Source organism: Tabrizicola sp., from assembly GCF_034366665.1.
Lineage (GTDB): Bacteria > Pseudomonadota > Alphaproteobacteria > Rhodobacterales > Rhodobacteraceae > Tabrizicola.
This window is the reverse complement of sequence record NZ_JAXMMF010000040.1, coordinates 1-55,996: the sequence shown is the minus strand read 5'-3', so window position 1 is coordinate 55,996 and position 55,996 is coordinate 1. Positions and strand designations below refer to the sequence as shown.

Below are 55,996 nucleotides of genomic sequence, written 5' to 3'. Positions count from 1 at the left end.
CCAGCCGCCAGTGGTCGATGTGGTCGTGCTGGACCATGCGGACGAACTCGGGCTGCGTCGCCAGATCGGCGCGGAAGACCGACATGCGGCCGGTCAGGGTCAGCACGCGACCGGACAGGCCCATCGAGCTCATCATCATCTGCCGCTGGGTGAAGCGCAGGGCAAACCAGTCGGCAAAGAGGCTTGGCTTGATCTCGACCGCCTCGTCAGTCGTCAGGGCGCCCACGGTCGGGTCGGTGAAGAAGGGGGCCGAGGCGGCGACGATGTCCTCGGGCACGCAGCTGTCGCCGTCGACCAGAAGCAGGATGTCCCGCCGCGACGGCGCCTGCCGCCCGATCAGCCGCAGGGACCGGGCCAGCGCGTCACGCTTGCCGGTGCCGGGGATCTGGTCGATCACCAGATTCACTCCGTCCATCGGGACATCCATCAACGCATGGATGCGCCGGATCAGCCGCAGGTCCGAGGTGTCGACGACCGACGCGACGATGGTAGCACCCCCCTGCGCCACGGCTGCGGCACGGAACAGCGCCTGATAGACGCGGCGGGTGGTATCGGTGTCGATCTTGTAGCTGGTGATCAGGAAATAGGCGTGGCCGTGGATGGGTTCCGCCGCATGGGCTGCCCGCGCCCGCGCCTTCAGCCGGGGATAGGCAAAGCGGGTATAGGCCAGCGCCCGCAGGTAGTTGACCAGCGCCCAGCCATAGCGCCAGGCCCCGACCACGCCGACGACGATCAGCCCGTCCGAGACATGGCCCAGCGCCCCCAGCGGGATGCTCAGCACAAGAAGCGCCAGCACCGCCAGGTAAAGCACGTGACCAAGGATCAGGGACAGGCGGGGCATCACCAGCAGATCCCCTCGTAGGTGCCTTCGGACCGCTGGCCCGGCTTGATCCGCGTGAGGTCGACCATCGGGCGGTTGCCCAATGCGGCCTGGAGGGGACGGATCGCCTCGTCATAGCGGTTGCCGACCAGCACGATGTCCGAGCCTGCGATCAGTTCGTCGATCGACCCGACCAGACGGCTGCCCAGCGCGATGTCCGTGTCCAACCCGCGACCCACGGCGGTGTTGTCGTTGGCAAAGGCCTCAAGCACAAAGGGGTCGTAGACCATCAGCTCCATCCCCCGCCCGATCAGCCGGCTTGCCAGCTCGGCCAGCGGGCTTTCCCGCAGGTCGTCGGTCCCCGGCTTGAAACTGATGCCGACCATCCCGACCCGGGTCTTGCCCGAGGCGTGGATCATCTCTTCCGCACGCTGGATCTGGGCCGCGTTGGCGACCAGCACGGCGTCCAGCAGGGGCGAGGAGACCTTGTGGTCCCCCGCAAATGCCCGCAGCGCGCGGACATCCTTCGGCAGGCAGGACCCGCCGAAAGCGAAGCCCGGACGCAGGAAATAGGGGCTCATCGAAACCTTGTGATCCGAACACAGGATCGACATGACCCGCTGGCCATCCAACCCGGCCGCCTTGGCAATGTTCCCGATCTCGTTGGCGAAGCTGACCTTCACCGCCCGCCAGGCGTTCGAGGTGTATTTCACCATCTCGGCCGTCGGCAGATCGACCAGGTGCATCTCGCAGGGCAGGTCGCGGTTCAGCGAGGTCAGCAGCGCCCCGGTGGCCGAATCCAGCGCCCCGAAGACGATCAGGCCGGGATCGCCATAGTCCTGGATCGCCGTGCTTTCACGCAGGAACTCGGGGTAATACCCCACGCCAAAATCCCGCCCTGCCTGCTTGCCCGATGCCTGCTCCAGGATCGGAATGCAGAAGCGCTCTGTGGTGCCCGGCACGATGGTCGACCGCAGGATGACCGAGTGGAACCCCGGATGCGTCGCCAGGGCGCGGCCGATGTCAGTGCAGACCGCGGTGACATGGGTCAGCCCGATGGAGTGATCCGCCGCACTGGGCGTGCCGACACAGACGAACGAGGCATCGGTCGCGTGGATCGCCGCCTCGGCATCGGTCGTGGCGGTCAGCCGACCCTGGGCCACCATCTGCGCGATAAGTTCGGGCAGGTCTTTCTCGACGATGGGCGAGCGCCCCTCGTTGATTGCCGCCACCCTGGCGGGATCGACGTCCACCGCGATGACCTGGTGGCCGTCCCGGGCCAGACAGGCTGCGGAGACTACCCCGACATAGCCGATTCCAAACACTGCAAGCCGTGCCATTGCCCACTCCTTTTCCCCGGTCGTCAGACCGCAATTCCCCACACCGCATGCAGCAGTGCAGCATCCCGCAAATAGGGTAGGCACGGTCTCGACTCTGCGGAAAGTCAGGGAAAAACCCCGATTTCCGGGGGGTCTTGTCAGGGATAAACCCTACAGCGGGGGGTGATCCTGTCAGGCTAAACCGGCGGTGTAAGGATTTTCCTGTCAGCCGTTTCTGCAGGTGCGAAGGCAAGGCGGCCACCTGAAACGGCGGGTTTCCGATCTTATTGAAAGCCGACGCTTTTCTCAGCCGGCGGTGAGAGAGGTCCCGTCAACCCATCCCTGGGCGATGGCGAACTCGACGATCTGGCGGCGGCCCGACAGGTTCAGTTTGCTGGTCCCGCGGGCCTTGTAGGTCTCGATCGTCTTCGAGGAGAGGTCCAGCTCGCGCCCGATCTCTTTCAGCGACTTGCCATGTGCCACCGATTTCAGCACGAACATCTCGCGTTCGGACAGACGGCGGTCCTGGACAGGCGGGGCTGGCGGGTCTTCGGCACCCGGTCGGGGTGCGATCGCCGCCGCGAAGGCCTTGTCGATGAAGATGCCACCCCGGGCGGTGGTGGCCAGGGCAATCTTCAGCACGTCGAAGGACACTGTCTTGGGCAGGACACCGTGAAACCCGGCGACAATGCAGTCATGCGCCAGGCTTTCAGAGAGCGAACTGCAATAGGCCACCATCGCCCCGCCCCGGCCCCGCAATTCACGCGACAACTGGGCGGGAGTGACGTCAACCTGGGCCGGATCAATGATGATGACATCGAATCCGCCCGGAGCGGCCTCGCCGGGTTTGGAACCAAGGAACACGGTGCGCGCGGCAAAACTGTCGTCCTGCGTCAACAGGGCGGCGATTCCGTCTGCAAGCAGCGGATTGGCGTCGATGATCGCAATGCTCAATCGGTCAGCCATCGCTGCCCCTCTGCGCATGCGCCTGTGCCAAGCGTCCCACGTCCCATATTCCCCAGGTCCCATTCCCGGCCGGTCAACGCGATGGTGACGGGATTGTTCCTCTGGAACTTGTGCGCCGAGAGGTCAGCGCGTTTCCGGGGCAGCTTTCCGCCGAGTTAGCGGCGGGATGGCCCGTTAATCGGGCGATGAAGCGCCGCCTGCACAATAAAGCGCGTCCGTGACGTTTCGGTCGTCGCCGGACAGGCCCGCACTTTGGGGCACAAGCGCACCGGCGGTGCCACCGTGTCCTGAGTTCCTGAGTTCCAGCGCACCGACGGTCGGGCTTCAGGACGCGGAACAGCAGGCTGACGCTGGTCGGCTCCGCAGCTGCGACCTTGCAGCCTAAGTCACTGATTTGCGTAAAAAGGGCGGCATTTCCAGCGCGTTTGGCCTAATCACCCTTTTATCTGCCATTCCCCCTGCGGCGCGCCGCCGCGCCCCCACTGGCATTCCGCATAAGCCGAGCCATATACCGCCAGACCGGCCCGATGTCGGCGAGTTACAGGAGCGTTGGTAGCGATGGACACTCTTCTGCTTTCCCGAATCCAGTTCGGGGCAAACATCTCGTTCCACATCCTGTTTCCGACGATCACCATCGCGCTGGGCTGGGTGCTTCTGTTCTTCAAGCTGCGGTTCAACGCGACCGGGGACCGCAAGTGGGCCGAGGCTTACATGTTCTGGGTCAAGGTCTTCGCCCTGACCTTTGCGCTGGGTGTCGTGTCGGGCATCACCATGTCCTTCCAGTTCGGCACCAACTGGCCCGGCTTCATGGAAACGGTCGGCAACGTCGCCGGCCCGCTGCTGGCCTATGAGGTGCTTACGGCCTTCTTCCTTGAGGCGGTCTTCCTTGGCATCATGCTGTTCGGCGCCAGTCGCGTTCCGGGCTGGCTGCACACGCTGGCCACCGCCCTTGTCGCCTTCGGCACCACGATGTCGGCGTTCTGGATTTTGGTCCTGAACAGCTGGATGCACACGCCCCAGGGGTATGAGCTGCGCGACGGCATCGTCCATGCGACCGACTGGTGGGCGATCATCTTCAACCCCTCGATGCCCTACCGACTGGGCCACATGCTGCTGGCCAGCGGGCTGACCGTGGCCTTCCTGATCGCGGGCATCAGCGCGCTGCGCCTGTTGATGAACGACCGCAGCGCCAGCGTGCGCTCGACCTTCCGGGTGGGCGTGATCCTGGGCGCGGTGCTGATCCCGCTGCAGATCCTGATGGGCGACATGCACGGGCTGAACACGCTGGAACACCAGCCCCAGAAGGTTGCCGCGATGGAGGGCAACTGGGAGACTGGCGGGAACGTCCCTCTCCTCCTCTTCGCCATTCCCGACGAAGACGCCCGCACCAACCACTTCGAGATCGGCATCCCTTCGCTGGCCTCAATCATCCTCAAGCATGACCCCGCAGGCGTCGTGCCCGGCCTGAACGACTTCGTCACCGCCGAGGGCGAGGTGCTGCACCCCCCCGTCGCCCCGGTGTTCTGGTCGTTCCGGATCATGGTCGGCGTCGGCATGCTGATGCTGCTGGCCAGCTGGACGGGTGCGTTCCTGCTGTGGCGGCGCGGAGTGGACGCGATGCCGCGGCTGTACCTTTACGGGATGTCAGGGTTGGCCTTCTCGGGCTGGATCGCCACGCTGGCGGGCTGGTACACCACCGAGATCGGCCGCCAGCCCTGGCTGGTGCAGGGTGTGCTGACCACCAAGGCCGCCGTGGCGGACGTGCCCGCGCCGATGGTGCTTACGACGCTGCTGGTCTACCTGGCCGTCTATGCCGCGCTGATCCTGGCCTACATGGGGGTCATCACCTACCTGGCCCGCAAGGCGGCCCGCGGCGAACCCCTGCCCAAGGACGAACGGGTGAAGGGTGGCGAAGCGATGGCCATCCCGGCGGAGTGACCCCGATGTTCGCAAGCCTGGACCTGCCCTTCATCTTTGCCGCCCTTCTGGGCCTGTCGATCCTGATCTACGTCGTCCTTGACGGGTTCGACCTGGGCGTCGGCATCCTGTTTCCCTTCGCCACGCCCGACGAACGCGACACGATGGTCGCCAGCATCGGCCCCTTCTGGGACGCGAACGAGACCTGGCTGGTGCTGGCAATCGGGCTTCTGCTTGTCGCCTTCCCCGTGGCGCATGGCGCGATCCTGACGCAGCTTTACCTGCCCGTGGCGGTGATGCTGGTCGGCCTGATCCTGCGCGGCGTCGCGTTCGAGTTCCGCGCCAAGGCCCCGCTCAAGCACAAGCGCGCCTGGGATGGCGCCTTCTTCACCGGCAGCCTGATGACCGGCCTGTCGCAGGGCTTCATGCTGGGGCTTTACATCATGGGGCTCAGCTACACCTGGTGGCACGTCGGCTTTGCCCTGGTTACGGCGGTCTTCCTGACCGTGGCCTACAGCTTCATCGGCGCGACCTGGCTGATCGCCAAGACGGAAGGCCAGTTGCAGAAAAAGGCGGTGGAGTGGTCGCAGGGCGGCATCTGGGGCGTCGTCCTCGGGATGGGGGCAATCTCGCTTGCCACGCCGCTGGTGTCCCAGCGCATCTTCGACAAATGGTTCGGCCTGCCGCAGATCCTGTATCTGTCGCCGCTTCCCGTCCTGTCCGGGCTGCTGATCGGCCTGATCTGGTGGAAACTGCGCCGCCTGCCGATGGACGGGGACCGCTTCGCCTGGGTCCCCTTCGCGGCCTCTATCGCGCTTTTCGTGCTGGGGTTCGCGGGGATGGCCTACAGCTTCTACCCGTTCATCGTGCCCGAGGCGATCACGATCTACGAGGCCGCCAGCGCACCCGAATCGCTGGCGATCATCTTGGTCGGAACGTTGATCGTGCTGCCGACGATCCTGGCCTATTCCATTCTCAGCTACTGGATCTTCCGCGGCAAGGCGACTCCGCTGCGCTATGACTGACCGGCGGTTGCCGCAAGCGACCGCGTCAGACTGACCGCTGCGACGCGTCGGCGTCGAACATCGGACCACCGCGCCAGCGGGGGTAGCCGTAGCCGTGCACCTCCACCAGGTCGATATCAGAGGGTTTGAGAGCGATGCCCTCGGCAAGGATCGCCTTCCCCTCGGCCGCCATCGCCGCCGTCAGCCGGGTAGCGATGTCTTCGGCTGTGAGACCCGGACCAGTGCCGATGCGGTCGGCAAGCAGCCCGGCCGCGGCCTCGGATGGTTTCGGCGTCCGGTCGCCCGGCGCGTAGTCGTACCAGCCGCCACCGGTCTTCTGACCCTTGCGGCCCGCGCGGACAAGAATGTCGCCCAGCGTTTCCGGCACATCCTGCCCCGCCGCCCGCGCGCCTTCGCGTTGGAGATAGGCGATATCCAGCCCGCCAAGATCCTGCGCCTCGAACGGGCCCATCGCAAAGCCGTGGCCGCGCATGGCAGCGTCGATGGTGGCGATGGGGGTGCCGTGCCGGACCAGCGCCTCGGCCTCGGAGCGGTAGCGTTTCAGGATGCGGTTGCCGATGAAACCGTCGCAGATCCCGGCCTGGACAGGGATTTTGCCCAGTTGCCGCGCGAGGGCGAAGCCGGTCGCCAGTGTCTCGGAAGATGTGTCGGGCATGGGCACGATCTCCAGCAGTTTCATCACGTTGGCCGGGCTGAAGAAATGCAGGCCGATGAAGCGGTCGGGGTGGGGCAGGCCCTCGGCGATGCGCCGTGGGTCGAGGTATGAGGTGTTCGTCGCCAGGATCGCATCGGCGCGGCAGGTCTGGCCCAGCTGGGCAAAGACGGCGCGCTTGACGGCCAGGTCCTCGAACACCGCCTCGATCACCAGATCGGTGTCGGAAAGAAGGGCATAATCGCTGCCTGACGTCACGCCGTCCATCCGGGCCTGCGCCTGCACCTCGGTCAGCTTGCCACGCTTGACAGCGCCGTCGAAGATGCTGCGAAGGTTGGCAAGGCCGCGCCGGACCGCTTCTTCGTCGCGTTCGATCAGGGTCACAGGCAGGCCCGCATCGCGCAGCGCAGCGGCGATGCCCGCGCCCATCGTGCCGCCGCCGATCACCGCGGCAGAGCGGATGTCCTTCGGTTTCGCGTCGCCCAGATGCGCGGGCCGTGCCGCACCGCGTTCGGCAAAGAAGATGTGGCGCAGGGCGGCGGCTTGCTCGGACACACGCAGTTCAAGGAAGGTCGCGCGCTCAAAGGCCATCGCCTCGGCGAAGGGCTTTTCGGCGGCGATGCGCAGGCAGTCCAGCGCGCGAAGGGGGGCAACCTCTCCCTTGGCGCGCTTGGCGATGGCTGTGCGCTGCTCATCCCACCAGGCCGCGTCGGGTGCGGTGACGGGACGGGCCGAGATCGGCTGCGGCAGGGCTTGGGTCAGGGCGATGCGGGCAAAGGCCACAGCCTCGGCGCGCAGGTCCTTGCTGACAACGGCATCGACCAGGCCCATCGTCAGGGCGCGGGCGGCCTTGACCGAGCGGCCGGTGGTGACAAGGTCGACCGCCGCTTCCACCCCGGCCAAGCGGGGGGTGCGGACAGTGCCGGAAGCCCCGGGAACGATGCCAAGGCTCACTTCGGGCAGCCCGACCGCGGCGGTGTCCAAAGCCACGCGGAAGCGGCAGCCCATGGCGACCTCGAAACCCCCGCCAAGCGCTGAGCCGTGGATTGCGGCGACCCAGGGTTTTGATGCCTGCTCCAGCCGGTCCACCAGGTCGGGCAGATGCGGGGGGACGGGGGGCTTGCCGAACTCGGTCACATCCGCCCCGGCGATGAAGGTGCGCCCGGCGCAGATGAGTACGACCGCACGGATGGCAGGGTCGGCGTCCAGCGTGCCCACGGCGTCCCACAGCGCCTGGCGCAGGGGCTGACCCAGGGCGTTGACCGGCGGATTATCCACGGTGACGACGGCCACCTCGCCGTCGCGGTCGATGCTGATCATCTCAAATCCCCAGATAGGCTTCGCGGATGCGCGGGTCGGCGATCAGGTCCTGCGCCGGTCCGTCCATCGTGATCCGCCCCGTCTCCATCACATAGCCCCGGTCCGCGATCTTCAGCGCGCCATAGGCATTCTGTTCCACCAGAAGGACCGTGACGTCCAGCGCCTTCAGCCCCTTCACCACGTCGAAGATCTGCGCGACGATGATCGGGGCCAGGCCCATCGAGGGTTCATCGAGCAAAAGGCACGATGGCCGCCCCATCAGTGCCCGCGCCATCGCCAACATCTGCTGCTGGCCCCCGGACAGCCCGCCCGCCGCAAGGTTGCGCTTTTCCCTCAGGATCGGGAACATCTGGAAGGCGTCCTGCATGTCCTTTTCCACCCGGTCATCGGCGAAGAGATACGCGCCGAGGCGCAGGTTCTCCTCGACCGTCAGATTGGTGAAGATCTGCCGGCCTTCGGGCGATTGCGCCAGCCCCCTCCCAACACGCCGCCAGGCCGGGACGCCCGACAGGGTGTCGCCCCGGAAGGTGATCGTTCCGCCCGCAGCCGGGTGGACACCCGACAGGCAGCGCAAAAGCGTGGTCTTGCCCGCCCCGTTCGCGCCGATCACGGTGACGATCTCGCCCGAGTTCACCGCAAGGTCGATCCCGTGCAGCACTTCGATCCGCCCGTAGCGGGCGCGCAGACCTTCAACGAGCAGCATTTTCGGCCCCCAGATAGGCAGCGATGACGGCAGGGTTCTGACTGACCGAGGCCGGGTCGCCCTCGGCGATCTTCTCGCCGTGGTCCAGAACGACGATGTGGTTGGAAATCCGCATCACCAGCTTCATGTCGTGTTCCACCAGCAGGATCGCCACGCCCGAGGCGGCGATTTCGGCGATCAGGTGGTCGATTTCCTCGGTTTCTACCGCGTTGCACCCCGCCGCCGGTTCGTCCAGCAAAAGGACCTTCGGCTTCAGCGCCATCGCGCGGGCAATCTCCAGCCGCTTGAGCGAGCCGTACGAGAGGCTGCCCGCCTCACGTTCCGCCGCGCGTTCCAGACCGACGCGTTTCAGCAGGTCACGCGCCCCGGCCTCGGCTTCGCGGGCGCGGCGGCGCGAGGTGGGCAGGTTCAGAAGATCGGCCAGCACCGACCCGCTTTCCTGCAGGTGGTAGCCCGAGACCACGTTCTCCAAGACGGTCATCGACTGGAAGACCTGGAGGTTCTGGAAGGTCCGGCACATGCCGCGCCGGGCCAGCAGGTGCGGGGACATGGCGGTCACGTCCTCGCCGTTCAGCAGCACCTTGCCCGACCCCGGCCGATAGACGCCCGAGATCATGTTGAACAGCGTGGTCTTCCCCGCCCCGTTCGGCCCGATGACCGAGACGATCTCGCCCGGTTTCACCCCGAACGACACGTCGTTCACCGCCTTGAGGCCGCCGAAGCTGATGCCCAGCCCCTCGATCGACAGAAGGTTCATTCGCCACTCCCCCGGATCTTGCGCAGGATCGACGGGACGACGCCTTCGCGCAGGAAGATCATCACCAGCACCATGACCAGTCCCAGCACCAGTTGTTCGTATTCGGCGAACACCGTCAGCACCTGCGGCAGAAGCGTCAGCACCGCCGCGCCGAAGATCGCGCCCGCGACCGAGCCGACGCCGCCAAGGACAGCCATCGTCACCATCTCGACCGAGTGCATGAAGCCCGCCACGTCCGGCGTGATGAACTTGTTCTGAAGCGCAAGCAGCGAGCCGGAGACCGAGGCATAGACGGCCGAGATCACGAAGGCCTGGAGTTTCAGCTTGGCCACGTCCATGCCGACGGTGCGGGCCGCGACCTCGGACCCGTGAAGGGCGCGCAGGGCCCTGCCCGTGGCGCTGTCGCGCAGGTTCAGGGCAAGCCAGGCGCCCAGGATCAGGACGATCCCGCAGAAGAAGTACCAGAACTGGCCGTTCGACAGGTTCAGACCCGCGTCCTTCAGCACGTCGCGCAGGCCAAGGTCGGGGACCTCGATCCCGTCGGGGCCGCGGGTCAGCCAGCGTTCGTTGTTCAGCACCATCGAGATCAGGATGCCCATGCCCAGCGAGGCGACGGCAAGGTAGTAACCTTTCAGCCGCAGGATCGGGCGACCGACAAGCCAGGCGAGGACAGCGGAAACCGCCGCGCCCAGCAGAACGGCAAGGGCGGGGTGGATGCCCCAATGCACCGGGGCCAACGCGCAGGCGTAGGCCCCGATCCCGGCGAACCCGGCGTGGCCCAGGCTGATCTGCCCGGCCCAGCCGGTCAGGATCACGATCCCGGTGACGGCCAGCGCATTGACGAAGATCAGTGCCCCCACCCGGTAGTAAAAGCCCGAGGGGAAGAAGATCGGCGACAGTGCGATCAGGATGACAAGGGCCAGCAAGGTGGCGGATTTGGCGGTCAGTCGCATGGTCACACCCGATCCGTCGATGCGCGGCCAAAGAGGCCCTGCGGCAGGAAGAAGAGCACACCCAGGATCACGATGAAGGCCGCCGCGTCCTTGTACTGCGAGCTGATGTAGCCGGCCGTCAGCCCCTCCAGCACGCCCAGCAGGAAGCCACCCACCAAGGCACCCTTGGGATTGCCCATCCCGCCCAGCATCGCGGCGGCAAAGCCCTTCAGCGCGAAGGCCAGGCCCACGTCGTAGGAGGTCATGGTGATCGGGGTCACGAGCACCCCCGCCAGCGCGCCGATCCCGGCGGACATGGCAAAGGACAGGGTCATCACGAAGGGCGTGTTGATCCCGACAAGCTGTGCAGCCAGCCGGTTGTTCGACGTCGCCAGCACCGCCCGGCCCAGAAGGGTGCGGGTGAAGAACAGCCACAGCCCGATGAACACCGCGACCGACCCCGCAATCACCCACAGGCTTTGCGGCAGGATCGTCGCGCCAAGGATGCGGATCGGGTCATCGCCGGAAAAGGCCGGGAACGTATGGATCTGCTTGCCGAAGACCAGTTGCGCCACGCCGCGGATGAAGATTGAGGCCCCGATGGTGATGATGACCAGCGACACGACGGGTGCGCCTCGGGCCGGCTCGATGGCCAGCTTGTTCATCGCCACCCCCAGCGCGGCGGTCGTGACAACGGCGGCCAGCGCGGCCAAAGGCAGCGGTGCGCCCGCGGTATAGGCCATGACCGTGATCATCCCGCCCAGCATGACGAACTCGCCCTGGGCAAAGTTCACCACGTCCGAGGCGTTGTAGATGATGGTAAAACCCAAGGCGACCAGCGCATAGACCGCGCCGACCGTCACCCCGGACAGAAGGAATTGCAGAAGTTCCGACATGCGTCCCAGCCCCCGATGGCCCGTGAAAGGGTTGCCGCGCCCCCGTTATCAGGGACGCGGCGGGTAGATCACTGGACCAGGGTCCACTTGCCGCCCTGGATCTCCAGCATGCGGAAGGCGGACAGGTCGAGGCCCAGGTGATCCTCGGGCGTGAAGGTGTAGATGCCGGTGGTGCCAGCCAGGCCCGAGGTCGCCTCGATGGCGTCGCGGATCGCGGCGGGTTCGGCCGAACCGGCGCGGGTGATGGCGTCGGTCATGATCAGGAAGGCGTCATGGGCATAGCCGCCAAAGGTGCCGACCGGGGTGCCGGTCTTTTCCTCGAACATCGCCTTGTAGGCATCGACCACGGGCTTCTGCGGATCGTCAGCGGCCAGAAGGTCGGCCACCAAGAGCGCGGTGCCCGGCAGGCGCACGCCTTCGGCCGCGTCTGCGCCCGCCAGCTCGATGAACCCGTCCGAGGCGACGCCATGCGACTGGTAGAACGGCAGGTCGATGGCCAGCTGCTTGACGTTGCGCGTCACGATCGACGGGCCCTGGCCGAAGCCGGGGTTCAGGATCGCCTGCACGCCCTCGGTGCCCTTGATCTTGGTCAGCTGCGCGGTCATGTCCGCGTCCTTGGGATCATAGGTCTCGTCCGCAAGGATCTCGATGGCATAGTCGGGGGCGACTTCCTTGCACTGGGCCTGCATCGACGCGCCGAAGCCGTCGGTGCCCGAAATCATGCCGATCTTGGTGATCCCGGCTTTCTGCATGTCCTCGAAGATCTTCTGGCAGGCCATGCGGTCGGTGTGCGGGGTCTTGAAGGTGAAGGGCTTCACCGGCTGGACGATGTCGATGGCCCCGGCCAGCGAGATGAAGGGGATCTCGGCATCCTCGGTCACGGCCAGGATCGACATGGTGGTGCCGGTGGTGGTGCCGCCGATGATGGCGACGACTTCGTCATCCTCGACCAGGCGGGTCGCGAAGGTGCGGGCCTTGTTCGGGTCGCCGTTGTCGTCATAGGCCACAAGGACGATTTCCTCGCCGTTGATGCCGCCCTTGGCGTTCAGGTCTTCGACCAGCATTTCCAGAGTCTTCAGCTCCGGGTCGCCCAGGAAGGCGGCGGGACCGGTGGCAGAGATCGACGCGCCGATCTTGATTTCGGCCATCGCCGGAAGGGCCAGGGCGATCAGGGCGGTGGTGGTCAGGAACGTTTTCATTTGGTCTCCTCCCAGAGAGTTTGTGTTGAAGTCAGGCCGCCAAACGGCGCGACATCACCCGGCGGAAGCGGGTGGCGACGAAGGCGGTGTCGGTAAGGCTGGCGTTGCCGGCGGGGTTGGCGCCGGTGACGTGGAAATCGCTAAAGGCCGCGGACTGGTTGACGAAGATGTTGCCGGTCAGGTTGATCGACAGGTTGACGCCCGCATCAGCAAAGGCCGCCTCGGCGCGGGCGATGCGGGCTTCGTCGGTGTCGTAGAGGGCGGCCGTGATCGCGCCCTTCTCGGCGGCCAGTGCGGCGGCCTGAGTGATGGCAGCGTCGGCGTCCTTGGTTGCGATCACGAAGGCGACCGGGCCGAAGCACTCTTCTCCTGCGATGGCATCGGTTTCGGACACGGCCAGAAGCAGCGGGCCGGGTTCGCCTTTCGACGCCCCGGCGCGCAGGACGCGGCCCTTGGCGGCACTCGCCTCGGCCCGGGCTTGCGTCGCCGGGTTGGCGATGGCCCCGCAGATGCCAGCGGCACGAGCGGGGTCGGACAGGAGGGTGTCGATGGCAGTGACGAGGGCGGTGGCGACCTCGTCGAAGGACTTGTGGCCCTTGTCGGTCTCGATCCCGCCTGCGGGGATGTACAGGTTCTGCGGGGAGGTGCACATCTGGCCGGAGTAGAGCGACAGCGCAAAGGCGAGGTTGGCGCACATCCCGTCAAGGTCGCTGGTGGCGGCGATGACCACGCTGTTGACGCCGGTTTCCTCGGTGAAAAGCTGGGCCTGACGGGCGTTGTCGCGCAGCCATGTGCCGAAGGCGGACGATCCGGTGTAGTCGATCAGCCGGATTTCGGGTCGGGTGGCGAGGGTCTTGGTGATCTCGGCCCCCGGTTCGTCGACGGCCAGCAACACGGCATCGGCGGGCAGGCCAGCTTCGACCAGCACCTCACGCAGCACGCGCACGGTCAGGGCCAGCGGCAGGATGGCGCGGGGGTGCGGCTTCACGATCACCGGGTTGCCGGTGGCAAGGCTGGCGAAAAGGCCGGGGTAGGAGTTCCATGTCGGGAAGGTGTTGCAGCCGATGGTCAGCGCGATCCCGGCGGGGCGGAGGGTCCAGGACTTCTCCATCACGATCGGCGCGGCCTTGCCTTGCGGCTTTTCCCAACGGGCATGGGCGGCGAAGCGGGTCATCTCGGCGTAGGCAGCGGCGACGGCCTCCAGCCCGCGATCCTGGGCGTGTGGGCCACCCGCCTGGAAGGCCATCGCGAAGGCCTGACCCGTGGTGTGCATGGTGGCGTTGCCGATCAGGAAGCTTTGCCGGTTCAGCCGGGCGAGGGCTTCGATACAGACGCCAATGCGGGTTTCCACCGAGGCGGCGGCCAGCGCGAGCGCTGCGGTGGACGCGGCGGCGATCAGGTCGTCAGGCGTCGCAGCAGGGTAGCGGATGGCAAGGGTCGGGCCGAAGGGCGACACCTCGGTCCCGGCGCGGCTTGCGCCCGGATGGCCCGGCAGGTCGAAGTCCTGCCCGATCAGCGCGGCGAAGGCTGCTTCGCCGTCATGCTTGGCGGTCTCGCCATAGATCTTGCCGCTGGGAACCTCTGGGTAAGGCGTCCAGTATTCGCGGCATGCAAGGGCCGAGACGGCCGACTCAAGTGTCGGCCGGTGAAGGTCGAAGAAATCCGACATGGTGTCCTCCTGCCGGGGGCTTCCATCCCCGACAGGTTTATCATTGACCGGCCGGTCGGTTTATGCAAGAACTTTCTCAAGGCGTCCGGGACAGCGGACGGGGGAGACATCATGACCGCATCCGAAACCGTCCTTGCCAGTCTGGAAGCAGGCGTGCTGCGCCTGACCCTGAACCGGCCCGACAAGCTGAATTCCTTCAACGAGGACATGCACCTGGCCCTGCGCGCGCAGATCCAGCGCGCGCATGACGACGACGCGGTGCGTGCCGTCCTGCTGACCGGCGCGGGCCGCGGCTTCTGCGCCGGGCAGGACCTGGGTGACCGCGATCCGCGCAAGGGCGGTCCAGCGCCTGATTTGGGGAAGACGCTGGACACCTTCTACAACCCGACGCTGCGGCTGATTCGCCAGCTGGAAAAGCCGGTGATCTGCGCCGTGAACGGTGTGGCCGCAGGCGCGGGGGCGAACATCGCGTTTGCCTGCGACATCGTGCTGGCGGCGAAATCGGCCAAGTTCATCCAGGCTTTCGCCAAGATCGGTCTGATCCCCGACGCCGGCGGCAGCTGGTCCCTGGCCCGCATCCTGGGTGAGCCGCGTGCCAAGGCCCTTGCCCTGACGGCCGAGCCGTTGCCCGCCGAACGGGCCGCCGACTGGGGCCTGATCTGGAAGGCCGTCGACGATGCCGAGCTGATGGCCGAAGCGACGCAGCTGGCCGAAACGCTCGCCGCCGGGCCGACGCTGGGGCTGGGACTGACCAAGCGCCTGATCCAGGCCGCTGCGACGAACTCTCTCGACGAACAGCTGGACATGGAGCGCGACCTGCAACAGCAGGCCGGCCGCAGCGCCGACTACGCCGAGGGCGTCACCGCCTTCCTGGAAAAGCGCCCCGCAAGGTTCGCCGGCAAATGAAACCCGTCGCAGAAATGACCCCGCAGGAGCTTGCCGAAGCCAGCGCCCAGGCGCTGTGGAACGACGATTCGGCCAGCCAGCGCCTGGGCATGGTGATGGAGCATCTGGCGCCCGGAGAGGCCACGCTGTCGATGCAAGTGACCGAGGCGATGTCGAACGGCCACGGAACCTGCCACGGCGGCTATATCTTCACGCTGGCCGACAGCGCCTTTGCCTTCGCCTGCAACGGCTACAACCAGCGCACAGTCGGGCAGCAGGCCTCGATCACCTATCTTGCCCCCAGCCGCGTCGGCGACCGGCTGACGGCAGCTTGCCGCGAGGTGTCGCGCCAGGGCAGGTCCGGCGTCTACGACGTCCGCGTCACCAACCAGGACGGCACGCACATCGCCGAATTCCGCGGCCATTCGCGCACCGTCAAGGGCACTCATCTTCCGGTCGACGGCTGACCGGGCTACGCAGTCCAAGGGAGGACAGCATGGAAGACCTTACCCCCCGCAAGCAGGACCTTGACCCGATCGAGATCGCCTCGCGCGATGAAATCGAGGCGCTGCAATTCCACCGCATGAAGCGGTCGCTGAAGCACGCCTATGAAAACTCGCCCTTCTACCGCAACCGCTTCATCGAGGCGGATGTCCACCCAGAGGATCTGAAGAGCCTCAAGGACATCGCCAAGTTCCCCTTCACCTACAAGCAGGACCTGCGGGAAACCTATCCCTTCGGCATGTTCGCCGTGCCGAGGAACAAGCTGGTGCGGGTGCATGGGTCCTCGGGCACCACGGGCAAGCCGACGGTGGTGGGCTATACCGCCAACGACATCGACGTCTGGGCGAACCTGATCGCGCGGTCGATCCGTGCGGCGGGCGGGCGTCCGGGCGACATGCTGCACAACGCCTATGGCTATGGCCTCTTCACCGGCGGTCTTGGCGCGCATTACGGGGCGGAGCGGCTGGGCTGCACCGTGGTCCCGATCTCGGGCGGGCAGACCGAACGCCAGGTGACGCTGATCACCGACTTCCAGCCGCAGATCATCATGGTGACGCCCAGCTACATGCTGTCGATCCTGGACGAATTCCGCCGCCAGGGCCTTGACCCGCGCCAGTCGTCGCTGAAGGTCGGCATCTTCGGGGCCGAGCCCTGGACCAACGCCATGCGCGAAGAGATTCAGGACGCCTTCGACATGCACGCCGTCGACATCTACGGGTTGTCCGAGATCATGGGGCCGGGCGTGGCGCAGGAATGTGTGGAAACCAAAGACGGCCTGCATATCTGGGAAGACCACTTCTACCCGGAAATCATCGACCCGGTGACGGGCGAACCTCTCCCCGATGGCGAGATGGGTGAACTGGTCTTCACCACGCTGACCAAGGAAGGCCTGCCGATGGTGCGCTACCGCACCCGCGACCTGACCCGCCTGCTTCCGGGCACCGCCCGCAGCATGCGGCGGATCGAGAAGATCACCGGCCGCAGCGACGACATGATCATCCTGCGCGGCGTCAACGTCTTCCCGACCCAGATCGAAGAGCAGATCCTGAAGTGCAAGGGCCTCGCCCCGCATTTCCAGATCGAGCTTGCCCGCGATGGCCGGATGGACAACATGACCGTCCACGTCGAATGCGCGCTGGACCAGGTGGACGCGGACGCCCGCGCCAAGTCGGCCAAGGAACTTGCGCATCACATCAAGGCCGTCGTCGGTGTGTCCACGCGCATCAATGTGACCGATCCGAATGCAATTGCCCGCTCCGAAGGCAAGGCCAAGCGCGTCGTGGACAATCGCCCCAAAGGCTGACCGTCCGGTCAGTGACACAATCATGTGCTTGCTTTAGAAGGGGCAGCGATGCCCCTTCGTTTTGGCAGCTTCAGGAATATCATCATGGCTCGGACACGGGCAGCAGACTTCGAGGAAAAGCAGCGCGTCATTCTGGACCACGCCGCACAGGTCTTTGCCGATCAGGGGATGGAGAAAGCCTCCATGTCCCAGATCGCGACTGTGGCACAGGTGTCGAAGGCGCTGCTCTACCACTACTACCCCAGCAAGGACGCGCTGATCTTCGCGATCATCATGGGCCATCTGGAGGAACTGGACCACGCCATCGAGGCGGCGGACGATCCTTCGCTCCCGCCCGAAAAGCGCCTGCGCAAACTGGTCGGCGTCGTGCTGGAGGCCTACCGGGGCGCGGACAACCAGCACAAGGTGCAGCTGAACGCGACCTCGGCCCTGTCGGACGAGCAAAAGGCCGAGATCACTGGCGTTGAACGCCGCATCGTGCGGCGCTTCTCTGCGGTGCTGGATCAGGTGAACCCCGGCCTGAACACCAAGGAGCGGCCCTTGCTGATGCCGGTGACCATGTCGCTCTTCGGCATGATGAACTGGGTCTACATGTGGTTCCGCGACGGCGGCCGCATCAGCCGCGAGGATTATGCCGACGTGGCGACCACCCTGATCCTCGAAGGGATCAAGGCCGTCCGTTAAGGCCCGCCAGCACCTTCGGATCGTATGCCGGAGCCTTTGCCCGGCGACGATCCGCTTCGGGTGCCGTCAAGGCAGTCGCTGGTCTCAACTTCTCCGGCGCTTCCAGTGCCAGACGCTGATAGATCGCGGTCCCTTGCGATTTCCAGGCGATCTCGTCGTCCGAGAGTTCCCGCAGCACCTTGGCCGGGGAGCCCACCGCAAGACTGCGCGGCGGGATCACCGCGCCCGCCTTCACGAAGGCCAGCGCCGCGATGATACTGTCCGCGCCCACCACCGCCTCGTCCATCACCACGGCGTTCATGCCGACCATCGCGTTCCGCCCGATCCGGCAGCCGTGCAGCACAGCGCCGTGGCCGATGTGACCCGCTTCTTCGATCACTACGTCCTTGCCGGGGAAGGCATGGACGACGCAGGTTTCCTGCAGATTGCTGCCGGTTTCCATCACGATCCGCCCGAAGTCCCCGCGCAGGACGGCGCCGGGGCCGACGTAACAGGCGGGGCCGATGATCACATCGCCAATCACTACGGCCTCGGGGTGGACGAAGGCCCTGGGGTCGATGACCGGGACGATCCCATCCCAGGAGTAGATGCGGGCCATTACTCGGCGGCCTGGGCGATGGAAGGCCAGACCTTGGCCACCATTGTCAGCACGTCATATTGCGCGACGACTTGCCCGGTCTGCTTGGTCACCTGGCAATCCCAGCGCACCTCGCCATATTCGGCATTGGCGCGGGGGTTGATCTCTTTGCACGTGAGCCGGACCTGCAGCGTGTCGCCGAAGTAGACAGGCGTCAGGAAACGCATGTTGTCGACGCCGTAGTTCGCCAGTACCGGACCCGGAGCCGGATCGACGAACAGGCCCGCCGCAAAAGACGCAATCAGATAGCCATGCGCCACGCGGTCGTCGAAGAACGGATTGGCCTTGGCCGCCGCACTGTCCATATGGGCATAGAAGGTGTCGCCGGTGAAATGGGCGAAGTGCTCAACATCCTCTTGCGTCACCTGCCGGGCCGCCGTGACCAGCTGGTCGCCGATACGAAGCTCGGCCAGCGACTTGCGGAACGGGTGGACCCCGTGCTGCACATCCGCGCCGGGGGTCCAACGCCCCGTTACGGCGGACAACAGCCGCGGGCTGCCTTGCACGGCAGTGCGCTGCATGTAGTGCTTCACGCCGCGCATGCCGCCCATCTCCTCGCCACCGCCAGCCCGCCCCGGCCCGCCGTGGACCAGCGGCGCAAGCGGAGAGCCATGCCCCGTCGAGGACTTCGCCGTCGCCCGGTTACCGATCAGCACCCGCCCATGATGCGGTGCCAGACCCAGCACTGCTGCCTCGGCCACCTTCGGATCGTCGGTGAAGACCGAGGACACGAGCGAACCCTTGCCCTTCGCCGCCAGCGCCACCGCTTCCTCGATGTCGTCATAGGGCATGACGGTGGACACCGGCCCGAAAGCCTCGACATCATGCACCGCGCCTGCCGCAAAGGGGGTGTCGCAGTACATGAGGACCGGGTTCAGGAAGGCCCCCACCTTGGCATCCCCCGACGCCACGCGGACGGTGTCGGGGTTCCCCGCCACTATCTCGGCATCCGCCTGCAACTCACGAATCCGCGCCCGAACTTCCTCGCGCTGGTCCATGCTGGCAAGCGGACCCATCCGCGTGCCCTCTTCCCCCGGCAGACCCAGCGGAGTCTTCTCCAGACGATCCCCAAGCGCAGCTATCACCGCCTGCACATGGGCGCGCGGCACGAAGACGCGGCGGATGGCGGTGCATTTCTGCCCCGCTTTCGCTGTCATCTCGCGCGCGACTTCCCTGACGAACAGATCGAACTCCGCAGTCCCCGGCCCGGCATCGGGACCCAGGATACTGGCGTTCAGACTGTCCGCCTCCATCGTGAAGCGGGTGGAATTCTCGATCACCGCCTTGTGCGACTTCAGCTTCCGCCCGGTCCAGGCCGATCCGGTGAAGGTCACCGCGTCCTGGCCCGTGACATGGTCCAGAAGGTCGCCCACGGAACCGGAGATCAGTTGCAGCGCGCCTTCCGGCAGCAGACCTGTCTCGATGATCCGCCGCACGACCAGTTCGGTCAGATAGGCCGTCTGCGACGCGGGCTTCACGATGCAGGGGACGCCCGCGATCAGCGTCGGCGCGATCTTCTCCAGCATCCCCCAGACCGGGAAGTTGAAGGCGTTGATATGGACCGCAACCCCCTGGATCGGCGTCAGGATGTGCTGGGCGACGAAACTCCCGTCCTTCGACAGCACCTCGACCTCGCCATCGGTCAGCACACGGGTGTTCGGCAGTTCCCGCCGCGCCTTCGAGGCGAAGGTCAGCATCGTGCCGATTCCACCCTCGATATCCACCCAGCCATCGGAGCGGGTGGCGCCGGTGTGCAGGCTTTCGGCGTAGAACTCTTCCTTCAGCTCCATCAGCTTCAAGCCAAGCGCCTTCAGCATCCCGGCCCGGTCATGGAACGACATCGCCCGCAGCTTCGGCCCCGCGACCTCGCGCCCGTAGGCCAGGGCCCCGGCAAAGTCGACGCCGGAGGAATCGATGGTGGCCACGACCTCTCCGGTCGCGGCGTCAAGCAAGGGTTGGCCGTCGCGGGCGCCGGGGGTCCAGCGGCCGGAGACAAAGCTTTCCAACCGGCGCGGGGGGCGGGCCGATGCGGTCATGGGGTTCATCCTTGGTCAGGGCGGGGGCCAGGCCCCCGGCAGGTCAATTCAGGCCGATCGGCCCTAGGGTTTCAGCGACCAGCGCGTCCCAGCGGGCGTGCAGCGTCTCGTTCGTGGTATGGCGCAGGCCGAATTTGGCCTGGGTGTCGTAGCGGGCCGAGTTCGCGATGCCAAAGGTCACTGCCACCCGCGGACGCCAGTAGGCGACGGCGGCTTTGGCCTGGGCCTTGCCCTCGTCCGTGGCGACAAGGCGGTCCAGCCCCTCGATCCCCAGCGCGGCATGACGCGCCTCACGCGGGGCGATCTCGCGGAAAACCTCGGCCAGGGGGGCGTAAGAGACGCGGGTCAGTTCGGTCATCTGGACGCCCGTGGCGAGGCCCATAAGCACGTTCATCACCACCGCATCGGCCCAGCCGGTGATCGGGTAGTGGAACACCGACAACCGCATGTCGCCCCCCGTCCGCACCGACCCGAAATCGGCGTCCCGCGCAACGCGGGCGGCCCAGTCGTGCTGGCGCTGATACCGTGCGGTGTCGGTGCCGAAATCGGCCATCACGGCAAGCACCCGCTCGGCATGGTCGGCCTTCTCCAGCGTGATCCGGCTGGCGGCGATCCGCTCCTTGATCCCCGGCGCAAAGTTGATCGACCCGGCGAACCCGGCCGAGGCCGCAAGCTCGCTGTCCACAAAGGACCCCATCAGCCGCATCAGCTCTCCGCGATAGCGCGCGGGCACATTGCCGGGGGACGTCAGGACGCCGCCCTGGGCAAGGTAGTCCTCGATATTCATCGTCTCGGTCATGCTGCCCTCACTCATCGTATGTCACCACGACCTTGTCGGTCAGCGGGAAGCTTTGGCAGGACAGGACGTAGCCGGCCCTCACCTCGTAATCCTCAAGCGCGTGGTTGGTGTGCATCTCGACCTCGCCCTCCAGCACCTTGCAGCGGCAGGTCGAACAGACCCCGGCCTTGCAGGAATAGGGCGCGTCCAGCGCGTTCTCGATGGCGGCGTCCAGAATGCTTTGGCCCGCGCGCGGCATGGCGAAGCTGCGGGTGGTGCCGTCCAGCGTCACGGTCGCGGCGGTGGAGTTGCCAGCCGTCAGGTCGGCCTTGGACACCGGCTTGGCCTTGGCGCGGCCGGGCTGGCCGCTGGCGAAGAGCTCGAACTTGATCTGAGCGTCGGTCAGGCCGTGGTCGCGAAGGCTGGCGGCGATGGCCAGCATCATCGGCTCGGGTCCGCAGATGAAGGCGGTGTCGACGGACTTGGGGTCGATCCAGCCGGTGAACAGGGCTTTCATCTTGTCTGCATCGACGCGACCGGTGAAAAGGTCGATGTCCTGCGCCTCGGTCTCCAGCACATGGATCACTGAAAAACGGCCAAGGTAGGTGTTCTTCAGGTCCTCAAGATCCTCGCGGAACATGATCGAGTTGATCGCCCGATTGGCATAGACCAGGGTGAAGCGGGACTGCGGCTCGTCCGCGAGCACGGTCTTGATGATCGACAGGACCGGGGTGATCCCCGACCCGCCCGCAAAGCCCAGGTAGTGCTTTTCGGCAATGGCATCTAAGGGCGTGAAGAACTTGCCCATCGGGGGCATTGCTTCGATCTCGTCCCCCGGCGCGAGGTTCTCGTTCGCCCAGGTGCTGAACGCACCGCCATCGACCCGTTTGATCCCGACCTGCAGCACGCCCTCGTGCTTGCCCGCGCAGATCGAGTAGGACCGGCGCAGCTCCTCGCCATCAAAGGCCCGGCGGAAGGTCAGGTACTGGCCTTGGGTGAAATCGAACAGCGCGCGGTCCTCGTCGCGCGGGGCAAGGGTCACAACCACGGCGTCGCGGGTTTCGCGGCGGACCTCGGTGACCTTCAGCGGATGAAAGCGAGACATCATGTCCTCCCGTTCGGGCGCATCGTCAGATGCATTTGAAATAGTCGAAGGGTTCCAGGCAGTCGGTGCAGCGGTAGCTTGCCTTGCAGGGGGTCGAGCCGAACTGGCTGACTTTCTCGGTCTTGGTGGACCCGCAGCGCGGGCAGGCGATCACCAGGTTCGAGGTTCCGGCCAACCGGGCCACGCGGCCCGCCAGCCGCCCGTCGGCAGCGGTGCCGTCCACCGGGGGCGCAATCCCGTAGGCACGCAGCTTTTCGCGGCCGTCGGCGGTGATCCAGTCCGTGGTCCAGGGCGGCGAAAGCTGGCGTTCAAGGCGCAGCTTTTCGATCCCCTTGGCGCGCAGCGCGGCCTCGATATCCAGGTTGATCACGCTGGTCGCGGGGCAGCCGGAATAGGTGGGCGTCACCGTGACGACCAGAGTGTCGTCTTGCCAGGCCACATCCCGGATGATGCCCAGATCGGTCAGGCTGATCACCGGGATTTCCGGGTCCGGCACCTGGGCCAGCCAGTGCCGCACCATCTGGATATCGGGAAGCACCGCCTTCATCGCCTTACCAGGTGCCGCCGGGATATGCGCGCTGCAGGAACTGCATGTCGGCCAGGATGAAGCCCAAAGCCTCGGTATGCCGACCTTGCTTGCCGCCCTTGTGCTGGAAGGTGCCTTCCGGCAGCACCAGCGTCGCCTCGGCCATCACCTCGGCCACGGTGCGGTCCCAGGCGGCTTTCAGGCTTTCCGGCGCAGGCGCGATCCCGGCGTCAGCCATCGCCTGATCGACCGCGTCACCCAGGAAAAGCTCACCCGTGTAGGGCCATAGAACGTTCAGCGCCTTCTGCATCCGGGTGCGGCTTTCCTCGGTCCCGTCGCCAAGCCGGATCACCAGATCGGCCGAGCGTTCCAGGTGGTAGGCCACTTCCTTCGCCGCCTTGGCCGCGATCTCGGCCACCCGCTTGTCCGAGGATGCTTGCAGCGCGCGCAGCATCTCCATCGCCCAGGCGTCGAACAGGAACTGCCGCATCAGCGTCTGGCCGAAGTCTCCATTGGGACGCTCCACCAGCAGAACGTTGCGGAACTGCGCCGCGTCGCGCAGGTAGGCCAGGGTGTCGGCGGTCCGGCCCTTGCCCTCGACCTCACCGGCCAGGCCCAGCCACAGCTGAGTCTGCCCGATCAGATCCAGCGCGGTGTTGGCCAGCGCGATGTCTTCCTCCAGCACGGGGGAATGCCCGCACCATTCCGACACGCGGTGGCCCAGGATCAGGCAATTGTCGCCCATGCGGCACAGCCAAGTGGCAAAGGCATCGCCGGGGGCGGCGCCCTTGGCGGCCATCGTGCGGATGCCGGGCGCGCGGGCCAGGTCCGCGTCGGAGGTCATAACGTCGGTCAGGGACGGCATCACATATGCCCCACTTCAGCCGGGATGTCGAAGAAGGTCGGGTGACGGTAGACCTTGGAGTTCGACGGCTCGAACAGCGGGCCCTTCTCGGACGGCGCCGAGGCCGTGATCTCGTTCGACTTCACGACCCAGATCGACACGCCTTCATTGCGGCGGGTGTAGACGTCGCGGGCGTTGCAGATCGCCATTTCGGCGTCGGGCGCGTGCAGGCTGCCGACATGACGGTGGTTCAGGCCATGCTGGCCGCGGATGAAGACTTCCCACAGGGGCCATTCGCTGGACATCGGTTTCTCCTCCCGGATTGGGATTGGGGTGCCTGTGGGCGGGCGATTCGCCCGCCCGGTTTCGGTTATTCAGCGGCCAGACGTGCGGCGGCGCGGCGCGCGTCCTGCTTCCTGGCATGCGCCATCAACCCGTCACGGAACCAGGCACCGTCTTCCCAGGCGGTGACACGGGCTTCCAGACGCTCGGTGTTGCAGGGGCCGTTCCCGGCGATGACGTCGAAAAACTCGTCCCAGTCGGGCTCAGAGAAGTCGTAGCCGCCCTTCGCCTCGTTCCACTTCAGGTTCGCATCGGGGATCGTCAACCCGAGGTATTCCGCCTGCGGGACGGTCTGGTCGACGAACTTCTGGCGCAGCTCATCATTGGTGTTGATCTTGATCTTCCACTGCATCGACTGCGCGGAATGGACGGAATCCTTGTCCGACGGCCCGAACATCATCAGCGCCGGATACCAGAAGCGGTTCATCGCATCCTGCGCCATGTCCTTCTGCTCGGGCGTCCCTTGCAGGCACATCTTCAGCAGGATGTCGTAGCCCTGGCGCTGGTGGAACGACTCTTCCTTGCAGATGCGGATCATCGCGCGGCTGTAGGGGCCGTAAGAGGTCTTTTGCAGCTGCACCTGGTTCATGATCGCCGCGCCATCGACCAGCCAGCCCACGGTGCCGATGTCGGCCCAGTTCAGCGTGGGATAGTTGAAGATCGACGAATACTTCATCTTCCCGCTGTGCAGCGCCGCCAGAAGCTCATCCCGGCTGACACCCAGCGTCTCGGCGGCAGAGTAGAGGTAAAGCCCATGCCCCGCCTCGTCCTGCACCTTGGCCAGCAGGATCGCCTTGCGCTCCAGTGTCGGCGCGCGGGTGATCCAGTTGCCCTCGGGCAGCTGGCCGACGATTTCGCTGTGCGCGTGCTGGCCGATCTGCCGGATCAGGGTCTTGCGATAGCCCTCGGGCATCCACTCCTTCGGCTCGATCTTCTCGCCCCGGTCGATGCGGTCCTGGAAGGCGCGTTCCTGGTCCGACATCTCCTCGCGCGATTTGGCGCCCTCGGCCTTGACCATCTGTGCGTACATGGCTCGTTCCTCCCTCAGACTTTCTCGATGATGATGGCGATGCCCTGGCCGACGCCGATGCACATGGTGCAAAGGGCATAGCGGCCCCCAGTGCGGTGCAACTGGTACATCGCGGTGGTGATCAGACGCGCGCCGGACATGCCAAGCGGGTGGCCCATCGCGATGGCGCCGCCGTTCGCGTTCACATGACCCGCATCGTCGGGCAGTCCCAGATCGCGCAGTACGGCCAGGGCCTGAGCGGCGAAGGCCTCGTTCAGCTCGATCACGTCCATCTGGTCCAAGGTCAGGCCAGCCCGCGCCAGAACCTTGCGCACTGCAGGTGCCGGGCCCACGCCCATGACCCTGGGCTCCACCCCCGCCGCCGCCATTGCCACGATCCGCGCCTTGGGCGTCAGGCCCTGGGCCTTCGCGGCCTCGGCCGACAGCACTGCCAAAGCCGCCGCCCCGTCATTCACGCCCGAGGCATTGCCCGCCGTGACCGACAGATCCGGCCCGTTGACGCCGCGCAGCTTGGCCAGCTGTTCCAGCGTGGTGCCGGGACGCGGGTGCTCGTCGGTGTCGATGACCAGCGGATCGCCCTTCTTCTGCGGGATCACCACCGGCACGATCTCGTCCCGGAAGATCCCCGCCGCCTGTGCCGCGGCCCAGCGCTGCTGGCTGCGGATCGCAAAGGCATCCTGGTCCGCGCGGGAGATGTCGTAGTCCGCCGCCACATTGTCGGCGGTTTCCGGCATCGAATGGGTGCCGTAGATCTTCTTCATCGCCGGGTTCGGGAAGCGCCAGCCGATGGTGGTGTCATAGACCGCATTCGACCGCGAAAAGGCGGTGTCGGCCTTGGGCATCACGAAGGGCGCGCGGCTCATGCTTTCGACGCCGCCGGCGATGACAAAGTCGCAGTCCCCGGCCTTGATCGCCCGGGCCGCCATGCCCACGGCATCCATGCCCGACCCGCAAAGGCGGTTCACCGTGGTTCCCGGCACGCCAATGGGCATCCCGGCCAGCAATACGGCCATTCGGCCCACATTGCGGTTGTCCTCGCCCGCCTGGTTGGCGCAGCCGTAGATCAGGTCATCCACCGCCGACCAGTCCACCTGCGGATTGCGCGCCATCAGCGCCTTGAGAGGTTCGGCCGCCAGATCGTCGGCGCGCACCTGCGCCAGAGCCCCGCCATACCGCCCCACGGGCGTTCTGACCGCATCGCAAATGAAGGCCTCGCGCATCCTTCCCCCCTGCTTTGATGTGACGAAGGCCGGTGATTCCCTATTCGCCGACCGATCGGTCAACGTATACGACGCAATACATCACACAACAAGAGAAAAATTTGCCATTCGTGTAATGTTTTACCCTGGCCGCCAAGGCCGCAGCCCGACCGACACTCCGGTCAGGACTGGCGCAGAAGTCCGGCGCGGCGTTGGGCGGTCAAGTCGGTTTCGGCAGGCAACAGCCCGTCAACCCCTTCGCAGCAGGCCGCGATATGACGGTGCGCGCCAGGGGTAAGCGCCTCATAGGCCCGGCGGAACAGGGCGCGCGACTCGGCGGCGTTCCAGTTTGGCGGCAGATGTTCAGCTGGAAGACGCGGGTCGCGCAGCAGAACGAAACGGTAGGCGTGGACCAGCAACAGCCGCGCGGTCAGGGCATCCGCATCGCCAAGTGCTGCAGGATCAAGGCCCGAGAACAACTGCATGAAGCCGTCATAGCCTTCGGACAGCGCCGTCAGATCCCAGAAATCGGCCAGCGGGACCGCCGTTGTCACCGCTTCGGCCCGGAAGCCAAGCGCCCCATCCGGGAAAGGCTGGCTGCGGTCCGGGCGGATGAAGACCTGCCCCCCCATATGGCCCATCCGCTGACGGCGCGCGTCTTCCGGCTTCAGGTCCCGGTCATACAGGATCTGCCAGCCCTTTGCCGGACGGTCCGGCCCATACAGCAGATCGGCGGCGGCCATGAACGAGGCCGAGGCCTGGCTTTCCAGACGATAGTAGCTGCGCCGCCCGATCCGTTCCCCCGCTAGCTGCCTTGCGGCCACCAGCCGCGAGATTGCCGTCCGCACCAGGGATTCGTTGATCCCGACCCGGTCGCACAGCGCGATCAGCGACCCGGTCCAGAGGACTCCCGCCCGCGGCACGACGATGTCGCCATAGATCGTGACGATGAATGCCGCCGCGTTCAGCCGCATGCGGTCGGCAAGCTCTCGCACATCCTGCTGCGGCACCGTCGTCACCTGCGTCCCCACTCTCCCTGCCCGGTCCGCTGCCATATGCCGACTTGGGGATCATGGGGCAATACCGCAGATCGAACTCGCTGCCGGACCCAAAGGCCCGGCAGCGGCCCTCATCCCCTGAACGTCACGCCGCTGCGCGCAGGGCTGCCATCCGTCGGGCATCCTCGGTCCGCACCTTGAGGCTGGCCGCCCGCGCCTTGCAGCGGTCCACCCAGTCGCGGATCAGCGGGTCATCGGGAATCCCCTCGGGAAACCAGGCGTAAGGGCCATGCAGCAGGATATCCGCCGCGCTGAAGCTGTCGCCCATGATCCAGTGACCCGCTTCCAGCGCCGCGCGCAGCCGGGCCACGGCCGTCTTGTGGTCGCGGATCGCCGCCGTCAGCCAGGGATGCGTGATGCCTGCGCCCTCCAGGATGAAAGCCGGTTCCAGTACACCCTGATACCAGGCCATCCATGTGGCGAAAGCGCCCCATTCCGGCGTGCCGACCATTGGCGCCATGCCGCTGTCGGGAAAGAGACTGGTCAGGTGCAGGATGATCGCCGCGCGTTCGGTCAGGACGACCCCGTCATGCACCAATGCCGGGACCTTGCCCTCGGGATGCGGGTTTGCGGGATCGCGCCCGCCCGAGCCGTCCATGCGGGGTATGGTCACTGTCCGCACCTCGATCCAGTCTTGGATGCCCATCTCCTCGATCAGCGACAGGATCGCGACCGAGCGGCTTTCGGGGGAATGATAAAGGGTCAGCACGTCTTTCTCCTTGCGTTGCCATGCGATCAGATTAGCCTACCCCTCCTGCCATAACCTGACAGGATGCGATGCCGAAGTCCGACCGCCTGTTTCGCCTGTTGACCGCCTTCCGGCTGCTTCCCCAGCCGGTCACCGCCGCACGGCTGGCCGAGGAGACGGGCGTGTCGGAACGCACGCTCTACCGCGATATCCAGGCCTTGCGGCTTGCGGGCGCGCTGATAGATGGCGCGGCGGGGGCGGGCTATACCCTGACCGAGGACCCCGCGCTGCCGCCACAGATGTTCACCCGGCTGGAGGTCGAGGCGCTGATCCTGGGTCTGGCCGAGGTGACAATGGCCGGCGACCCCGCGCTTGCGAAAGCCGCGGCTGCAGCGCAGGCCAAGATCATCGCCACCCTACCCGACCGCGTGCAGCGTCAGGCGGTTCATGCGGTGACCCAGACCTACCGCCACGAACGCCGCGCGCCCTTGCCGCCGCACATGCAGACCCTGCGCGAGGCGGCCTGGGAAGAACGCGCGCTGGACCTGACTTACCGCGACCTGAACGGCCAGGTGACCCACCGCCGGATCTGGCCCCTGGGCACCGTCTTTCTGGACCGCGAGGTGCAGTGCCTGGCTTTCTGCTGTCTCCGCCAGGATTTCCGCCGCTTCAAGGTCGCGCAGATGACCGACATCCGCGTGACCGACGAAAGCTTCCGCCCCCGTCGCGTGCCGCTGTTGCGCAGCTTCATCGACCAGTTGCGCACCGAGGGTGGCCGCGCCACCTCCGCTTGAAAGCCTTTGGAGCCGCGTGATAGCGTCCCGGCGCATCCTCAGGGAACCCAGATGTCCGACAGCCCTGCCACGCTTGATCCGACCAAGAAGCCGGCCGGGGCCATGACGATGGTCTACAAGGACTATTACTTCCTGCAGCGCTGGGTCGATTACTACGGTCGCCAGTTCGGGCGCGAGCATCTTTACGTCCTGTCCCACGGCGGCGACCCGGAACATGACCGCATCTGTGACGGTGCCAACGTCATCCACCTGCCCCGCGACCCGACGATGTGGCGGATGGAACGGCGGCGCTGGGGCATCAACAGCCAGTTTTCGGCCGGAATGCTGCGCTATTACAACTGGTTCATCGTCGGCGACGTGGACGAGGTGGTCATCGTCGACCCCGCTGTCGCCCCCGATCTGGTGACCTACCTTGCCCGCTACACCGGCAAGCGCGCGCCCGCCTCGCTGTGCCCCTTCGGGATCGAGCTGGTCCACAACCCCGAGGCCGAGCCGGAACCCTTGGCCGACGACCAACCGATCCTGTCGCGCCGCCGCGTCTTCCGGGCGAATGCCAACTACGCCAAGCCCTGCGTCTTGCGCAAGGAGACCGGCTTTACCATCGGCGGGCATGCCAACAGCCACCAGCCGCGCGTGCTGGACCCGCATCTTTACCTCATCCACCTGCGCTTCTTCGACTTTGACCGGGTCACCGAGCGCCTGGCCGGTCGCAAGGACATGCGCGCGATCATGGCCGGGGACCGCAACCCCGATGAGGTCGGCAAGGCCTGGGGAAAGGATCTGGAAACCTTCCTTGCGCTATCCAAGGGCGTCGCCGTCCGCGAGGACGCCGAACTCCCTGACTTCCGCAAGCGCATGATCGACGAACAGCAACACCTGCACGACGGCAAGATCACTTTCTTCGGCGGGGGGCGGACCAAGTCGCTGTTCCGCCTGCCCGACCGTTTCGCTTCGGTCTTCTGACCGCCCAAAGGACGCCCCATGGACCTGAACCGCCGCCCTGTCGCCTCGCTCTGGATTGGCGAAAGCCTGCATTACGTCAACCAGTTGTGCCTGAAGTCGCACCTGGTGATGGGGCATCCGGTGACGCTGTATTGCACGGACAGCGTCCGGAATGTGCCTAAGGGCGTCGAAGTCCGCCCCGCGACCGAGATCATGGACATCGACCGGAACATCGTCGCCGAAACCTCGGCGTCCTTCCTGTCGAACGTCTTCCGCTACAAGATGATCGCCAAGACGGGTGCGATCTGGATCGACTGCGACGCCTACTGCTACCGCCCCTTCCCCGAGGGGCAGGAGCATATCTACGCCGGCCACGGCATGCGCGGCGCGTTGAACTGCGGGGTGGTCGCCATGCCGACGACCGGCAAGCTGATCGAAAGCCTGCTCGACTATTATGACAACCTGCCGGACTACCCAGCGTGGTGGGGCAACCGGCAGAAGAAGAAGATGGACAAGCTGGACCGCTCGCTGCCGAAAGCCGTCCGCATCTTCCAGACGGAACGCACGGCCTTTGGCCCGCAGGCCTTTACCCATTTCGCGCAAGCGACGGGCGACATCGACAAGGCGATGACCGCCGACACGCTGTACCCGGTCCCGTTCCAGCTGAACGACGTGTTCTACGACCCGCATTCCAACGTCGAAGGCCACTTCACCGACGCGACCCTGTCGGTCCACATCTACACCAATGCCGCCCGGCCCTGGTGGCGCAAGAACCCGCCCCTGAAAGGCAGTTACATCGCCCGGATGTGCGAAAAGCTGGAGATCGACCCCACCGCCGCGCTGGAAGAATGAGCTTCACCCGCCAGACCAGCCCGCATGGGTCACTGGTGGTCCTGTCCACCATGAAGGACGAAGGGCCCTTCGTCGTCGAATGGGTCGCGCATCACCTGGCCTTGGGCTTCACCGAGCTGATGGTCTACACCAACGACTGCTCGGACGGGACCGACACGCTTCTGAAACGGCTGGAGGCGATGGACACCGGCGTCCATCACCGCGAGAACGTGATCCCCAAGGGCATGAAGCCCCACCCCTCGATGCTGAAGGCCGCTGCCGAGGAACCGCTGATCGTCAACTCGGACTGGGTGCTGGTGATCGACGCGGACGAGTTCATGGTGATCAACCACCCCTCGGGCACGCTGGACGGTCTGGTCACCGACCTGAACGCGATGGATGCCCATGCCATCGTGATGACCTGGCGGATCTTTGGGTCCTCCGGCGTCCGCGACTGGTCGCGCGCACCGATCACCGACCAGTTCACCCGCGCCGCGCCCGAGTTCTGGAACAAGGGCTGGGGCACCAAGACCATGCTGCGCTTCGACGCCGCGCATCAGCGGCTGGGGATGCACCGCCCGGTCATCAAGGAGAAGTTCCGCGAAACCGACTATCCCGACAGCCAGCACTGGGTGAACGGGTCGGGCCGCCCCTTGGAGGAATGGTTCAAGTTCCGCGGCTGGCGCTCGATCCGGCGGACGGTGGGCTATGACTGGGCGCAGATCAACCACTATGCCATCAAGTCGATGGACGCTTACACGCTGCGGAAGTTCCGCGGCAATGCGAATGGCAAGCTGACCAAATACGGGTCCGACTACTGGTCCCTGCAGGACCGGAATGAGGTCGAGGACCTCAAGATCGCCCGCCACCGCGACCGCCGCGAGAGGATCATGGCTGCGCTCTTGCAGGACGACGAGGTCCGCGCCCTGCACGAGGCCGCACATGCCCGGGCCGAAGCGCGGCTGGCGGAAATCCGGCTGTCGCCCGACTACCAGACGATGGTCGACGACCTGATCACAGGGTCCGGCGTCCCGATCAGCCAGGTCGTCGCCAAGCCGCCGAAGCTGCGCGACAAAGAGGCCGTGAAGGCGGTCCAGACCAAGCTGGAACAGCGCCGCAACGCCCTGCCGAAAGAGGACCGCCGCACCCCGCCGCCGCCCGGATGGGGGTCAGCTTTCGCCTCGCCCTATGTCTCCGGTTCTGCAGACCTGTCGGCGGACATCCCGCTGGAAGTGGTCGAGAACCAGACCGTGAAGATCCCGCTGGACCCCCGCGTTTTCACGGCAGCCACGATGGAGGTCTTGAAGTCCGGCAAGTTCGACCGCCGCCATGCGCGCAACATCGCGGGGTTCCTGAACGGCTGCACCCGGCTTCTGGACCTTGACTGCGGCATCGGTTTCGTCGCCCTGCGCGCCCGCGCCGCGAACCCCGATCTGCAGGTGACCATCCACGAAGAACGCCCCTCGCTCCTCCTCATGTCCCGCCGCATCGCCGCGCTGAACTTTGCCCACGCCAGCGGGATCACCTGGTCGCAGGCCACCCTGAACGCCGAGGGCATCTGGTCCGGCCTGCACAAGCTGCTTGCCTCTGCGCGACCCGAGGTTCTGCGCCTGTCCGGCCCACTTCTTCCGGCCGAGGCCTTCACCGAGGCCGCCCTCACCGGCGTCCGCCGCATCCTGGTGCCCTTCCTCGACCCGTCCGAGGTCACCGCCGCCCGCACCAAACTTGCCCCCGCCCTCGCCGCCCTTGGCTTTGCCGAGGACATGACAGGCGAGCCGAACGGCACGATCTATCTCCGCCGGGAATGATCCTGTCCCCGGCTTGCGGAAGGCAGCCGCAATCCCTACCTTCCCGCGAACCGTCGGAAGAACGACAGGGGAAACCATCCCCGAAAGGCAGGGAATGCGGGCGATCCTGACCAGTTTCGGCATCGAACGGGCGCTTTGCCTGCTTCTTCTGCTTGCGCTGGCGCTTGCCCCCGCGGTTGAGGCTGCCCACCACGGCCCCGGAACGCTGGTCGCCGAGGCGGACCACCATACCCACGAAGCGGGCGCTGATCACCACCACCCCGAGGCCCACCACGACTCCAGCGACCACGACCATGTCAGCGTCGCCCTGCTGACCAGCCACGGCGTCGAGGTCTACTCGAACCCAGGCCGCGACGACCCTTCGGGGTCCTTGGTCGCCGTAAGCTCTCCGCCTGACGGCCCAAGGCGACCGCCCCGTCCGATGACGACCTGAGCCGCCGCCCCGCAAAGGGCGGTTCGACAGTTCTCATCAGTCAGGAAAGACCACATGGTTTCCACCCAACGGACGCAGTGGCGTCCCCCCTTGCCCTGGCAGGCGCTGCTGGCGCTTGTCACCTGCCTTGCCGCCCTTCTCATCGCCGGAGCGGCCCTGGCCCACAACGTCACCGAAGGCGACGCGGGCTATGTGCAAGAGGTGACGGGCTTTCGCCCGATCGCCTTCATCTATCTTGGCGCCAAGCACATGGTGACCGGCTACGACCACCTGCTGTTCCTGGCCGGTGTGATCTTCTTTCTCTATCGAACGAAAGACATCGCCACCTATGTCAGCATCTTCGCCGCCGGCCATTCGATCACGATGATCGCTGGCGTCTGGTGGTCGATTTCGATCAACGCCTACGTCATCGACGCGATCATCGCGTTCTCGGTCGTCTACAAGGCCTTGGACAACCTTGGCGCCTTCCGGCTGTGGTTCGGCGTCCAGCCGGATACCAAGGCGGCGACGCTGATCTTCGGGCTTCTCCACGGCTTTGGCCTCGCGACCAAGATCCAGGACTACGACATCTCGCCCGACGGGCTTCTGGGCAACCTGATCGCGTTCAACGTGGGCGTCGAGCTGGGCCAGCTGATGGCCCTCGCGTTGATCCTGCTGGCGATGCGCCAGTGGCGGGCGCGTCCGGCCTTCGCGCGGCAGGCCTATGCCGCGAATGTCCTGATGATGGTGGCTGGCTTTGCCCTGATGGGCCTGCAGATCACCGGCTATTTCGTCGCCTGAAGGGAGGGCGCACCATGACCAATCCTTACGAACTGCGGGCCGAGACCCGTGCCGCCGTCCAGACAGTGCCTGCCACCCCCGGTGGCCTGATCCGGTCCACTCTTCTGGCGGCCGGGTCTGCAGGGGCCATCCTTGTCCTCTTCTGGTTGCCGGCCGAATACGGGATCGACCCGACCGGGGTGGGCGGGCTGACCGGCCTGACCGAGATGGGCGAGATCAAGCAGCAGCTTGCCGCCGAAGCCGAGGCGGACGCCCAGGCCACCGCAGCGCCGGCCGCTGTGCCAACCGCTGCCGCACCCGAGATCCTTGCGCGGCTAGACCGGATCGACGCCCAGCTTGCCGCCATTTCCGCGGTGATCGGCACCCAGCCCTCCTTGACGGGAGCTGCGCCCGAGTCTGCGGCCGCGGCTTCCGATCCCGTCGAGGCCGCTGTCGCCGAAGCCACCACCCCGGACTGGCGCGACGAGGTCAGCTACACTCTGGCCCCCGGTGAAGGGATCGAGGTGAAACTGGCGATGGAGGAAGGCCAGACGGCCCGCTACGTCTGGACGGCAAATGGCGGCGTGGTGAACTTCGACATGCACGGTGACGGGGCCGGGCAGAAGATCAGCTACGAACAGGGCCGCGCCGTCCCTGACCAGGCCGGAGAGCTGACCGCCGCCTTCACCGGCAACCACGGCTGGTTCTGGCGCAACCGCAGCGGCGCGCCCGTGACGGTGACGCTGCGCACCGGGGGCGACTACCAGGACCTGCGCGCGCCGTGATCCTTCCCCGCACCACCCGCCGCAAGGCCAGGGTGGTGCGGCGACCCGAAGACCCCTTGCACCTGCCGCCCCTTCCCCTATGTTCCCCCTTACCTCGGGGAGCCCTGACCGGCTGAGATGCGAAAGCGAACCCGTCGAACCTGAACCGGATCATACCGGCGGAGGGAAGGTGCATGGGTTCTCCATCCCCGACCATTCCGTCGCAACATGGAGAAAAACGATGCAAAAACACCTCCTTGCTGCGGGCCTTCTGACCATCGCGATGCCTGCGCTGGCCGAAACTCCCGTCCTGACCGTGCTGACCTACGACAGCTTCACCTCGGAATGGGGCCCCGGCCCGGCGATCGAGACGGCGTTCGAGGCCACCTGCGCCTGCGACCTGCAATTCGTTCCCGCGGGCGACGGTGCGGCGCTTCTGGCCCGGGTCCAGTTGGAAGGCACGGCGTCGGAGGCTGATGTTGTGCTGGGTCTGGACACCAGCCTGACCGCCGCCGCCAGCGCCACGCAACTTTTTGCACCACATGGGAAAACCCCGACGACCAACCTGCCGGTGGACTTCGCCGACCCCAACTTCCTGCCCTTCGACTGGGGCTGGTTCGCCTTTGTCCACGACAAGACCAAGCTGCCCGAGCCGCCGAAATCCTTCGAGGCTCTCGCTGCCTCGGACCTGAAGATCGTGATCCAGGACCCCCGCTCCTCGACGCCGGGCCTTGGGCTGCTGCTTTGGGTCAAGGCCGCCTATGGTGACCGCGCGCCGGAAATCTGGCAGGGGCTGGCGGACAACATCGTCACCGTGACGCCCGGCTGGTCCGAAGCCTACGGCCTGTTCCTGGAAGGCGAGGCGGACATGGTGCTGTCCTACACCACCAGCCCGGCCTACCACCTGATCGCGGAAAGCGATGACACCAAGGGTGCCGCCCTGTTCGACGAAGGCCACTACATGCAGATCGAGGTCGCCGGAAAGCTTGCCTCGTCCGACCAGCCCGAACTCGCGGACCAGTTCCTGGATTTCATGCTGACTGACGCGTTCCAGTCGGTCATTCCGCAGACGAACTGGATGTATCCGGCAGTCACCCCCGCGGCAGGCCTGCCAAAGGGATTCGACGCCTTCCGCCCGGCGAAGTCACTCCTGCTGTCCCCCGAAGAGGCGCAAGCCGCCCGCGACGCGGCACTGGCCGAATGGCAAGCCGCGCTCGCCCGCTGAACCTGATCGCCCCGGCGCTTGCAGCCCTGCTGCTGGCGCTGGTCCTCGCCCCCTTGGCCGCGGTCGGCTGGCGGGGGGCGGGGATGTCGCTTGGCCCCGCCGACTGGACCGCTGTCCGATTTTCTGTGACGCAAGCCCTTCTCTCCGCTGCTTTTTCCACGCTCCTGGCCATCCCAGTCGCCCGCGCCCTGGCGCGCCGCCGGTTCCCGGGGCGCGGCCTTCTTGTCACCCTGATGGGTGCGCCGTTCCTGTTGCCTGCCGTGGTCGCTGTCCTTGGGCTTCTCGCTGTTTTCGGCCGCTCCGGCGTTATCAACCAGGCGCTTGTCGCCCTTGGACTGCCGCCGATCTCGATCTACGGGCTGCACGGCGTTGTCCTGGCCCATGTGTTCCTCAACCTCCCCCTGGCCACCCGGATGATCCTGCAAGGCTGGCTGTCCATCCCGGCCGAGCGGATCCGGTTGGCGCAATCCCTGGGTTTCGGCCCGTCCGAGACGTTCCGCCACCTGGAATGGCCCATGCTGCGCGAGGTGCTGCCCGGCGTCGCGCTGGTGATCCTGGTGATCTGCCTGACCAGCTTTGCCGTGGTCCTGACCCTGGGCGGCGGGCCTTCCGCCACCACGATCGAGCTGGCGATCTACCAGGCCGTGCGGTTCGAGTTCGACTTGGGCCGGGCTGCCGGGCTGGCCGGGGTGCAACTGATCCTGGGCGGGATCGCGGCGCTGGCGGCCTGGATACTGACCCGGCCTGCAGGTTTCGGGGCCGGGCTGGACCGGGACCACTCCCTGGCGGCCCCCGCCGGATGGCGGCGCTGGGGGGATGGCATGGCGCTGGCCGCAAGCGCGCTGTTCCTGGTGCTGCCGCTGGCTGCCGTGCTGTGGCGCGGACTGCCCGGCCTGGGTGATCTGCCCGCCTCGGTCCTGCCCGCGGCGGTGCGGTCGGTCCTTGTCGCGCTGATCTCTGCGCTTCTGGCCACGACGGCGGCGCTGACTTTGGCGCTTGCCGCAGCACGCCACCGAAGTACCCTGCTGGAAGGCGCGGCGATCCTGCCACTGGCAACCTCCGGTCTGGTGCTGGGAACCGGGCTTTTCCTGCTGATCCAACCTTTTGCGCCGCCGATGAGCCTGGCCCTTCCGGTCACCATCCTGGTCAATGTGGCCCTGTCGCTGCCCTACCTTTACCGCATCCTTCTGCCCGAGGCCCGCGCCTTGCAGGCCGACTATGGCCGCCTGGCCGACAGTCTGGCGCTGAAAGGCTGGCCGCGCCTGCGCTGGCTGGTCCTGCCGCGCCTGGCCCGCCCGCTGGGCTTTGGCACCGGGATCGCCGCAGCCCTGTCGATGGGCGACCTGGGGGTCATCGCGCTTTTCGCCGGGGAGCGGCAGGCGACGTTGCCGCTTGTCGTCAGCCAGCTGACCGGCGCCTACCGGATGGAAGCCGCCGCCTCTGCCGCGCTGATCCTTGTCACCCTGTCCTTCGCCCTCTTCTGGGCCTGTGATGCCGGAGGCCGCCGTGCTGCAGCTTGACCGCCTGACCCTGGTGCAAGGGACCTTCCGCCTGACCGCCGACTGGTCGGCTCCGCCGGGCAGCCGAATCGCGGTCATGGGGCCGTCGGGCGCGGGGAAGTCCACGCTTCTGTCGGCGCTCGCGGGCTTTCTGGCCCCGACCGAGGGGCGCATCCTGTGGCAGGGCAGCGACCTGGCCGGGGTGCCTCCCGGCGACAGGCCGGTAACGATCCTCTTCCAGGACCAGAACCTGTTTCCCCATCTGACTGTGGCGCAGAACCTGGGCCTTGGCCTCCGCCCCGACCTGCGGCTGACGCCAGCGGACCATGCGCGGATCGACGAGTCCCTGGCGCGCGTCGACCTTGAGGGCCTGGGTCCACGGCGTCCCACCCAGCTTTCCGGCGGGCAGGCCAGTCGCGCGGCGCTGGCGCGGGCGCTGCTGCGAGCCCGCCCGATCCTGCTGCTGGACGAGCCCTTTGCCGCGCTGGGTCCCGCCCTGCGGGGCGAGATGCTGGACCTGGTGCGCGCCGTGGCGGACGACACCGGGGCGCTGGTCCTGATGGTGACGCATGACCCGCAGGACGCATTGGCGCTTGGCGGCGATACGGCCTTTGTGGCGGGGGGCGTCGTGCAGGCCCCGGTCGAGACGCGGACGCTTCTCGCCCATCCGCCCAAGGACGTGCAGGACTACCTGGGCCGCAAATGAAAAACCCCGCACGAGGGCGGGGTTTTCCGGAACGCTTGTGTAGGCCGATCAGGCGGGCTGCTTCTTGCCCTTGATCCCGGCCCAGAGGCGCTTGTTGGTAAGGTACAGCAGCGTCGCCAGAAGCGCGAGGAACAGCACGCTGACAAAGCCCGCGTTGCGGCGGTCCATCAGCTTCGGCTCGGCCGCCCAGTACAGGAACGACGCGACGTCCATCGCCATCTGGTCCACCGTGGCCGGAGTTCCGTCAGCATAGGTCACAGCGTCGTCGGACAGCGGCGGGGCCATTGCGATCCAGCCAGTCGAGAAGGCGGTGTTCTCGTAGAAGAACGAGCCGAACTCTTCCTTCTCTTCGCCGGTGTAGCCGACCAGGATGGCGTGGATGTACTCCGGCCCGCCCATGCCCTTGAAGAGCTGGTTCATGCCCGTCCCGTAAGGCCCGTGGAAGCCAGCGCGCGCCTTGGCCATCAGCGACAGGTCGGGTGCGCCAGCCCCCGTGTTGGCCGGGAAGTTGTCGGTCGGCAGGCCCTCGCGGTCCTCGCCGGTTTCCTTGTCGGTCACGGTGAACTGAGTGGCATAGGCGCGGACCTGATCCTCGGGCAGGCCGGGGCCGCCCTCGTCCGACAGGGTGCGGATCGGGACGTACTTCAGGCCGTGGCAGCCTGCGCAGACCTCGGTATAAACCTGAAGGCCGCGCTGCAGCTGGAACTGGTCGAACCTGCCGAACGGACCTTCATGGGCGAAGGCCACGTCCTCGACATGCCCACCTTCCCCGGCGGCGATGACGCCCCCGGCAGTCAGGGTCAGGGCCGATGCGGCGATGAGTGCGATGTTGCGGAACATGTTCGGTTTCCTCTCACTCGGCCGGATGGGCTTTGGAGCCGTAGTGGGCATTGAAGTCTTCCTCGATGGTCGCGGGCTGGGCCAGCGGCTTCTCGATCACGCCAAGCAGCGGCAGGATGACCAGGAAGTAGGCGAACCAGTAGGCCGAGGCGATCAGCGAGATCGTGGCGTACGGTTCTTCCGCGGGCATGGCACCGCACCACATCAGGACGATGAAGTCGACGACCAGCAGTGCGAACCACCACTTGAACATCGGGCGATACTTGCCCGACCGGACCGAGGAGGTATCCAGCCACGGCGCAAGCGCCATGACCGCGATGGCCCCGAACATCGCCAGCACGCCGAAGAACTTGGCGTCGATGATGCCGAAGGACAGCCATTCGGCCGCGATCACGACCCAGACGTCCGCGGTGAAGGCGCGCAGGATCGCGTAGAACGGCAGGAAGTACCATTCCGGCACGATGTGCGCGGGCGTCGCCAGCGGGTTCGCCTCGATGTAGTTGTCGGGGTGGCCCAGGTAGTTCGGCATGAAGCCGACGATGGCGAAGAACACCGCCAGGATCACCGCCAGGGCGAAGAGGTCCTTGATCACGAAGTAGGGCCAGAACGGCACGGTATCACGCTCGGCTTCTTCCTTGGACCCACGGCGAACCTCGACTCCGGTGGGGTTGTTGTTGCCAGTGGTGTGGAAGGCCCAGATGTGGACCGCGACCAGCGCCGCAATCACGAACGGCAGAAGGTAATGCAGCGAGAAGAAGCGGTTCAGCGTCGCGTTGTCCACCGCTGGTCCGCCCAGAAGCCAGGTCTGGATCGATTCGCCGATGCCCGGGATCGCGCCGAAGAGGCCGGTGATCACCGTGGCACCCCAGAAGGACATCTGGCCCCAGGGCAGCACGTAGCCCATGAAGGCTGTGCCCATCATCAGCAGGAAGATGATCATCCCGATGATCCAGGTCACCTCGCGCGGTGCCTTGTAGCTGCCGTAGTAAAGGCCGCGGAAGATGTGCAGGTAGACCGCGAAGAAGAACAGCGACGCGCCGTTCTGGTGCAGGTAGCGGATGAAGTAGCCGCCGTTCACGTCGCGCATGATGTGCTCGACCGAGGCGAAGGCCATGTCGACATGCGGCGTGTAATGCATTGCAAGGACGATCCCGGTGACGATCTGCAGCGCAAGGCAGAAGGTCAGGACGATGCCCCAGATCCACATCCAGTTCAGGTTCTTGGGCGTGGGGATCACGATGGTGTCGTAGAGAAGCCCGACGATGGGCAAGCGCTTGTGCAGCCAGCGCTCACCAGCGGTCTTGGGCTCGTAATGGTCGTGCGGAATTCCGGCCATGATGTTGATCCTTACCCAAGCTTGATCGTGGTTTCATCGGTGAAGGCGGCAACCGGCACCGGCAGGTTGCGCGGGGCGGGCCCTTTGCGGATACGGCCCGCCGTGTCGTAGTGCGACCCGTGGCAGGGGCAGAACCAGCCGCCAAACTCACCCGCGCCATCGCCCAGCGGCACGCAGCCAAGGTGGGTGCAGACGCCCATCATCACCAGCCACTCACCCGCGTCGTCAAGGGTGCGGTTCGTGTCCGAGGCGTCAGTGTCGGGCTTGTTGGCATTTTCCGATCTTGCATCGACAAGGTCGGTCAGCGCGGTGTTGCGGGCGGCTTCGATCTCTTCCGGGCTGCGGCGGCGGATGAAGACCGGCTTGCCCAGCCATTTCACCGTCAGCTGCGTGCCAACCTCCACGGCCGATACATCGACCATGATGGAGGCCAGCGACCGGACATCTGCCGAGGGGTTCATCTGGTTGACCAGCGGCCAGACAGCGGCGCCAGCGGCCACCGCCCCGGCGCCCGCCGTTGCGTAGTACAGGAAATCCCGCCGATTGCCTTCGCCGGTGCCTGCGTGATCGTCTGCGTGGGACACGAGATATTCTCCCCTTTCAGGCCGGTGGTTGCCGACCCATATGACTTGAGGGGCAATGGATGTGCCATGCCCCGCCGCGCGAGTATCTAGCCAAGGCTTTCCCCCTCGTCCAGCGGACAAAGGGGCGCAGGGCCGCATTTCTCTGCGGCCAATGGTCCGGTGTTGCGCGGCAGACGCGCGGGTCAGGCGTCGGGCGCGGTGGCACGCATCGCGGGGCGGGCGTCGAAGGCAGCATACCAGTCGGCCAAAGCGGGATGGCCTGCCCGCCAGTCGCGGTCGGCATGCCGGAAGTCCAGGTAGCCCAGCGCGCTGCCAACCGCGATCTGGCCCATGTCCAGCGGACCGGAGAGGTGGCTCATCCAGCGCTGTTCCAGCGCGGCCAGGGCGCGGGCGATCTTCTGCCATTGCGCGTCGGCCCAGGCGGGGGACCGGGTAGCCTCGGGGCGAACGAAGGTCTCGTACCGCATCAGGACGGCGGCCTCGGCGATGCCGTCGCCAGTGGCTTCGATGACCAGAGTGTCCCACAGCCGCGGGGCGGCGGGATAGAGGTGGGCTTGCAGAAGGTCGTCCAGGTAGCGGGTGATCACCCGGCTGTCATAAAGCGTGGGGCCGTCGGGACGCTCCAGCGCAGGGATCTTGCCCAGGGGGTTTCGGTCGATGGGCAGGGTGCCAGGGTCAAGGGGGCTTCCGGAAGCCGGGACCAGCGTGACACGGTCGGTGGCCCTGGCCTCGTGCAGCAGGACCATCACCTTGCGGACAAAGGGCGAGGCGGGGGCGTGGTACAGTTTCATTCGTCGGTCTCGCGCAGGCGGAGTCGGGCCATCAGGCTGGCGTCCACTTCATAGGCTTTGCCCCGGAAGCGGACCACCCGACGGAGCCTTGCTGTCGCATTGGTCTGCCGATCCCCCGGACTGTCGGCGGCCCGGTCTGCAGGGTGGTGGACCGTGAGACCTTCGCCCAGCTCGTCCAGCGCATCCTCGGCCCGCTGATCGGTGCGGCCGGGATACGCGGCAGAGCGGACCCATCGGGTCACCGCCCAGCTCGTCGAGGCGACAAGGCCAAGGCGCACGGCCAGCGGGATCAGGGGGGCGAGGGGCAGGGGCATGGGGACCTCCGGGATGATGGGGGAAGTCTAGGGCGGCAGGGGGCCGGGTGTAAACCGGGCTTGAGACTGTCCACGGTGGACATTCCCGGCAAGACACTTGATTTCAATGGCTTGGCCGTGGACGGCAACGGAATGTTAACGGACCTCCGCAGCCCTTGGCGGCGCTTGAACCTGATCGGGGGCGGTCAGCCAGCCATTCACCGCCTCGGCCATCCGCTCGGGCTTGCGGCCATTGGTGTAGTAACTGGTGAAGGGCACGATCTCCGACGGGTCCCGCAGCCGTAACTCGGTCCGGTAGGTCGTGCCATCGCTGTCCGTGCTGGCGCCAAGCTGCGCCGTCTCGACCCGGTCCAGCGCATATACCTCGCGTGTCAGACCGCCGACCGAGCGGCTGGTGCGAGTCACCGCCCCTTGGGCACGGTCGAAGGTCAGCCGCACCCGGCGCACCATAAGCGCGCCGATCAGAATCGGAACACCCCCGCCGACCAGAAGCATCATCAGGCCACCAAAGACCTCGCCCGCCGCAAGCAGCTTCATGCTGCCAAAGAGGAAGATCAGCGTCATGCCGATCATCAGGATGCCGATGAACCAGGGCCTGTCCTCGATCACAAGCAGCTGGTCGGAACGGTGGATGACCTTCATGCGCAACCCGTCGATCTGGATCGCGGGGAACCTGCCATGCCGGACGCGGTCCGGCAATGTTTTCCGCTAGCCAAGGTCCTGGCGGATCAAGGCGGCAATGTCCTGCGCATGGGCATTGCCCTGCGACAGGGCCACCGCCGCGCGGGCGCGGATTTCGGGGGTCTTGTTCTGGTTCAGCTTCCACGTGCCCTCGACCGCCGTCACCTGGAATCGGAAGGGCAGAATCATCCGCATCATCCGGGGCATCGCGCCCTCGGTCATCTTGGCGCTGGTCCAGGGGCGCTTGCCCGCGATTCGGCTTTCGTGTTCCGCTGACAGGGCATCGACATGGGGACGAAGCGCGCCTTCGGGCAAAGGCTCCAAGGTCCCGCGCAGGTGGACGGCGACATAGTTCCAGGTCGGAACCTGATCGGGGACGTCGGTGTGCGGGCCATACCAATCGGGCGAGATGTAGGCGTCCGGCCCCGCCACGGCGATCAGCGCGGGGGCGGGCAGTCCTGCACGGGCGATGGGGTTCGACCGCGCCAGGTGCAGCTCGGCAAAACTGGCGTCAGCGTTGAGAAGGAAGGGGATGTGGGCGGCAAGCGGGCCTTCGGGGCCGTTGATCGACAGGATGCCGAAACCGCGGGCGCGGGCGAAGGCGAGGTTCCGGGCGCGGGGTTCCTGTCGAAAGGCGGGATTCGGGTGCATGGCGGGGGGGCTTTCGGGCACTGCGGGTGAGGTCACGACAAAACCCTTCGAAGGATTCTGCAAGTTCTTTCGAACAGACCTGCGCCCGGTGGCGGCTCCTCGTGCGACTTCGTCTTCTCGTCGCGGGGTCAGCGAGGAGTGACGAAGTCATCGACGAGCGGCGGCAAAGGAAAAGGCCGCCGAGGTTTCCCCCAGCGGCCTCTGATTCCGTCAGCCGGAAGCTGCTCAGCCCTGGCGGGCCTTGTAGCGCTTCTGCGTCTTGTTGATCACATAGACGCGGCCTTTGCGGCGCACGACCTGGCAATCGCGATGACGCGTCTTCAGCGAGCGGAGCGAGTTCGCAACCTTCATCGATCTTCTCCTTGTTCGCGGCGCGTCTGCGCCAGTGAAAACAAACGTGCCCCCTTGCGGGAAGCGGTGAATGGTGGGCGGTACTGGGATCGAACCAGTGGCCACTACGATGTCAACGTAGTGCTCTACCGCTGAGCTAACCGCCCACTTCGCCTTTGCGGCCCCGTCCTGTCCCCTTCGGTGAAACGAAAAGGACGCGGGCAGAACCGCGTCGGTCGGCGGGTCTATACTGGCAAGCGCCGGGGCCTGCAAGGGGTTTTGGCTTTCGGAATAATGGGGCTATATCAAAGGATGAAAACGGAGGCGCATGTGGGGCGGACAGAGACCGAGGCCTATGTCCTGACCCGCCCGGAACGGCGGTCCGGGCCGACGATCTTCGCCTCGCCCCATTCCGGGCGGGACTATCCGGCCGCATTCCTGGCCCAGGCGGTGCTGGACAGGCGCACGATCCGGTCTTCGGAAGATGCCTTTGTCGATGATCTGTTCGGGATGGCGCCCGACCTTGGCGCTCCGCTTCTGGCCGCGCGGGTGCCGCGGGCCTATATCGACCTGAACCGTGCGGCGGATGAGCTGGACCCCGCGGTGATCGAGGGGTTGATGCGTGTACCGCACAACCCGCGAATCTCGTCCGGCCTGGGGGTGATTCCCCGCGTGGTGGCGGGGGGGCGGTCGATCTATCGTGGCAAGCTGCCATTGGCCGAGGCCGAGGCGCGGCTGAAGCGGTACTGGCACCCCTATCACCAGGCGCTTGCCGGTCTGATCGAAGAGGTGCGGGCCGAGTTTGGCCAGGCCGTGCTGATCGACTGCCATTCCATGCCGCACGAGGCGATCGAGGCGCATACCCGCCCCGGCCAGCCCCGGCCCGAGGTGGTGCTGGGTGACCGTTACGGTGCCACGGCGGGGCGCGAGGTGATGGAGCGGGTCGAGGCGGCCTTCGCGGGCGCAGGCCTGCGGGTCGGCCGGAACGCGCCCTTCGCCGGGGCCTACGTGGCGCAGGCCTACGGGCGGCCCTCGCGCGGAGTGCATGTCGTGCAGGTCGAGATCGACCGGGCGCTGTACATGGACGAAGTGCGGGTCGAACCGCTGACCGGGTTCAGGGCCTTCCGGTCGCTGATTGCCGGGGTGGTGGCAGAGCTGGTCTCGGGCGCAGGCGAAGTTCGGCTGGCAGCGGAGTAGCGCACCACGCGTGGCGCGGTTTTGCGGATGAAAGGTTTCAAGGGTTTGGTTGTGGCCGTCAGGGATTGGCGCTTCAGATGCCCGGTGTGACCGCGGGTTGGCGCGGTTTTCAAATTGAGCGCTGACGCGCAAGCCTTTTGTCTCGCCCAATGCGCGCGAAGGGCGCGCACTGGGCTCGGGCGAAGGGCCTCCGGCGGGGATATTTGGTGCCAGGTGAAAGGTAATGGTGGAGTGTTGTAGGGTCAGGCGGTGCGGGTGGTTGGTGATTTGGGGTGAAGCAGGGGTTGTTTCTGCTATTGCTGCGGTGGTGCTGGCGTCGGTCTGGGCGGTGCTCAACACGGACCGCTATACCTGGCGGGCCGCCAACCACAATGACGCCTGGAAGGATGGGAATGACCCTTACGTCCCATCATTGACGAGCAAGCGAAATCGAAACCTGTTCATCGAAGATCAACAGCACTTCAGAGCGAGGCCCCGAAGTTGTTGCTGAGCCCGGTGCTGCCTTAGTGCTGCCTTAGCGCTCCCGGACGATCAGCGAGGAGCGATGCGGAACGCGAGCGAGGAGCGGGTCAGCGCAGGGCTCGGCCCTTGATGATCGCTTCGGCCCCGAACTTGGCGCGGATGGCGTCGGTGGCGCGTTCGGCGGCGGCGCGTTTGGTGGCGTTGGGGTCCAGGAGGTCATGAGAGAGGTCAGCCTGATCCTCGGGGGCGAGGTCGGAGATGCCGACGCCGATCAGGCGGAAGGGGCCGTTTGTTCCTGCGTGGTCGAAAAGGTCTCGGGCGGCGCGGTAGATGCGGTCGGTCAGTTGGGTCGGGTCGTTCAGGGCATGGCGACGGGTGACCAGCTGGAAGTCGCCCTTCTTCAGCTTGAGCGTGACCGTGCGGCCCGAGAGGCGTTTGGCCTTGGCGCGGTCGGCGACTTGCTCGGACAGGCGCCAGATGTGGCCGTCGAGGAGGTCGGGGTCCGAGGTGTCCTCGAAGAACGTCGTTTCCTTGGAGATCGACTTCAGCTTTTCGTCGCGGTTCACCCGGCGGGTGTCAAGGCCGCGCGCGAGGTGCCAGAGGCGGTCGCCCATGCTGCCGAACCGCGCGCCAAGGTCGGCACGGTCCCAGCGGAGGAGGTCGGCGATGGTGCGGATGCCTGCGGACTCCAGCGCGGTCTGGGTGGCTTGGCCCACGCCCCAGATGATGCGGACGGGTTTGGGCCTGAGGAACGCCTCGGTTTCCGCCTTGCCGATGACGGAAAAGCCGCGCGGTTTGTCGAGGTCGCTCGCGATCTTCGCCAGGAACTTATTGTGCGACAGGCCGATGGAGCCGGTGAGGCCCAACTCATCCTCCATCCGTTTGGTCAGGCGGGCGAGGAGGACGGCGGGGGGTGCGCCGTGCAGGCGGGCGGTGCCGGTGAGGTCGAGGAAGGCCTCGTCCAGCGAGAGGGGTTCGATCGAGGGGGTCAGGTCCTCCATCATTGCGCGGATGGCCCGGGAGGCTTCGGTGTAGGCGGGGAAACGGGGTTTGACGACCACCGCCTCGGGGCAGAGTTTCAGCGCCTGGAACATCGGCATGGCCGAGCGGACGCCCTTGATGCGCGCGATGTAGCAGCAGGTCGAGACGACGCCGCGCGTGCCGCCGCCGACGATGACGGGCTGGTCGCGGAGGCTGGGGTTGTCGCGCTTTTCGACGCTGGCGTAGAAGGCGTCGCAATCCATATGGGCAATGGACAGCTGCGTCAGTTCGCCATGCGCGACCATCCTGGGCGAGCGGCAGGTCGGGCAGCGCGACACCGGGCTGTCAGTCAGGGTCAGGCAGTCGCGGCAGAGGCTGGGCATGATGGGACAAGGCTACCACGCCCGCGCGGGACAGTGGAAGCGGCGGCGGGAAAGCGGTTGACCTTCCCGAAACCCTTGTCCCCTATCCTTGAGCGAAGCCAAGGACCGCCCGCGCATGCCGCATCCCTATGAGACCCTTCCCGAGCACAGCTTCTGGCGCACCGCCGTCGCCGACCGGGACCCATTGGAGATCAGCGGACTCTGGTCACCGCGCTATCCGATCAAGCGGCGCACGCGGATCGTGACTGCCGGGTCCTGCTTTGCCCAGCATTTCGCGAAGGCGCTGGTCGCCCGGCGCTATCGCTGGCTGGATTTCGAGCCAGGACCAGCGGGCCTGACGGCGGACCAGCGGCGGGACTATCACTATGGCACCTTCAGCTTCCGTACCGGCAACATCTACACGCCCCGGATGCTGCGGCAGTGGCTGACCTGGGCGCTGACCGACGCGAAGCCGCCCGAAGAGGCCTGGGAAAAGGACGGCCGCTACTACGACCCCTTCCGCCCGGGGGTAGAGCCGGGGGGCTTCGTCTCGGTCAAGGAGCTGCTGATCTCACGCAGTGAGACGCTGACGGCCATCGCGGCGGCGGTCAGGGGGGCGCAGGTCTTCGTCTTCACGATGGGCCTGACCGAGGCCTGGCATGACAAGGCGACAGGCGTGGAATATGCCGTCTGTCCGGGCACCGTGGCGGGGCAGTTCGACGCCCATCGGCACGGCTTCGTCAACCACGGTTTCGGCGCGTTGATGGACGACATGACCTCGGCACTGCGGTTGCTGTTCCGGGCGAACCGGGGGTTGAAGGTGCTGCTGACGGTGTCTCCCGTGCCGTTGACCGCGACGGCGTCCGGGCAACACGTGCTGACGGCCACCAGCCATTCCAAGTCGCTCTTGCGCGCGGTGGCGTCCGAACTGGTCGCGGCGCAGGTGCGCGTGGACTACTTTCCGTCCTACGAGATCATCACCCACCCCGCCTACCGGGGCCGCTTCTTCGCACCGAACCTGAGGTCCGTGCTGCCCGAAGGCGTCGACCACGTGATGACCCAGTTCTTCCGCGACCAGGCGGCGGCTTTCGGGGGCGATACGGTGGCGACACCACCTCGGACGTCCCTGCCCCCGACGCCGGTTTCCCCGACCGAAGAGGCCCCGGAACCCGAACTGACCGAGGCCGAGGAACTGCGCTGCGAGGAAGAACTGCTGGCGGCCTTCGCTCCGGACCAGCGCGATGTCTAAGCCGCGCCTGTGCGTCTTTGGCGACAGCCACTACGCTTGCGTCCGCCAGGCCGAGGCGCAGGGGCTGGTCGACGTCGGGGAAGTCGATCTGGAATATTGGGGCAATGTCGGCGGCCGCTTCCGCTATCTGGAATTCCGCGACGGCGCGATCCATCCGCCAGATGCCGCCGTGGCCAGCCGCTTCGCCCGGTTCAACGCGAAGGGGCGAACCACTTTGCCAGCGGCGGACTTCGACGCGATCCTGGTGATGGGGGCGCGGATCTATCCGTGGCGGGTGTTCTTCAGGCTGCTGACCGCTCTGGCCGAGGGGCCTTTCGTCAGCGAAGGCCTGCAGCGGCGGTTCCTGGCCGATGGGCTGCGGGCCTACCAGGGCTATCAGCTGGCCGCGGGTCTGGCCGCGACTCGCACGGCGCGGGTGCTGCTGGCCCCGGTCGCATATTACACCGCCAACCCCGAGCGGTTTGCCGCCTCGGTCAGCCCGACGATGGCGCGGCTCATGGCTGAAAAGCTGCCGTGGTTCTGGACGGTCCTGGCCGCCGCCGCTGCCGAGGATGGGATCGACCTGATCCCGCAGCCCGACAAGACGGTGGTGGACGGGATGTTCACCGATCCGGCCTATGCCGTGGGGGACCATCTGGCGAAGGCGGATTACGAACACCATAACGCGGCCTATGGCGCGCTGATCCTGACGCGGGCGCTGGTGATGATCCAGGCGGGGGCGCAAGGCTTGCGGCACTGGGCGGCGACCGGCACAATGGCGCTTTCGGAGGGCTGATGCTGACACTTGCCGCGAAACTGCCGCCGGGGGTTCTGGTCGGGGGCGACGATGCCCTGCTGGCCGAGGCGGTGCTGGCCACCGGCGGCGCACGCTTCATCGCGCGCGAGGCTGATCTGGTGCGCACCGACGGCCAGATCACCGGCTGGCGGGATTCCGTGCTGGCAGTCCAGGCGGGGGCGGCGACCCCGAACAGCGGCAACAGCCGGTATGAAGCCGGACCTCCAGGCGCGCTGATCTGCCAGGATGGGCTGAACTGCGGCTTCACCCTGCCAGGCTTCGCCGCAGAGGTGGAGGCCTTCACCGTGGCGGTGATCTACCGCTCGCAGGGCGAGGCGCGGACACTGGCCACGATCTTCACCGGACAGACCAACAACCTGATCTTCCTGGCCGAGGCCGATGGGCGCGTGCTGGCGAAGGACAAGGCCGCCTCGGTCGAAGTGGCGCTGCCGCTGATCGGCGGCGCGGGGGCGAAGCTGGTGATCCTGGGCTTTGACGGGCGCACGCTGCGGCTGGAGATGGACGGGCAATCGGCAGAGGCATCGGGCAAGGTGCCGGGTCTGGCGCATCAGGCGGATTTCTTCATCGGCTGCCGGTCGAACCGGGCGGGGCTGGCCAAGACGCTGGGGCAGTCTCGTCTGCACGAGGTGCTGTTCTGGCCCGACCGGTCGCTTCCAGGTTCGGCAGAGGCCGAGGATCAGGCGGCGCTGGCGGCCCTGCGGCGGCATGTCCGCTGGGACTACTAGGTGGACACCCCTGCCCCCGCCCTGGACGTGCCGCCCGAGATGGGGCTGGACGGTGCTGCCCGGTCCGGGCGCTTCCTGATCCGGGGCGACCATGCAAACCTGTGGTTCGAGGGGGCTGGCGACGCCCTGATCGTGTCGTTCGACAACCTTGCCACCATCGACGAAGGCTGGCCCCGCGCGCCCTGGGCCTGGAGACGGCTGGAGCCTTTGGGCCATTCCGTCCTGGGGGTGCAAAGCCATGCGAAGGACTGGTTCCGTCAGCCATCCGCGCCCACCCTGCTGCGCGGGCTGGAGGAGCGGGGCTTCTTCCGCCGCTTCCGGCGCGTGGTGCTGACCGGGGCCTCGATGGGCGGCTTCGCGGCGCTGAACTTCGCCCCCCTGATCCCCGAGGCGCGGGTGCTGGCCTTCAGCCCGCAGTCGACGATGAACAAGGTCATCGCGCCCTTCGAGCAGCGGTTTCCCTTCGCGGTCCGCAAATCGAACTGGGAGGGGATGCCCTTCCTGGATGCCGCTGCCGCCATGCCCTACATCCGGCGGGCAGTCGTTCTTTATGACCCCTTCGTCCCCGAGGATCGCGCCCATGCCGCGCGGCTGACGGGGCCGAATGTGCAGCTGCTGCGGGCCCCCTTCACGACGCATGAAGCGATCCGCGTGGTGCTGAAATCGGGGTGCTTCCCGCTGCTGATCGACCAGCTGGTCAAGGCGGACGAGGTCGACCCCACGTTCTGGGCCGCCTACCGCGCACGACGGGACGTGCCGAAGTGGCAGCGCGCGCTGCTGGCAGCCGCCGCGAACCGGGGGCGGCCTGGGCTGGTGATCCGCGCGGCCGACGCGATGCTGCGGCTGGGGGCGGACCTCCCGGACGAGGAAAAGGTCTTCATCCGCCGGGCGCGACGGGCGGCGGCGAACGCACTGAAGGCGAGTTTTGGGTAACGCTCGTCGAGCACTTCGTGCACTCCTCGCTGGGCGGCCCACCGACGAGTGCACGAAGTGCTTGACGAGGCATGCGGAGAGACTAGGCCCCGGCTTTCCGCTCATGCTATGCGGGTGCGGCAGGCAGGAACGGCGGAATGGACCAGACACGCGGCCGGATGATGGCGATGACCATGGTGGGCGGGGATCACTTCTTCCTGTCCCGTTGGGTCGAGTATTACGGTCGCCAGCTGGGCCGCGAGAACTGCTTTGTCCTGTCCCACGGCGGCGACCCCGAACACAAGCGGATCGCGGAAGGCTGCAATGTGATCTACCTGCCGCTGGACGAAACCCGCAACTGCTTCAACCAGCGGCGCTGGCAGATGCTGTCGCGGCTGACCTCGGGCTTTACCAACTTTTACAACTGGGTGCTGGTCGGCGATGTGGACGAGATCGTCTGCGTCGATCCCGCCGTGTCGGACAGCCTGCCGGACTACCTCGCGCAGTATTCGGCGCAGAAGAAGGGGCCGCGGGTGATCACTCCGTTTGCCATCGAGATGGTGCACAACCCAGGCCTGGAGCCCGAGCCGATCAGTGACGACCGCAACATCCTGGACGTCCGCCGCATCTTCCGGCTGAACGCGAACTACGCCAAGCCCTGCATCACCTGCGACCGGATCGACCTGGCGCCCGGCGGGCATTTCGCCAACCACCCGAAGCTGCATCTGGACCCGCATCTTTACCTCTTCCACCTGCGCTTCATCGACCATGACATGACCGAAAAGCGCCTGGCGACCCGCCGCGCCCAGCGCGTGATCCAAAGCGGCGCGCTGGAGGAGGTGGAGCGGGAAAAGACCGGCTGGGACACCGCCTGGGACACCTACAAGGCCCTGTCCAAGGAAAAGCCAAGGGGAGAGACGGTGGACTTCCCCGAGTTCCGGCAGGAAATGGTGGACGGCTGGCGTGAGAAGAAGGTGGTCTACTTCGCCCCCGGCGGCGCGCGTCCCAAAGGGGTTTACCGGCTGCCCGAAAGGTTCAAGGTGCTGTTCTGATGGGTGACGACATCCCGACCCAAGGCGTGATCATCCGGGCCGAAAACGGCGACGTGATCCGCTATGACGCAACGGGGCTGGTCCTGCGCCTGTCGGACAAGGTGATCGCCGACATCGCCGCGCGGCTGGATCTGAAGCCGCAGACCGCGCCGCCCTCCGAATCGCCGCCCCTGCCCGACCTGCCCGAGGAGATCGACCTCTGGGCCCCCCGGCGCGAGGGGGACTGGGTGTTCTTCCAGGCCAACATGCCCGGCGCGGACGGCCCGCGCGGTTATCGCCGGCACGTGTCAGGCGGGGCGGTCATCGCCGAGACGCGCGGCCCGCTGATGGCAGTGCTGGGGATCGGCGGGGCGCGGGCGGGGCTTGGCTCACCCGGTCCGGCGCGGTTTCGCTGGCACGTGCTGGCCCCGGCGGACGACATCGGCGCGGTGGGCATGGGCGGCGAGGGCGAGGCGGCCGAGACCGCCGCCCTGGAACCCCTGCGCGAGCTGACGGTCGAGGCGATGATCGCCGATGAACTTCTGGCGCGGCGGCGGGCGGCGCATCAGTCACTCCCGCTGGTCCTGGTCCGGGCCGAGACCGACATGTCCTCTTCTGCGCATGACCTGGGGTCGGGGGCCGCCGTGGCGAACCTCGATCGGGCTTTTGCCAACCTGCAGGCCGCCGCTGCCCGGCTGGGCACGCGGGCGCAGGTGCTGGCGGTGGTGCTGGATTATACGCTGGAAGACCTTAGCGGCGACCCCGTGGCCTACCGCGACGGGATGATCGCGCTGATGGAGCGGATCACCCGCGGCATGGCGAAACATGGCCTGGCGCGGCCGATCTTCCTGACCTCGTTCGACTGCGGCACGCTGGATGTGACCCGTGGTCCGGGGCTTGAGGGCCAGTGGGAGCTGTCGTGGAACCACGCCGATCACCGACTGGTGTTTGCTGCGCCCTCCTATGCCTTCCAGATCGACGATACCGGGCGGCTGACCGATGCAGGCCGGGCCGAGAAGGCACTTCTGATGACCGAGGCGCTGCTGGCAGTCCACGGCGGCGGGCGCTGGCACTGCCCGGTGATCCAGCTGGCCGAGCGGGCGGGCGACGACATCCGCGTGATCTGCGAGGCGCAGGATGCGCTGATGATTGACCCCGATGATCCGTTCGGCGCGGGCGAAACCGCGGGCTTTGCGCTGGAAGGCGTCACCAACGGTGCCAGGATCACCGGGATCGAGTTCGGGAAATACGACACCAAGGCGCTGATCCTGCGCTGTTCGAAGCGGCCCGAAGGGCAGGTCTACGTCACCTATGCCCACGGCACAGAGCCGGGCCAAGGCCCCTATCCGGCGAACCGGGGCGCATTGCGCGGCGCCTTCGGCGACGGACCCTTGCGCCGCTGGGCGCTGCCCGCCCGACTGAAGCTGACCGAAGGCGGGCCGTGATGGCGTTCACCGCCGACAGCATCAGGAACGACAATATCTGTGTCATCTGGGTCGATGACATGATCGACATCTTCACCTGGCGCGACACCTTCGGGCTGCGCATCCAGACCCCGAACCTGGACCGACTGTTGAACCGGGGCGTGCGCTTCGGCAACGCCTATGCGACGATCCCCCTCTGCGCCCCCTGCCGGGCCGAGCTGGCAACCGGCCTGTCACCATTCCGCACCGGGCTTGTCGACCTGAACCGCTTCTGGCGCCAGGTCCTGCCGCCAGAGAAGGTCTGGGCCTACGACCTGCGGCGCGCTGGGTTCTACAACTTTACCACCGGCAAGGTGGACGCAAGCTATACGCCGATGCCAATCCGCTTCCGCCGGGTGCTGTTTCACGAGGAACCCACGGCCCATGATTCCGGCGGACGGACCAAGATGAAGCTGTACCTGGATCGGGGGCCAGGGATCGCGGGGGTGAACCATCCCGACGACGACGGGTCCCAGGACCACAAGTTTTATGACTTTACGGTCGCGCAGAATGCCATCGACTTTCTGGGCCGAGCCGATCCCGCGCGGCGGCACCTGATCCAGCTGGGCTTCAAGCACCCGCATTACAACCTGGAATGCCCGGACCGGTTCTACCAGCTGTATGACCCTGCCGATGTCCGCTGGCCCGACATCGCCGCGCCCGAGGACTACTACGGCCCGCCCCCCGGCTTTGCGGTCTATGAGGCGGCCTATATCGCCAACGGCAACTGGACACCGGAAAAGGGCGGCGATGACGGCTGGCGGCAGGTGGTGCGCGCCTATTTCGCTGCGATCAGCCATGTCGACCACGAGATCGGGCGCTTCCTGACCGCGCTGGAGGCGTCTCCTCTGGGCGACCGGACGACGGTGATCTTCCTGTCGGACAACGGCTTCAACCTTGGCAACCACGACAGCTTTCACAAGATGAGCCAGTGGGACAGCGCCGCCCATGTGCCGCTGGGCATCTGGTCACCGCGGATGGAGGAGGGCCGAGTCGTGGACCTGCCGGTCAGTCTGCACAACTTTCCCAAAACGGTCCTGCAGCTTGCCGGCCTGCCGCCGCGCCCCGATTGGGTGTCGGGGCAAAGCCTTCTGCCCCTGATCGACCCCAGTTTCGGCACCTTCGACGAGACGAAATCGCCCATCACCTCGGTCTTCGGGACGCTGTCGGTGCGGCCCTCGATCGAGGGGTATCGCCAGTTCCGCTACTTCCGCTATCCGAACGGCGAAGAGCATGTCTACGACGTCGTCGCCGACCCCGGCGAGACTGAAAACCTGATCGCGACCGCTCCGATGGATGTCCTGCGGGGCGAGCTGGTGAAGGGCGCGCTGGACCTGGGCCTGGACCTGCGCGGCTTCGAGAATCCGGCGGATGGGGTCAACGCGATGATGGCCGTCGATGGCTCCGTCGTGCTGGAGGGGCACCGCGGCAACGACAACTACTGGGTCTACGGCGCCGAGGCCGAGAAGATCCGCGAGACGAAGGACGGCGGCAACGACACGCTTTGGTATCTGGGCGGCCCGGACGACTATGTCCTGCACTGCCCGATGAACGTCGAGAACATCCGCATCGCCACCGTGCTGGCCCGCAACGAGAACGCCACCGCCGCTGAAAAGGCCAGCCGCGTCCTGCGGATCGTGGCGCATCCCGACAGCCCGATCACCTTCGAGACGACAGAGCGGGTGATGGTCGACGTCCGTGGCTCACGCGGGAACGACGTGATGATCGGACCGAAATACGGCGGCGCGACCTTCTACGGCGGCGAAGGTGATGATGTCCTGAAGGCGATCACCGTGCACGAAGGCTCGCGTCATTTCTTTTACGGCGGGGCGGGGAATGACCGTCTGGTCGGCGGCGGCGGGCGCGACGTGCTGGACGGGGGCACCGGCGATGACACGATCATTGGCACGGCGGCGCGGAACCGGATCTTCGGCGGACATGGGAACGACGAGCTGCATGATGGCGACGGGTCATCCGTGGTGCAGACCGGACCGGGCCGGAACACGGTGCGGCTGGGGGGCGGGAATGACACGGTCCATGCGGGAAGCGGGATCAACCTGATCGACCCCGGACCAGGGGCAGTGGTCTTCGTGCTGGCCTATGGCGGAGTGACCCATGTCAGCCAGTGGCAGCCCGACCAGGTCTATGACCTGACCGCCTGGCCGAAGCCGCCCATCGTCGCACGCCGGCCGGATGGCGCGGTGGATGTGACGCTGGGCCTGTCGGTCCTGCGCATCGCCGGCGTGCCCAAGGGCCACGACCTGGCAAGCCAGATCCGGCAGACCCCGCAATAGAAAACGCCCGCCCCGAAGATCCGGGACGGGCGCCTGCTCTGCCTGCCTCAGGTGGCGGCGTTATTCGGCCGCCTTGACCTCTGTCCCGTGCCCGTCGTCACCACCGTCCCGGGTCTTCCACAGCGAATAGAAGATGCCCGCTGCGATGATGCCGATGGTGATCGCCAGCGACAGGTAGGGGTCGAACTTGCCGAAGAAGTAGCTGTAAAAACCCTTCAGCCCGATGAACACCAGCACCAAAGCCAGCGCGTATTTCAGATAGTGGAAGCGATGCACCAATGCGGCCAGCGCGAAGTAGAGTGCGCGAAGGCCGAGAATCGCCATGATGTTGGCCGTGTAGACGATGAACGTGTCTGTGGTGATCAGAAAGATTGCCGGCACAGAATCGACTGCAAAGATCACGTCGGCAAAGTTGATCACAACCAGCGCCACGAACAGCGGCGTTGCAAAGAACACAATCTTGTTGGTCACCGGATGCGGCTGGCGCACAAAGAACTTCTGGCCGTGAAGTTCCTTGGTCACGTTCATGACCTTCGAAACCATCCCGACCATCGGGTTCTTCGACACGTCGGCCTCACCCTCCTGGGTGAACAGCATCTTGATGCCGGTAAAGGCCAGGAAGGCCGCGAAGACCAGCGTCATCCACTTGTAGTTCGAAACCAGTTCTGCACCGATCGCGATCATGATGCCCCGCAGCACGATCACGCCGATGATGCCCCAGACCAGCGCGCGGTACTGGTACTTCCGCGGAATCGCAAAGTAACCGAAGATCAGCGAGATGACGAAGACGTTGTCGATCGAGAGAACCTTCTCGATGATGTAGCCTTGGAAATACGAGGCGACCGGATTGGTCCCGTCACTCGTCACCAGCGTGCCGTTCGCCCAAGCCCACCAGATATACCCGCCAAATGCGATCGAGATCAGGATGTAGAAGGCCGACAGCTTCAGGCTTTCGGCTACCCCGATCTCATGATCTTCCTTGTGCAGCACGCCAAGGTCAAACATCATCAGCGCGACCACGATGGTCAAGAACATCAGCCAAAGCCAAAGCGGCTTGTCGATCACTTCGTAGAAAAGAAAATCCATTGTATTCTCGCGACTAAGCGTTGCTTGTGACGGGGATGTGGCAGCAAGACAACAGGCCCCAATCTCTCAGCGCCGACATCACAGGCATGCAGATACCTGTCAGAGGGGCCCGGTCGCAGATGCGGTGGGTAGGTGGTTTTCACAAATGCGTCAAGTGTCGTCGGTTGGCCGACGAGCTGATGCAAAGGAAGACTGTCGGGCCGACGGCGCAGCCGGGAGCTATGACCGAAAGTTGGTGACGGTTTGATCAGGCGGCTTTGAATTCGTGCTTGATGCCGTCGCGGAATTCAACCCCCTGGATGATTTCGGGCAGGCGGTTCTGACCATCGAGTTTGCGCCATTTCTTCCTGGCCGAC

At 66.2% G+C, this 55,996-nt stretch carries 55 protein-coding genes, 1 tRNA gene and 1 riboswitch (1 of these 57 cut by a window edge); of the genes, 24 read left to right on the top strand and 32 right to left on the bottom strand.

The genetic code is table 11. The features are described 5' to 3' along the window. The 3 genes from U1E69_RS05500 to U1E69_RS05490 all read right to left on the bottom strand — a co-directional run. Nucleotides 1-841, bottom strand: partial view of a glycosyltransferase gene (locus tag U1E69_RS05500; RefSeq protein WP_322243361.1) — the 5' portion only. The gene continues 632 nt to the left of window position 1, outside the view; 841 of the gene's 1,473 nt are visible here — the first part of the coding sequence; it begins with the start codon at nt 839-841; its stop codon lies beyond the left edge, outside the window. Next, complete coding sequence (locus U1E69_RS05495) at nt 841-2,160, bottom strand: nucleotide sugar dehydrogenase (protein ID WP_322243360.1); 1,320 nt, start codon at nt 2,158-2,160, stop codon at nt 841-843. Before U1E69_RS05495 ends, U1E69_RS05500 begins: the two co-directional genes overlap by 1 nt. A 285-nt stretch (nt 2,161-2,445) precedes the next feature. After that, nucleotides 2,446-3,105, bottom strand: a complete 660-nt coding sequence (locus U1E69_RS05490; protein ID WP_322243359.1) for a response regulator transcription factor — start codon at nt 3,103-3,105, stop codon at nt 2,446-2,448. 558 nt (nt 3,106-3,663) lie between these two features. On the opposite strand from U1E69_RS05490, the gene U1E69_RS05485 reads away from it, so the two are divergent. Next, a complete protein-coding gene (locus U1E69_RS05485) occupies nt 3,664-5,043 on the top strand; it encodes a cytochrome ubiquinol oxidase subunit I (protein WP_322243358.1) in 1,380 nt (459 codons plus the stop codon). A gap of 5 nt (nt 5,044-5,048) precedes the next feature. After that, on the top strand, nt 5,049-6,047 hold the full coding sequence (locus U1E69_RS05480) for a cytochrome d ubiquinol oxidase subunit II (RefSeq protein WP_322243357.1): 999 nt from the start codon (nt 5,049-5,051) through the stop codon (nt 6,045-6,047). A 25-nt stretch (nt 6,048-6,072) separates the two neighbouring features. Here the strand turns inward: U1E69_RS05480 and U1E69_RS05475 are convergent, their stop codons facing one another. The 7 genes from U1E69_RS05475 to paaN form a co-directional block, all read right to left on the bottom strand. Further along, nucleotides 6,073-8,019 (bottom strand): 3-hydroxyacyl-CoA dehydrogenase NAD-binding domain-containing protein, encoded by a 1,947-nt coding sequence (locus tag U1E69_RS05475; protein ID WP_322243356.1) that lies wholly within the window; start codon nt 8,017-8,019, stop codon nt 6,073-6,075. Nucleotide 8,020: 1 nt separating this feature from the next. After that, nucleotides 8,021-8,722, bottom strand: a complete 702-nt coding sequence (locus U1E69_RS05470) for an ABC transporter ATP-binding protein (protein ID WP_322243355.1) — start codon at nt 8,720-8,722, stop codon at nt 8,021-8,023. Next, nucleotides 8,709-9,479 (bottom strand): ABC transporter ATP-binding protein, encoded by a 771-nt coding sequence (locus U1E69_RS05465; protein WP_322243354.1) that lies wholly within the window; start codon nt 9,477-9,479, stop codon nt 8,709-8,711. Before U1E69_RS05465 ends, U1E69_RS05470 begins: the two co-directional genes overlap by 14 nt. After that, nucleotides 9,476-10,432 (bottom strand): branched-chain amino acid ABC transporter permease, encoded by a 957-nt coding sequence (locus tag U1E69_RS05460; protein ID WP_322243353.1) that lies wholly within the window; start codon nt 10,430-10,432, stop codon nt 9,476-9,478. Before U1E69_RS05460 ends, U1E69_RS05465 begins: the two co-directional genes overlap by 4 nt. A gap of 2 nt (nt 10,433-10,434) precedes the next feature. Continuing rightward, on the bottom strand, nt 10,435-11,307 hold the full coding sequence (locus U1E69_RS05455) for a branched-chain amino acid ABC transporter permease (RefSeq protein ID WP_322243352.1): 873 nt from the start codon (nt 11,305-11,307) through the stop codon (nt 10,435-10,437). 68 nt (nt 11,308-11,375) lie between these two features. Further along, nucleotides 11,376-12,506: an ABC transporter substrate-binding protein gene (locus tag U1E69_RS05450; protein ID WP_322243351.1), complete on the bottom strand. Its 1,131-nt coding sequence runs from the start codon at nt 12,504-12,506 to the stop codon at nt 11,376-11,378. Nucleotides 12,507-12,537: 31 nt separating this feature from the next. Next, on the bottom strand, nt 12,538-14,175 hold the full coding sequence (paaN, locus tag U1E69_RS05445; RefSeq protein ID WP_322243350.1) for a phenylacetic acid degradation protein PaaN: 1,638 nt from the start codon (nt 14,173-14,175) through the stop codon (nt 12,538-12,540). A 111-nt stretch (nt 14,176-14,286) separates the two neighbouring features. Here paaN and paaG point away from each other — a divergent pair, with 111 nt between their 5' ends. The 4 genes from paaG (at nt 14,287) to U1E69_RS05425 (ending at nt 17,551) form a co-directional block, all read left to right on the top strand. Next, on the top strand, nt 14,287-15,081 hold the full coding sequence (gene paaG, locus U1E69_RS05440) for a 2-(1,2-epoxy-1,2-dihydrophenyl)acetyl-CoA isomerase PaaG (protein WP_322243349.1): 795 nt from the start codon (nt 14,287-14,289) through the stop codon (nt 15,079-15,081). Between the two features lie 14 nt (nt 15,082-15,095). After that, entirely contained in the window at nt 15,096-15,527 is a 432-nt protein-coding gene (gene paaI / locus U1E69_RS05435; protein WP_322243378.1) for a hydroxyphenylacetyl-CoA thioesterase PaaI, read from the top strand. Nucleotides 15,528-15,556: 29 nt separating this feature from the next. Further along, nucleotides 15,557-16,867, top strand: a complete 1,311-nt coding sequence (gene paaK / locus U1E69_RS05430; protein ID WP_322243348.1) for a phenylacetate--CoA ligase PaaK — start codon at nt 15,557-15,559, stop codon at nt 16,865-16,867. Between the two features lie 84 nt (nt 16,868-16,951). Beyond that, the gene (locus U1E69_RS05425; RefSeq protein WP_322243377.1) at nt 16,952-17,551 is read left to right on the top strand and encodes a TetR/AcrR family transcriptional regulator; all 600 of its coding nucleotides are present in this window, start codon (nt 16,952-16,954) and stop codon (nt 17,549-17,551) included. Here U1E69_RS05425 and U1E69_RS05420 read toward each other — a convergent pair. From U1E69_RS05420 to U1E69_RS05370, 11 genes are all read right to left on the bottom strand, one after another. Then, nucleotides 17,535-18,149, bottom strand: a complete 615-nt coding sequence (locus U1E69_RS05420) for a transferase hexapeptide repeat family protein (protein ID WP_322243347.1) — start codon at nt 18,147-18,149, stop codon at nt 17,535-17,537. The genes U1E69_RS05425 and U1E69_RS05420 overlap by 17 nt on opposite strands. Beyond that, on the bottom strand, nt 18,149-20,224 hold the full coding sequence (paaZ, locus tag U1E69_RS05415) for a phenylacetic acid degradation bifunctional protein PaaZ (RefSeq protein ID WP_322243346.1): 2,076 nt from the start codon (nt 20,222-20,224) through the stop codon (nt 18,149-18,151). Before paaZ ends, U1E69_RS05420 begins: the two co-directional genes overlap by 1 nt. A gap of 43 nt (nt 20,225-20,267) precedes the next feature. Then, nucleotides 20,268-21,023, bottom strand: coding sequence for a Phenylacetic acid catabolic protein (locus U1E69_RS05410; protein WP_322243376.1), 756 nt, complete (start codon nt 21,021-21,023; stop codon nt 20,268-20,270). A gap of 7 nt (nt 21,024-21,030) precedes the next feature. Continuing rightward, complete coding sequence (paaE, locus tag U1E69_RS05405; RefSeq protein WP_322243345.1) at nt 21,031-22,107, bottom strand: 1,2-phenylacetyl-CoA epoxidase subunit PaaE; 1,077 nt, start codon at nt 22,105-22,107, stop codon at nt 21,031-21,033. A 25-nt stretch (nt 22,108-22,132) separates the two neighbouring features. Beyond that, nucleotides 22,133-22,654, bottom strand: a complete 522-nt coding sequence (gene paaD / locus U1E69_RS05400; RefSeq protein WP_322243344.1) for a 1,2-phenylacetyl-CoA epoxidase subunit PaaD — start codon at nt 22,652-22,654, stop codon at nt 22,133-22,135. Between the two features lie 4 nt (nt 22,655-22,658). Then, on the bottom strand, nt 22,659-23,498 hold the full coding sequence (gene paaC, locus U1E69_RS05395) for a 1,2-phenylacetyl-CoA epoxidase subunit PaaC (protein WP_322243343.1): 840 nt from the start codon (nt 23,496-23,498) through the stop codon (nt 22,659-22,661). Further along, on the bottom strand, nt 23,498-23,782 hold the full coding sequence (gene paaB / locus U1E69_RS05390; RefSeq protein WP_322243342.1) for a 1,2-phenylacetyl-CoA epoxidase subunit PaaB: 285 nt from the start codon (nt 23,780-23,782) through the stop codon (nt 23,498-23,500). Before paaB ends, paaC begins: the two co-directional genes overlap by 1 nt. 65 nt (nt 23,783-23,847) lie before the next feature. Then, nucleotides 23,848-24,849 carry a 1,2-phenylacetyl-CoA epoxidase subunit PaaA gene (gene paaA, locus U1E69_RS05385; protein WP_322243341.1) on the bottom strand — a complete coding sequence of 334 codons (1,002 nt, stop codon included), beginning with the start codon at nt 24,847-24,849 and terminating at the stop codon, nt 23,848-23,850. 14 nt (nt 24,850-24,863) lie between these two features. Continuing rightward, nucleotides 24,864-26,069: a 3-oxoadipyl-CoA thiolase gene (gene pcaF / locus U1E69_RS05380; RefSeq protein WP_322243340.1), complete on the bottom strand. Its 1,206-nt coding sequence runs from the start codon at nt 26,067-26,069 to the stop codon at nt 24,864-24,866. 161 nt (nt 26,070-26,230) lie between these two features. Further along, a complete protein-coding gene (locus U1E69_RS05375) occupies nt 26,231-27,067 on the bottom strand; it encodes a PaaX family transcriptional regulator C-terminal domain-containing protein (RefSeq protein WP_322243339.1) in 837 nt (278 codons plus the stop codon). A 124-nt stretch (nt 27,068-27,191) separates the two neighbouring features. Continuing rightward, complete coding sequence (locus tag U1E69_RS05370) at nt 27,192-27,815, bottom strand: glutathione S-transferase family protein (RefSeq protein WP_322243338.1); 624 nt, start codon at nt 27,813-27,815, stop codon at nt 27,192-27,194. Nucleotides 27,816-27,883: 68 nt separating this feature from the next. On the opposite strand from U1E69_RS05370, the gene U1E69_RS05365 reads away from it, so the two are divergent. The 10 genes from U1E69_RS05365 (at nt 27,884) to U1E69_RS05320 (ending at nt 37,555) form a co-directional block, all read left to right on the top strand. Further along, the gene (locus tag U1E69_RS05365; protein ID WP_322243337.1) at nt 27,884-28,588 is read left to right on the top strand and encodes a YafY family protein; all 705 of its coding nucleotides are present in this window, start codon (nt 27,884-27,886) and stop codon (nt 28,586-28,588) included. 51 nt (nt 28,589-28,639) lie between these two features. Then, complete coding sequence (locus tag U1E69_RS05360; protein ID WP_322243336.1) at nt 28,640-29,551, top strand: glycosyltransferase family 2 protein; 912 nt, start codon at nt 28,640-28,642, stop codon at nt 29,549-29,551. An 18-nt stretch (nt 29,552-29,569) separates the two neighbouring features. Beyond that, nucleotides 29,570-30,382 (top strand): hypothetical protein, encoded by an 813-nt coding sequence (locus U1E69_RS05355; RefSeq protein ID WP_322243335.1) that lies wholly within the window; start codon nt 29,570-29,572, stop codon nt 30,380-30,382. After that, nucleotides 30,379-32,169 carry a glycosyltransferase family 2 protein gene (locus U1E69_RS05350; protein WP_322243334.1) on the top strand — a complete coding sequence of 597 codons (1,791 nt, stop codon included), beginning with the start codon at nt 30,379-30,381 and terminating at the stop codon, nt 32,167-32,169. The genes U1E69_RS05355 and U1E69_RS05350 overlap by 4 nt, the downstream gene beginning before the upstream one ends. A 94-nt stretch (nt 32,170-32,263) precedes the next feature. Continuing rightward, nucleotides 32,264-32,602, top strand: coding sequence for a hypothetical protein (locus tag U1E69_RS05345; RefSeq protein ID WP_322243333.1), 339 nt, complete (start codon nt 32,264-32,266; stop codon nt 32,600-32,602). Nucleotides 32,603-32,656: 54 nt separating this feature from the next. Continuing rightward, on the top strand, nt 32,657-33,382 hold the full coding sequence (locus tag U1E69_RS05340) for a HupE/UreJ family protein (RefSeq protein WP_322243332.1): 726 nt from the start codon (nt 32,657-32,659) through the stop codon (nt 33,380-33,382). A gap of 14 nt (nt 33,383-33,396) precedes the next feature. Continuing rightward, nucleotides 33,397-34,146, top strand: coding sequence for a hypothetical protein (locus tag U1E69_RS05335; protein ID WP_322243331.1), 750 nt, complete (start codon nt 33,397-33,399; stop codon nt 34,144-34,146). A gap of 85 nt (nt 34,147-34,231) precedes the next feature. Continuing rightward, nucleotides 34,232-34,330, top strand: a riboswitch (TPP riboswitch). A gap of 36 nt (nt 34,331-34,366) precedes the next feature. Next, nucleotides 34,367-35,350, top strand: a complete 984-nt coding sequence (gene thiB, locus U1E69_RS05330; RefSeq protein ID WP_322243330.1) for a thiamine ABC transporter substrate binding subunit — start codon at nt 34,367-34,369, stop codon at nt 35,348-35,350. Next, the gene (locus U1E69_RS05325) at nt 35,326-36,870 is read left to right on the top strand and encodes a thiamine/thiamine pyrophosphate ABC transporter permease ThiP (RefSeq protein WP_322243329.1); all 1,545 of its coding nucleotides are present in this window, start codon (nt 35,326-35,328) and stop codon (nt 36,868-36,870) included. Before thiB ends, U1E69_RS05325 begins: the two co-directional genes overlap by 25 nt. Beyond that, on the top strand, nt 36,857-37,555 hold the full coding sequence (locus U1E69_RS05320) for an ATP-binding cassette domain-containing protein (RefSeq protein ID WP_322243375.1): 699 nt from the start codon (nt 36,857-36,859) through the stop codon (nt 37,553-37,555). Before U1E69_RS05325 ends, U1E69_RS05320 begins: the two co-directional genes overlap by 14 nt. A 48-nt stretch (nt 37,556-37,603) precedes the next feature. On the opposite strand, the gene U1E69_RS05315 is transcribed toward U1E69_RS05320, so the two are convergent. The 9 genes from U1E69_RS05315 to U1E69_RS05275 form a co-directional block, all read right to left on the bottom strand. Further along, complete coding sequence (locus tag U1E69_RS05315; protein ID WP_322243328.1) at nt 37,604-38,395, bottom strand: cytochrome c1; 792 nt, start codon at nt 38,393-38,395, stop codon at nt 37,604-37,606. Nucleotides 38,396-38,408: 13 nt separating this feature from the next. Continuing rightward, the gene (gene petB / locus U1E69_RS05310; RefSeq protein ID WP_322243327.1) at nt 38,409-39,731 is read right to left on the bottom strand and encodes a cytochrome b; all 1,323 of its coding nucleotides are present in this window, start codon (nt 39,729-39,731) and stop codon (nt 38,409-38,411) included. 11 nt (nt 39,732-39,742) lie between these two features. Further along, nucleotides 39,743-40,315 (bottom strand): ubiquinol-cytochrome c reductase iron-sulfur subunit, encoded by a 573-nt coding sequence (petA, locus tag U1E69_RS05305; protein ID WP_322243326.1) that lies wholly within the window; start codon nt 40,313-40,315, stop codon nt 39,743-39,745. Between the two features lie 182 nt (nt 40,316-40,497). Further along, entirely contained in the window at nt 40,498-41,106 is a 609-nt protein-coding gene (locus U1E69_RS05300; RefSeq protein ID WP_322243325.1) for a glutathione S-transferase, read from the bottom strand. Further along, entirely contained in the window at nt 41,103-41,420 is a 318-nt protein-coding gene (locus tag U1E69_RS05295) for a hypothetical protein (protein WP_322243324.1), read from the bottom strand. Before U1E69_RS05295 ends, U1E69_RS05300 begins: the two co-directional genes overlap by 4 nt. 135 nt (nt 41,421-41,555) lie before the next feature. Then, nucleotides 41,556-42,119 (bottom strand): hypothetical protein, encoded by a 564-nt coding sequence (locus U1E69_RS05290; RefSeq protein WP_322243323.1) that lies wholly within the window; start codon nt 42,117-42,119, stop codon nt 41,556-41,558. Between the two features lie 9 nt (nt 42,120-42,128). Beyond that, nucleotides 42,129-42,752, bottom strand: a complete 624-nt coding sequence (locus tag U1E69_RS05285) for an FMN-binding negative transcriptional regulator (RefSeq protein WP_322243322.1) — start codon at nt 42,750-42,752, stop codon at nt 42,129-42,131. Between the two features lie 225 nt (nt 42,753-42,977). Then, entirely contained in the window at nt 42,978-43,103 is a 126-nt protein-coding gene (ykgO, locus tag U1E69_RS05280) for a type B 50S ribosomal protein L36 (protein ID WP_023666132.1), read from the bottom strand. A 71-nt stretch (nt 43,104-43,174) separates the two neighbouring features. Then, nucleotides 43,175-43,249, bottom strand: a tRNA-Val gene (locus U1E69_RS05275). A 145-nt stretch (nt 43,250-43,394) separates the two neighbouring features. On the opposite strand from U1E69_RS05275, the gene U1E69_RS05270 reads away from it, so the two are divergent. Continuing rightward, a complete protein-coding gene (locus U1E69_RS05270) occupies nt 43,395-44,279 on the top strand; it encodes an N-formylglutamate amidohydrolase (protein ID WP_322243321.1) in 885 nt (294 codons plus the stop codon). Nucleotides 44,280-44,848: 569 nt separating this feature from the next. On the opposite strand, the gene U1E69_RS05265 is transcribed toward U1E69_RS05270, so the two are convergent. After that, a complete protein-coding gene (locus U1E69_RS05265; protein WP_322243320.1) occupies nt 44,849-46,105 on the bottom strand; it encodes a DNA polymerase IV in 1,257 nt (418 codons plus the stop codon). A gap of 88 nt (nt 46,106-46,193) precedes the next feature. Between U1E69_RS05265 and U1E69_RS05260 the strand changes: the two genes are divergently transcribed. From U1E69_RS05260 to U1E69_RS05230, 7 genes are all read left to right on the top strand, one after another. After that, complete coding sequence (locus tag U1E69_RS05260) at nt 46,194-47,333, top strand: GSCFA domain-containing protein (protein ID WP_322243319.1); 1,140 nt, start codon at nt 46,194-46,196, stop codon at nt 47,331-47,333. After that, entirely contained in the window at nt 47,326-48,108 is a 783-nt protein-coding gene (locus tag U1E69_RS05255; protein ID WP_322243318.1) for a hypothetical protein, read from the top strand. Before U1E69_RS05260 ends, U1E69_RS05255 begins: the two co-directional genes overlap by 8 nt. Continuing rightward, nucleotides 48,108-48,854, top strand: a complete 747-nt coding sequence (locus U1E69_RS05250; RefSeq protein ID WP_322243317.1) for a hypothetical protein — start codon at nt 48,108-48,110, stop codon at nt 48,852-48,854. Before U1E69_RS05255 ends, U1E69_RS05250 begins: the two co-directional genes overlap by 1 nt. Next, nucleotides 48,855-49,787 carry a hypothetical protein gene (locus U1E69_RS05245; protein ID WP_322243316.1) on the top strand — a complete coding sequence of 311 codons (933 nt, stop codon included), beginning with the start codon at nt 48,855-48,857 and terminating at the stop codon, nt 49,785-49,787. A 137-nt stretch (nt 49,788-49,924) separates the two neighbouring features. Continuing rightward, nucleotides 49,925-50,818 carry a glycosyltransferase family 2 protein gene (locus tag U1E69_RS05240; RefSeq protein WP_322243315.1) on the top strand — a complete coding sequence of 298 codons (894 nt, stop codon included), beginning with the start codon at nt 49,925-49,927 and terminating at the stop codon, nt 50,816-50,818. Continuing rightward, nucleotides 50,818-52,242, top strand: coding sequence for a hypothetical protein (locus U1E69_RS05235; protein ID WP_322243314.1), 1,425 nt, complete (start codon nt 50,818-50,820; stop codon nt 52,240-52,242). Before U1E69_RS05240 ends, U1E69_RS05235 begins: the two co-directional genes overlap by 1 nt. After that, nucleotides 52,242-54,554, top strand: coding sequence for a sulfatase-like hydrolase/transferase (locus U1E69_RS05230; protein WP_322243313.1), 2,313 nt, complete (start codon nt 52,242-52,244; stop codon nt 54,552-54,554). Before U1E69_RS05235 ends, U1E69_RS05230 begins: the two co-directional genes overlap by 1 nt. A 60-nt stretch (nt 54,555-54,614) precedes the next feature. Here the strand turns inward: U1E69_RS05230 and U1E69_RS05225 are convergent, their stop codons facing one another. Beyond that, nucleotides 54,615-55,640: a TerC family protein gene (locus U1E69_RS05225; protein WP_322243312.1), complete on the bottom strand. Its 1,026-nt coding sequence runs from the start codon at nt 55,638-55,640 to the stop codon at nt 54,615-54,617. Nucleotides 55,641-55,996: the final 356 nt, after the last annotated feature.

Excerpts from the sequence above, each read along its gene's own strand:
- U1E69_RS05495 (WP_322243360.1), bottom strand. The coding sequence starts at position 2,160 with ATGGCACGGCTTGCAGTGTTTGGAATCGGCTATGTCGGGGTAGTCTCC.
- U1E69_RS05490 (WP_322243359.1), bottom strand. The coding sequence starts at position 3,105 with ATGGCTGACCGATTGAGCATTGCGATCATCGACGCCAATCCGCTGCTT.
- U1E69_RS05485 (WP_322243358.1), top strand. The coding sequence starts at position 3,664 with ATGGACACTCTTCTGCTTTCCCGAATCCAGTTCGGGGCAAACATCTCG.
- U1E69_RS05480 (WP_322243357.1), top strand. The coding sequence starts at position 5,049 with ATGTTCGCAAGCCTGGACCTGCCCTTCATCTTTGCCGCCCTTCTGGGC.
- U1E69_RS05475 (WP_322243356.1), bottom strand. The coding sequence starts at position 8,019 with ATGATCAGCATCGACCGCGACGGCGAGGTGGCCGTCGTCACCGTGGAT.
- U1E69_RS05470 (WP_322243355.1), bottom strand. The coding sequence starts at position 8,722 with ATGCTGCTCGTTGAAGGTCTGCGCGCCCGCTACGGGCGGATCGAAGTG.
- U1E69_RS05465 (WP_322243354.1), bottom strand. The coding sequence starts at position 9,479 with ATGAACCTTCTGTCGATCGAGGGGCTGGGCATCAGCTTCGGCGGCCTC.
- U1E69_RS05460 (WP_322243353.1), bottom strand. The coding sequence starts at position 10,432 with ATGCGACTGACCGCCAAATCCGCCACCTTGCTGGCCCTTGTCATCCTG.
- U1E69_RS05455 (WP_322243352.1), bottom strand. The coding sequence starts at position 11,307 with ATGTCGGAACTTCTGCAATTCCTTCTGTCCGGGGTGACGGTCGGCGCG.
- U1E69_RS05450 (WP_322243351.1), bottom strand. The coding sequence starts at position 12,506 with ATGAAAACGTTCCTGACCACCACCGCCCTGATCGCCCTGGCCCTTCCG.
- paaN (WP_322243350.1), bottom strand. The coding sequence starts at position 14,175 with ATGTCGGATTTCTTCGACCTTCACCGGCCGACACTTGAGTCGGCCGTC.
- paaG (WP_322243349.1), top strand. The coding sequence starts at position 14,287 with ATGACCGCATCCGAAACCGTCCTTGCCAGTCTGGAAGCAGGCGTGCTG.
- paaI (WP_322243378.1), top strand. The coding sequence starts at position 15,096 with ATGACCCCGCAGGAGCTTGCCGAAGCCAGCGCCCAGGCGCTGTGGAAC.
- paaK (WP_322243348.1), top strand. The coding sequence starts at position 15,557 with ATGGAAGACCTTACCCCCCGCAAGCAGGACCTTGACCCGATCGAGATC.
- U1E69_RS05425 (WP_322243377.1), top strand. The coding sequence starts at position 16,952 with ATGGCTCGGACACGGGCAGCAGACTTCGAGGAAAAGCAGCGCGTCATT.
- U1E69_RS05420 (WP_322243347.1), bottom strand. The coding sequence starts at position 18,149 with ATGGCCCGCATCTACTCCTGGGATGGGATCGTCCCGGTCATCGACCCC.
- paaZ (WP_322243346.1), bottom strand. The coding sequence starts at position 20,224 with ATGACCGCATCGGCCCGCCCCCCGCGCCGGTTGGAAAGCTTTGTCTCC.
- U1E69_RS05410 (WP_322243376.1), bottom strand. The coding sequence starts at position 21,023 with ATGACCGAGACGATGAATATCGAGGACTACCTTGCCCAGGGCGGCGTC.
- paaE (WP_322243345.1), bottom strand. The coding sequence starts at position 22,107 with ATGTCTCGCTTTCATCCGCTGAAGGTCACCGAGGTCCGCCGCGAAACC.
- paaD (WP_322243344.1), bottom strand. The coding sequence starts at position 22,654 with ATGAAGGCGGTGCTTCCCGATATCCAGATGGTGCGGCACTGGCTGGCC.
- paaC (WP_322243343.1), bottom strand. The coding sequence starts at position 23,498 with ATGCCGTCCCTGACCGACGTTATGACCTCCGACGCGGACCTGGCCCGC.
- paaB (WP_322243342.1), bottom strand. The coding sequence starts at position 23,782 with ATGTCCAGCGAATGGCCCCTGTGGGAAGTCTTCATCCGCGGCCAGCAT.
- paaA (WP_322243341.1), bottom strand. The coding sequence starts at position 24,849 with ATGTACGCACAGATGGTCAAGGCCGAGGGCGCCAAATCGCGCGAGGAG.
- pcaF (WP_322243340.1), bottom strand. The coding sequence starts at position 26,069 with ATGCGCGAGGCCTTCATTTGCGATGCGGTCAGAACGCCCGTGGGGCGG.
- U1E69_RS05365 (WP_322243337.1), top strand. The coding sequence starts at position 27,884 with ATGCCGAAGTCCGACCGCCTGTTTCGCCTGTTGACCGCCTTCCGGCTG.
- U1E69_RS05360 (WP_322243336.1), top strand. The coding sequence starts at position 28,640 with ATGTCCGACAGCCCTGCCACGCTTGATCCGACCAAGAAGCCGGCCGGG.
- U1E69_RS05355 (WP_322243335.1), top strand. The coding sequence starts at position 29,570 with ATGGACCTGAACCGCCGCCCTGTCGCCTCGCTCTGGATTGGCGAAAGC.
- U1E69_RS05350 (WP_322243334.1), top strand. The coding sequence starts at position 30,379 with ATGAGCTTCACCCGCCAGACCAGCCCGCATGGGTCACTGGTGGTCCTG.
- U1E69_RS05345 (WP_322243333.1), top strand. The coding sequence starts at position 32,264 with ATGCGGGCGATCCTGACCAGTTTCGGCATCGAACGGGCGCTTTGCCTG.
- U1E69_RS05340 (WP_322243332.1), top strand. The coding sequence starts at position 32,657 with ATGGTTTCCACCCAACGGACGCAGTGGCGTCCCCCCTTGCCCTGGCAG.
- U1E69_RS05335 (WP_322243331.1), top strand. The coding sequence starts at position 33,397 with ATGACCAATCCTTACGAACTGCGGGCCGAGACCCGTGCCGCCGTCCAG.
- thiB (WP_322243330.1), top strand. The coding sequence starts at position 34,367 with ATGCAAAAACACCTCCTTGCTGCGGGCCTTCTGACCATCGCGATGCCT.
- U1E69_RS05325 (WP_322243329.1), top strand. The coding sequence starts at position 35,326 with ATGGCAAGCCGCGCTCGCCCGCTGAACCTGATCGCCCCGGCGCTTGCA.
- U1E69_RS05315 (WP_322243328.1), bottom strand. The coding sequence starts at position 38,395 with ATGTTCCGCAACATCGCACTCATCGCCGCATCGGCCCTGACCCTGACT.
- petB (WP_322243327.1), bottom strand. The coding sequence starts at position 39,731 with ATGGCCGGAATTCCGCACGACCATTACGAGCCCAAGACCGCTGGTGAG.
- U1E69_RS05300 (WP_322243325.1), bottom strand. The coding sequence starts at position 41,106 with ATGAAACTGTACCACGCCCCCGCCTCGCCCTTTGTCCGCAAGGTGATG.
- U1E69_RS05295 (WP_322243324.1), bottom strand. The coding sequence starts at position 41,420 with ATGCCCCTGCCCCTCGCCCCCCTGATCCCGCTGGCCGTGCGCCTTGGC.
- U1E69_RS05285 (WP_322243322.1), bottom strand. The coding sequence starts at position 42,752 with ATGCACCCGAATCCCGCCTTTCGACAGGAACCCCGCGCCCGGAACCTC.
- ykgO (WP_023666132.1), bottom strand. The coding sequence starts at position 43,103 with ATGAAGGTTGCGAACTCGCTCCGCTCGCTGAAGACGCGTCATCGCGAT.
- U1E69_RS05270 (WP_322243321.1), top strand. The coding sequence starts at position 43,395 with ATGAAAACGGAGGCGCATGTGGGGCGGACAGAGACCGAGGCCTATGTC.
- U1E69_RS05265 (WP_322243320.1), bottom strand. The coding sequence starts at position 46,105 with ATGCCCAGCCTCTGCCGCGACTGCCTGACCCTGACTGACAGCCCGGTG.
- U1E69_RS05255 (WP_322243318.1), top strand. The coding sequence starts at position 47,326 with ATGTCTAAGCCGCGCCTGTGCGTCTTTGGCGACAGCCACTACGCTTGC.
- U1E69_RS05250 (WP_322243317.1), top strand. The coding sequence starts at position 48,108 with ATGCTGACACTTGCCGCGAAACTGCCGCCGGGGGTTCTGGTCGGGGGC.
- U1E69_RS05240 (WP_322243315.1), top strand. The coding sequence starts at position 49,925 with ATGGACCAGACACGCGGCCGGATGATGGCGATGACCATGGTGGGCGGG.
- U1E69_RS05235 (WP_322243314.1), top strand. The coding sequence starts at position 50,818 with ATGGGTGACGACATCCCGACCCAAGGCGTGATCATCCGGGCCGAAAAC.
- U1E69_RS05230 (WP_322243313.1), top strand. The coding sequence starts at position 52,242 with ATGGCGTTCACCGCCGACAGCATCAGGAACGACAATATCTGTGTCATC.
- U1E69_RS05225 (WP_322243312.1), bottom strand. The coding sequence starts at position 55,640 with ATGGATTTTCTTTTCTACGAAGTGATCGACAAGCCGCTTTGGCTTTGG.